Here is a 55,745-nt window from a genome sequence, read left to right as displayed (position 1 = left end):
CGCGACGTGGCGATCTCGCTCATCGAGCGCGACCTGCTCCGCGAGATCGCCGAGCTGCGCGGGGCGCTCCAGCGCGCGTCCGCCGATCCGGTGATGGCGCGCGCGGTGCAGGTGCGCCTGGTCGAGCTCGAGCGCGAGAAGCGGGCGCTGCGCACGGAGTGAGCGTGTTGCGGTCGTGTGAAGAAATCGGCCGCACGCCCGTGCCGGTTCGGAGAGCGCTTCCAACTGTGTTACCTATGAGGAACAGCAATGCGGGCGTCCAGTGTCGTGACGCCACAGCCCACAGGAGATCTGTGCGCCGAGAGTCCGCGCGCCCGGAGCGCCCGCATCCCATCCTTGACAGGAAGAGGCAGACGGAGATGAATTCCGCATCCACTCGCGGCACCCGTGCACTGGCCGCCGCCGCAGGCTTCGCCGCGGTCGCGCTCGTGCTGACGGGCTGCGCCGCCGGCGGGAACGACTCGTCCGGCGGCAGCGCCGGAGGGGCCCTGACCATCGGCACCACCGACAAGATCACGACGCTCGACCCCGCGGGCTCCTACGACAACGGCTCGTTCGCCGTGATGAACCAGGTGTTCCCGTTCCTGATGAACACCCCCTACGGCAGCCCGGACGTCGAGCCCGACATCGCCGAGTCGGCGGAGTTCACCGCTCCCACGGAGTACACCGTGAAGCTGAAGGAGGGACTGAAGTGGGCCAACGGCCACGACCTCACCTCCTCCGACGTGAAGTTCTCCTTCGACCGCCAGGTCGGCATCGCGGCTGAGAACGGCCCGTCCTCGCTCCTGGCGAACCTCGACAGCGTCGCGGCTCCGGACGACACGACCGTGGTCTTCACGCTGAAGTCCGAGAACGACCAGACCTTCCCCCAGATCCTCTCGAGCCCCGCCGGCCCGATCGTGGACGAGGAGGTCTTCTCGGCCGACGAGCTGACCGCGGACGCCGACATCGTCTCGGGCGACGCCTTCGCCGGCCAGTACACGATCGCGAACTACGACGTGAACAACCTCATCCAGTACAAGGCGTACCCGGACTACCAGGGCGTTCTCGGCGAGGCGAAGACGGACACCGTCAACGTCAAGTACTACGCGGACTCGTCCAACCTCAAGCTGGACATCCAGGAGGGGAACATCGACGTCGCGTTCCGCAGCCTCTCGGCGACGGACATCGACGACCTCCGCGGCAACGACACGGTCAAGGTCGTGGACGGCCCCGGCGGCGAGATCCGCTACATCGTCTTCAACTTCGACACCCAGCCCTTCGGCGCGACGACCGGTGAGGCCGACAGCGCCAAGGCCCTCGCCGTGCGCCAGGCCGTCGCCGACCTGATCGACCGCGACGAGATCGCCGACCAGGTCTACAAGGGAACCTACACCCCCCTCTACTCCTACGTCCCCGCCGGCCTGACCGGCGCGGTCGAGCCGCTCAAGTCGCTCTACGGCGACGGCAACGGCGCGCCCGACGCCGACAAGGCGAAGGCGACCCTCGAGGCCGCCGGCGTCACCGCTCCGGTCACCCTGAACCTGCAGTACTCGAACGACCACTACGGTCCGTCCTCGGGCGACGAGTACGCGCTGATCAAGGACCAGCTGGAGTCGACCGGCCTCTTCACCGTGAACCTGCAGACCACGGAGTGGGTGCAGTACTCGAAGGACCGCTCGAGCGACGTCTACCCGGCGTACCAGCTCGGCTGGTTCCCCGACTACTCCGACGCCGACAACTACCTCTCGCCGTTCTTCATCAAGGAGAACTTCCTCGCCAACCACTTCGACGACGCCGAGGTGCAGAGCCTGATCGCGCAGCAGGTCTCGACCACCGACGCCGACGCGCGCACCGCGCTGATCGAGCAGATCCAGGAGAAGGTCGCGGCGCAGCTCTCGACCGTCCCCTACCTGCAGGGCTCGCAGGTCGCGGTCGTCGGCAGCACCGTGAGCGGAGCCGAGGACACCCTCGACGCCTCGTTCAAGTTCCGCTACGCGGCACTCAGCAAGGGCTGATCCACCCCCCTCGCGGCCGGCGCCTCCCCGACAGGAGGCGCCGGCCGTTCTCCACGAAAGGCATCACGTGACGACAGCCACGACGGCTGCGGCGACGGCGCCCACCCGGCGACCGCGCGGCTCCGGGGGCGGACTCGGGCGCTACCTGCTCGTCCGCTTCCTGCTCATCATCCCCACCGTCTTCATCCTCGTGACGCTGGTGTTCCTCCTCATGCGCTCCACGGGCGACCCGATCACGGCGGCCCTCGGCGGCCGCCTGACCGCGGACCAGCTCGCCGAGCGCGTAGCCGCCGCCGGCTACGACCGGCCGCTGATCGTGCAGTACCTCGAGTACCTCGGCAAGCTGCTGACCGGCGACTTCGGCACCACCCTGAGCGACAACCGCCCCGTCACCGAGGTGCTCCTCACCTACGGCGCTGCGACGGTCGAGCTCGCCTTCTACGCCCTGATCGTGGCGTTCCTGGTCGGCATCCCGCTCGGGATGCTCGCCGCCTACCACCGCGACCGCACGCCCGACGCGGTGCTGCGCATCTTCGCGATCCTCTGCTACGCGACCCCGGTGTTCTTCGCGGGCCTGCTGCTGAAGCTGGTGTTCTCCGTCTGGCTGAAGTGGTTCCCCGTCGCCGGGCGCGCCTCGACGAGCACCGAGCTCTCGCTCCAGTTCCTCGAGAACAAGACCGGCATCTATCTGATCGACGCGATCCAGACCGGCGACCCGGCCGCGATCTCGGACGTGCTCTCGCACGCGGTGCTCCCCGCCGTCGCACTGGGCCTGCTCACCGCGGGCATCTTCCTGCGACTGGTGCGCACCAACGTGATCGGCACGCTCGGCACCGATTACGTGGACGCGGCGCGCTCGCGCGGCGTCAGCGAGTTCCGGCTCGTCCGCACCCACGCCTACCGGCCGGCGCTCATCCCGATCATCACCGTGATCGGCCTGCAGATAGCCCTGCTGCTCGGCGGCGCCGTCCTCACCGAGACCACCTTCGAGTGGAAGGGCCTCGGCTTCCAGCTCGCCGAGTACCTCCAGGCCCGCGACTTCGTGGCCGTGCAGGGCATCGTCGCCCTGCTCGCCGTCATCGTGGCGCTGACCAACTTCATCGTCGACGTCATCGCGGCGCTCATCGACCCGCGAGTGAGGTACTGAGCATGAGCACCACCTCCCCGGCGCGTCCGCGCCGCCGCCTCGTCGACCGCGTGCCGGTCGTCCACCAGCTCCGGCAGAGCGTCGGCCTCCAGCGGGGGATGCTCGTCACCGGCCTGATCATCACCGGCGCGTTCCTGCTGGTGGCCCTGTTCGCGCCCCTCATCGCGCCCTACGGCTACTCGCAGCTGCGCTCGGGCGGCGAGTCGTTCGGCGCGCAGGAGCCGCCGAGCGCGGAGCATCTGCTCGGCACCACCGTGGGCGGCTACGACGTCCTGTCGCGAGTGATCTGGGGAGCGCAGACCGCGTTCCTCGTGATCGTCGTCGCCGTGGTCCTGTCGATCTTCCTCGGCGTCTTCCTCGGCCTCGTCTCCGGCTACCTCGGCGGCTGGCTCGACCGCGTGCTCGTCGTGATCTGCGACGCGATCTACGCGTTCCCGACCCTGCTGCTGGCGATCGTGATGTCGATCGTCATCTCCGGCGGGCAGTCGAACCTCTGGGCCGGCATCTTCGCCGCGGCGGTCTCGATCACCGTGGTCTACATCCCGCAGTACTTCCGCGTGATCCGGGCCGAGACAGTGCGGATCAAGGGCGACGCCTTCGTCGAGTCGGCGAAGGTCATCGGAGCGTCGACGCCGCGGATCATGTTCCGCCACGTCCTGCGGAACGCGACGCGCACGCTGCCGCTGATCTTCACGCTGAACTCCTCCGAGGCGATCCTGACCCTCGCGGGCCTGGGCTTCCTCGGCTTCGGCATCGAGCCGACGTCGGCCGCGGAGTGGGGCTACGACCTCAACAAGGCGCTGTCGGACGTCACGAGCGGCATCTGGTGGACCTCGGTCTTCCCGGGCCTGGCGATCGTGCTCGTGGTGCTGGGCATCACCCTCGTGGGCGAGAGCCTGAACGACCTCGCCGACCCGCGCCTGCGCGGTCGGCGCGCGGTGGCCGCCGGTGCCGGCGACGTCGCCGCGACGTCCGTCGTGCCGGGCGGCGTCCTCGCCGCCGACGGCCTGGAGACGCCGGGGCACGACCCCGTCGCCGGAGTGGAGGAGACGCGATGAGCGACCAGCGCATCGTCCGGGACGCCTCAGCGCGTCCGATCGTGGACATCACCGACCTCGAGGTCGCCTTCGCGAGCGACCGCGGCGCCGTCCGCGCCGTCGCCGGGGTGAGCCTGCGCGTCGAGCGCGGCGAGGTCCTGGCGATCGTCGGCGAGTCCGGCAGCGGCAAGACCGTGACCGCGAAGACCATCCTCGGCCTCCTGCCCGAGACGGCCACCGCCTCCGGAGTGGTCCTGCTCTCGAAGAAGGACGGCAGCGCGGCGACCGACGTCGTCTCCGTGCCCAAGGCCCGCCTCCGGGAGCTGCGCGGCACCGACGTCGCCATGGTCTTCCAGGAGCCGGGCACCGCCCTCAACCCGGTCTTCACGGTGGGCTGGCAGATCGCGGAGGGACTGCGCGCTCACGGCTCCGTCTCGAAGAAGGAGGCGCGCAAGCGCGCGATCGACGTCCTGCGCACCGTCGGCATCCCGGAGCCGGAGAAGCGGGTCGACTACTACCCGCACCAGTTCTCGGGCGGCCAGAAGCAGCGCGTCGTCATCGCGATGGCCCTGGTCCTGGATCCCGGCCTGATCGTCGCGGACGAGCCGACCACGGCTCTCGACGTGACCGTGCAGGCCGAGATCCTCGACCTGCTCCGCCGGTGCCGCGACGAGTTCGGTACCTCGATCGTGCTGATCACCCACAACATGGGCGTCGTCGCCGATCTGGCCGACCGCGTCGCCGTGATGTACCAGGGCGAGCTGGTCGAGGAGGCGACGGTCTCCGAGCTGTTCTCGGCGCCGAAGGCCGAGTACACGAGGAAGCTCCTCGCCGCCGTCCCGCACGTGGGCCAGGGCGTCGAGCGCGCCCGCGTCCGCGCCGTCGAGCGCGCCGAGGCCCCCGAGACCGAGACGCTCGTCGCCGCCGAGGGCCTGCGGATCCAGTACCCCGGCCGGCTCGGCCGTCCCGGCTTCGTCGCGGTCGACGGCGTCTCGCTGCGCATCCGCGCGGGCGAGGTGCTGGGCCTCGTCGGCGAGAGCGGCTCGGGCAAGACCACCATCGGGCGCGCCATCGCGGGTCTGACGCCGGTGACCGGCGGGTCGCTGAAGGTCCTCGGCAAGGAAATGCGCGGCATCCGCGAGCGCGCCTTCCGGCCGGTCCGCGGCGACATCGGCTTCGTGTTCCAGGACCCGGCGTCGAGCTTCAACCCGCTGCTCACCATCGCGGAGTGCGTGGCCGAGCCGCTGATCGTGCACGGACGGGCCGGCGACGCCGCCGGGGCGCGCTCGCGCGTCGACGAGCTCCTGGAGGCGGTGCAGCTGCCCCGCTCCTACGGCGACCGCTACCCGCACGAGCTCTCCGGCGGCCAGCGCCAGCGCGCCAGCCTCGCCCGGGCCCTCGCCCTCGAGCCGAAGCTGCTGATCGCCGACGAGCCCACCTCGGCGCTCGACGTGTCGGTGCAGGCCCGCGTGCTCGAGCTGTTCGCCGAGCTGCAGCGCGAGTTCGGCTTCGCCTCGCTGTTCATCAGCCACGACCTCGCCGTGGTCGACCTGCTCGCCGACCGCATCGCGGTGCTCTACCGCGGCGAGCTGGTCGAGGAGGGGACTGGGGCGGAGGTGCTCGCTGCGCCGAAGCACCCCTACACGCAGCGCCTGCTCGCCTCCCTGCCCGTGCCCGACCCGGTCGAGCAGGCCTCGAGGCGCGAGCTCCTGCGCAGCATCGTCGAGGCGGAGCGCCGGGCGTGAGCCGGACCGCCGGGGATCCGGCCCCCATCGTCGTCGACGACCTCAGCGTCGAGTACCCGCCGCGCGGCATCAGCCGCCGGTGGACGGCGCTGCGGGGAGTGAGCCTCCGCGTGGAGCCGGGGGAGGTGCTCGGGATCCTCGGCGGCAGCGGCTCGGGCAAGTCCACGCTCGCGCGCGTGCTCGGCGGCGACGGCCTGGGGCACGACGGCGGCCGCACGCGCCCGGTGATCATCGGAGGGGACGCGACGGTCGCGGGGCACCGCCTCCGCTCGCTCCCCGCCCGCGAGCTCAAGCGCTTCACCGTCGACGTCGCGCATCTCGCGCAGGACGCCGGAGCGACCCTCCGCCCCGAGCTGACCGTCTCGGAGCTAATCGCCGAGCCGATCTTCCTCCGCGACCGCCACTACGACCCGAAGGCCGCGGCGGTGCGGGTGGCGACGCTGCTCGACTCCGTGCACCTGCCGCTGTTCCTGCTCGACCGCTACCCCTACGAGCTCTCCAGCGGCCAGCGCCAGCGCGTGGCCGTGGCCCGCTCGCTCGTGCTCGGGCCGAAGGTGCTGATCGCCGACGAGCCGACCTCGGGCATCGACGCGACGGTGCGCGAGTCGATCGTCGACCTCCTCGCCGACCTGCGGCGCCGGGAGGGATTCGCGGCCGTCGTGGTCAGCCACGACATCGATGTGCTGAGCCGGGCGACCGACCGGATCGCAGTGCTGGTCGGCGGCGAGGTCGTCGCGTACGGGCCGCTGCTGGACGTGCTGATCGAGGCGCGGCACCCCTACGTGCGCGAGCTCGGAGCGGCCTTCGCCGAGTACGAGCGCTTCGACGCCTCCCGAGCGCAGCGCGTCGAGGCGGCCGACCAGTGACCGTCCCGCGCGTCGCGGTGCTCCCGCGGCCGAAGCCGGTGTTCGCCGAGGCGGTCGAGTCGGGCGGTGGAGTGGTCGTCGGACTCGACGGGGGTCCGGACGCGCTGCTCTGGCTGTCCTACGGCCGCACGGACGAGCTGGCCGCTGTGCTGGAGGAGCACCCGTCGATCCGCTGGGTGCAGCTGCCCTGGGCCGGCGTCGACGTCTTCGCGCCCGTGCTCGCCGCGTCCCGCGCGGACGTCGTCTGGACCAGCGCCAAGGGCGCCTACGCGGAGCCGGTGGCCGAGCACGCGCTCGCGCTGGTGCTCGCCCTCCTGCGCTCGCTGCCGGAGCGGGCGCGCGCCGAGTCGTGGGGGCCGAAGAAGGCGGTCACGCTGCACCGCGCCTCCGTGGTGATCGTCGGAGCAGGAGGGATCGCTCGCGAGCTCCTGCGGCTGCTCGCCGTCTTCGACAGCCGGGTGACGATCGTCCGCCGCGGAGACGAGCCGGTGGAGGGCGCGGCCCGCACCCTGCCGGCGTCGCGGCTCGCCGAGGCCGCGGCGGACGCCGACGTGCTGGTCCTTGCCGCCGCCGCCACCGCGGGCACGGAGCGGATGGTCGACGCGGGTCTGCTCGCGCGGCTCCCCGCCCACGCCGTGCTCGTCAACGTCGCCCGGGGGAGCCTCGTCGACACGGACGCGCTCGTCGCGGCCCTCGCCGAAGGCCGTCTCGCGGGCGCCGCGCTCGACGTGACGGACCCCGAGCCGCTGCCGGACGGGCATCCGCTCTGGAGCGAGCCCCGGTGCCTGATCACGCCCCACAGCGCGGACACCCCCGAGATCACCGCGCCGCTCCTGGCCGAGCGCGTGCGCGCCAACGTGGCCGCCTGTGCCGCCGGCGGGCCGTTCGTCGGCCGCGTCGACCCGGGCTCCGGCTACTGAGTGCGCGCCCGATTTTGCGTTCGCGGAGAGTTTGCTAAAGTAGTACCGCGCTGATCGCCTCCGGGTGGTCGGATGATCCTCGATAGCTCAATTGGCAGAGCAATCGGCTGTTAACCGGTAGGTTCTTGGTTCGAGTCCAAGTCGGGGAGCGAAGGGTCCGGGACTCCACTCTCGGGCCCTTTTTTCGTGCCCGCGAGCGGTCGCCCTCGAGGGCCCACCCGCTCGGACCGACGATCGGAGGGGCGATGCGCGAGGACGTGCTCGCTCTCTTGCGCCGCCGCCCCGACGTCGAGGCGCCTGATCTCGTCGCCGTCGACGCCAGTGACCGTCTGCTGCTCGACCTCGCCGCCGATCGCGGCCGCCTCGCCGTGATCGGGGACGCCTACGGGGCACTGAGCCTCGGCCTCGCCGCCGACGGCCGTGCCGTACGCGTCGTGCAGGACTCGATCACCGCCGAGCGCGCTCTCGCGCAGAACCTCGAGACGGTGCGGGGGTCGGGCGTCGATCTCGCGCCGATCGAGATCGTCGACTCCGTCGCGGAGGCCGTCCGCGACGCCGACGCGGTGCTCCTGCGCCTGCCGCGCTCACTCGACGCCCTGGCCGCCGTCGCGGCCGGGACCGCACTCGCGAACCCGGCGGCGACCCTGATCGGCGCCGGCCGCATCAAGCACATGACCCGCACGATGAACGACGTGCTCGCCGTGCGCTACGAGCGGATCGACGTCTCCCTCGCCCGGCAGAAGTCGCGCGCCCTGCTCGCGAGCGGCGCGCTCCCCGACCAGCCGCCCGCGCCCGGGCCCGAGCGGCGCCGTCTGGACGAGCTCGACCTCGAGGTCGTCGCACTGCCGGGAGCCTTCGCAGGTGCACGACTGGACCTCGGCACCCGCGCCCTCCTCGCCGCCCTCGATCTCGACTCCCTCCCCGCGGGCACCGCACTCGACCTCGGCTGCGGAACCGGCGTGCTCGCCGCCGTGGTGGCTAGGGCCCGCCCCGACCTCGCCGTGATCGCGACGGACACCTCGCGTGCCGCGGTCGAGTCCGCCCGGGCGACCGCGGCGGCAAATGGGCTGGCCGTCCGCGTCCTCCGCGACGACAACGCCTCGACTCTGGAGGCGTCCTCCGTCGACGTCGTGCTCTGCAATCCGCCGTTCCACTCCGACGGAGCCGTCACCGACCTCGTCGCCCGGCGCATGCTGCGCGCGGCCGGCCGCGTGCTGCGCCCCGGAGGCGTGCTGTGGACGGTCTTCAACTCCCACCTCGCGCATCCGGCCGAGCTGCGCCGCGCGGTCGGGCCGACCACGGTGGTGGCGCGCGACCGCCGCTTCACCGTCACCCGCTCCGTGCGCTCCGACGGCTGAGTCCGGCTCCGCAACCCCCTCCGCGGCCTCAGGTCCGCTGTCCGCGGCGCGGGTACGATCTCTCTCCGGCGCTCCTGTGCCGAACCCGTCCCGTCCCCCCGGAGGCCGTCGTGCTCGAAGTCGTCCTCGTCCTCGCCCTGATCGCCCTGGTCGCGGTCGTCGTGCTGTGGCGCCGCGCCGTCGGCGCCGAGCGCCGTGCCGCCGAGAGCCGTGCGGAGGAGGCGGCGCGCGTCGTCCGCCTCGAGCTGGCGGTCGGCGAGCAGGAGGCGAGGCTCCGCATCGTCGGCGAGCTCGAGCAGCTCGCGGTCCGCAGCGCCGCGCACGTCGTCGAGGAGGCCGAGAGCGTCCGTCTCACGATCGACCGCGACCCCGCCGCAGCCGCGCGGTCGGCGCAGCGTGCCGTGCGGGCGGCCGAGGCCTCGCTGGCGCAGCTGCGCCGCATCGCGACCGTCGCCTCCGTCGATCCGGGGGAGCTGCCGCGCACCGGCGGCTCCGTCCCCCTGATCGAGGGCGCCCGCGAGCGAGGCCTGAGCGTCCGCGAGGAGTCGTTCGGCGAGCCGTTCCCGCTGCAGGACGGCGCCGAGGTGGCCGTGCTCCGGGTGCTCGAGTACGCCTTCGACTCGGCGCTGGAGACCGGCGGCGCGGGGACCGAGGTCCGCATCAGCTCCCGATGGACGACCACCGGCCTCCGGGTGGAGGTCGACGACGACCGCGAGCAGCACGGCGCTGCGGAGCAGGACGCCAGCGCTCTCGAGGCGGATCTGCGCTCGCTCACCGAGCGCATCGACAGCCCCGCGCTCGCCGAGCTGCGCGAGCGGGCCGCCCTCTTCGGCGGTGACGTGACCGAGAAGCGGACGCCCGGCGTCGGCCGGAGCGTCACCGCCTCGTTCCCCGCGATCCGCCACCACAACGGCGTGCACGGGGTCGACCTGGCCTGAGTCAGTCCTCGAGGTGCTCCACGCCGGGCAGCCACGAGACGCCGGGGCCGCCCCAGCCGCGCTTCCGGGTGATCTTCGCGACCGGCTTGTGGTATTCGTGCTCGAGGCGGTCGATGTAGAGCACGCCGTCGAGGTGGTCGAACTCGTGCTGGAACACGCGGGCGAACCAGCCGTCCGCGACGATCTCGAACGGCTCCTGCTCGAGGTCGACCGCGCGGAGGATCGCCCGCTCGGAGCGGCGGAGCGGGAAGCGCTCGCCGGGGAAGGAGAGGCACCCCTCCGACTCCGTGTCCTCGTCCGCCTCGCCGAGCGGGGTCGGCGTGACGAACAGCTCGGGGTTGATCGCGACGCCGCGGCGGGGGGTGCCGTCGTCGTCGGCGTAGTCGTAGACGAACAGGCGCAGCGGGACGCCGACCTGCGGGCCGGCGAGGCCGACTCCGGGGGCGGTGTCCATCGTCTCGAACATGTCGGCGACGAGGGTGCGCAGCGCATCGTCGAACTCGGTGACGGGGGCGGCGGGGGAGTGCAGGACGGGGTCGCCGGCGATGCGGATGGGGAGGACGGCCATGGTGGACAGGGTACCGCGGGGCCGCCGACCGGGTCCGCGAGGATCATCCGCTGGGCTCAGCCCCTCACCCGTGCGTCGGAGGACTCCCGGAGGCGTTCTGGGTAGGGTCGACCCCATGCCCGCCGATCTCGCCGAACTCCTCAACGACCCGGCGAAGTTCATCGGCATCCCGATCGCTCTCGTGGGCGCGGTGTTCCTCTCCCTCGGCGCGCAGTTCCAGCACCGGGGAGTGGCGAAGGTGGAGCGGTTCTCGAAGCGCTCCGGCTCCTCCGGGCTCAGCGGCGGCCAGCTGGTCGCGCTGCTCTCGCGCCCCTCGTGGGTGATCGGCACCCTGCTCCTGGGTCTCGCGATCGTCTTCCAGCTGACGAGCCTCGGCTTCTCCCCGCTCATCGTGGTGCAGCCGCTCGGAGCGGTGGCGCTCGTGATCACCGCGGTCGTCAACGCGCGGGTCAGCCGGGTGCGCCTGAACGCGGCGTCGATCCGGGCGATCGTGCTCTGCGTCGGAGGCGTCGGCACGTTCGTCCTCGTAGCGGCGTTCAACGCGGTCGACAAGTCCATCCAGACGCCCGAGCTCATCACGATCCTCGTGATCCTCGCCGTGGTGCTCACGGTCTTCGTCATCGCCTTCCGCGTCTTCCGCCGCGGAGCGAAGGCGATCTTCTACATCGTGGGTGCCGGAGTGGTCTACGGCTTCGTCGCGACTCTCGCGAAGGTCGTGCTCAACCGCATCAAGTACGGCGAGTTCGACCCGCTGACGGTGGTCTGCATCGTGGCGCTCCTGGCCGCGACCGCGCTCGGCGGGTACTTCGTGCAGAACGCCTACTCCTCCGGCCCGCCGGACCTCGTCGTCGCGGGCCTCACCGTCATCGACCCGCTGGTCGCCGTCGCGATCGGCATCGTCGTGCTTGGGGAGGCGCAGTACGCGGCCCCGTGGGCGATCCCGCTCTTCATCGCGGCCGGTGCCGTCGCCATCTACGGCGTCTTCCTCCTCGCCAAGCACCACCCGCAGGCGCGCTGACGGCGCGGGATCCCGAGTGGTGAGGACTCCTCTGCCTACAATGGCTCCGCGCCGAGAGCCACGAAACCGACCGACCTCCGCCGATCGCTCCCTTCTCTCCCCGAGCGGCACGACACCGATAGGACCTCCCGTGTCAGATCCCCGCGACGCGTCCCGACCGGGATCGCCCGACTCCCGACCGCTGACGGTCGTGATCGGCTGCGACACCTTCGCTCCCGACGTGAACGGAGCCGCGAAGTTCGCCGAGCGCCTCGCCGCCGGTCTCGCGCAGCGCGGCCACGAGGTCCACGTCGTCGCCCCCTCTGCCGACGGCTGGAGCGGCACCCGGGTCGAGACGCACGAGGGTCAGCGGATCATCGTGCACCGGCTCTACAGCTGGCGCTGGTACCCGCACGACTGGCTGCGCTTCGCGATGCCGTGGCGCATCCGGCAGAACAGCGCGCGCATCCTCGACGAGGTGAAGCCCGACGTCGTGCACTTCCAGTCGCACATCATCGTCGGCCGCGGCCTCGGGATCGAGGCGGCCAAGCGCGGCATCCGCATCGTCGGCACGAACCACTTCATGCCCGAGAACATGCTCGAGTTCACCCTCCTGCCGAAGGCCGTGCAGGCCAAGGCCGTGGCGATGGCGTGGCGGGCCGCGCGCCGCACCTTCGGCCGGGCGGAGGCGGTCACCACGCCGACCCGCAAGGCCGCGCAGTTCCTCGAGAAGTACACGGGCCTCCGGGGCGTCCACGCCATCTCCTGCGGCATCGACGCCGACAACTACACGCCCGACTTCTCGGCCCGCGCCGGCGACTCGATCCTCTTCGTCGGCCGCGTGACCGGCGAGAAGCACATCGACGTCCTGCTCCGCGCCGTCGCCCTGCTCGATCCGGCGCTCGACGCGAAGCTCGAGATCGTCGGCGGCGGCGACCAGATGCGCAACCTCCAGCAGCTCGCCGCGACCCTCGGCATCGCCGACCGCGTCCGCTTCACCGGCTACGTCTCGGACGCCGAGCTCAAGGAGGCGTACACCCGCGCCACCGTGTTCGCCATGCCGTCCATCGCCGAGCTGCAGAGCATCGCGACGATGGAGGCGATGGCCTCGGCCCTCCCCGTCGTCGCCGCCGACGCGATGGCCCTCCCGCACCTCGTGCACGACGGCGAGAACGGCTACCTCTTCGCTCCGGGCAGCGCCGAGGCCCTCGCCGACCGCCTCACCGCCGTGCTCACGGCCGACCAGGAGGACCTCGAGGCGATGAAGCGCGCCTCCCTCCAAATCGTCGCCGCGCACGACATCAACCGCACGATCAGCACCTTCGAGAGCCTGTATCGTGGGGAGCCGGTGGCCGATCCGGCCTCCGACGCAGCGTCCGCACCCGCCGCCACCTGACGGCCGCTCGGACGGCCGCCGCGGGGCGTTAGCTCAGCCGGTCAGAGCAGCGGACTCATAATCCGTCGGTCACGGGTTCAAGTCCCGTACGCCCTACTCCGCTCCACCCGCGGTCGTTCCTCCTCTCCAGCGCCGGGTCGGGCCTCCACCTGATGTCGTTCTCGTCGGAGCGGACGGTCCGGCCCCGTCAGGCCGACGGGCCGTGCCTCAGGACGGCGCCGACGCGGTCCTCGCCGGCACGCCGACCGCGGACGAGTCGGAGGCGACGTCGCGGACGACGACGGCGCCGGCTCCGATCCGCACACGGTCGCCGACGGTCACGTCCCCGACGATCGTCGCGCGGGCGCCGATGTAGACGTCGTCGCCGATGACGGGCGTCCGACCCTTCGACTCGCCGATGGTGACGCCGTGGTAGATGAACGCGTTGCTCCCGATGACCGTGCGCGGGTGCAGGATCACGCCGCGGCCCCAGTGGGGGAGCCGCAGGCCGGGCCCGACCTGAGCGGTCGGCGGCAGCTCGGCTCCGACGATCATGCGGGTCCAGACGAGATCGACGAGGCGGTAGACGAGGTGGAGGGGGAGCCGGGTCCTCCGAGAGCTCGAGTACTGCCCGAGTCGGAGGACGAGGACGGTGAGCCGGTCGGAGGCGTGGCCCTTGGCGGCCAGGTCCGCGCGGACGACGGCGCGGAGGTCAGCGAGATCCATGCTCCCAGTCTGAGTGGGCGCCTCGCGGGTGGGTCCGGGCCGTCGGAGATCGTCCGGGGCGTGGCGAGCATCCGCGAGCGGACGACACGGTGGCGCGATGCGCTAGCACGTCCCGACGCGCCGCGCCCGTACTGGCCGCTCCCCGCTCGACGTGATTGCCTGATCCTGTGCCTGATCTTCCGATGTTCCCGCTCGGCTCCGTGCTCCTGCCGCACATGCCGCTCCCGCTCCGGCTGTTCGAGCCGCGGTACCTGCGGATGCTCGGCGACGTCCTCGAGGACGAGACCCTCGCGTTCGGCGTCGTGCTCATCGAGCGCGGCCAGGAGGTGGGCGGCGGCGACCAGCGGTTCGCGGTCGGCGCCCGCGCGCGCATCCTGAACATCGACGGGGCGGAGTCGTTCGTCACGCTCGACTCCGTGGGCGAGGAGCGCTTCGAGGTCGTCCGCTGGTACGAGGACGACCCGTACCCGCGCGCCGAGGTCCGCCTGCTGCCCGATCTGGAGTGGGACGAGAAGCACGCCCCCGCGCTGGCTGCGGCGGAGTCGGCGGTCCGCACGGCACTGGCGGTCGCGAGCGAGTTCGTCGAGCAGCGCTACGGCGCGGTCGTCGAGCTCGCCGAGGATCCGGCCGCGCACGCCTGGCAGCTCGCCGGCGTCGCACCGGTCACCGAGCTCGACCGCCTCGCGTTCCTCCGCAGCTCCACCATGGAGGAGCTGCTGGAGTCGGTCCGGGAGCGCTCCGCCGAGGCGACCGAGTCGTTCCGCGCCGGCTGGGCCTGAGCCCCGTCCCGGCGTCCCACGACGAGCCCGTCAGTCCTCGAGGCTGACGCCGCGCTCCTCCGCCAGCTTGACCAGGTCGTCGACGACCACGAGCGCCATCCGCACCGAGCGGTCGCGGCGGTACTCCTCGTCGTCCGGGTCGATCCGCGAGGTGCGGTCGAGGGTCTCCTCGATCGACTGCGCGAGCTCGCGCCACGCGTCCTGACGGGCGTCGTCGACGAGCGTCGCGAGGTACTCCTCGTCCTGCGCCCGCCTGTGGAGGGAGTCGGCAACCAGGAGCGAGAGCCGCTCGCGGTGGTCGAGGTTGTCGACGTCGGCCGAGCGGTAGTCGTGCACGTGGTCGGAGCGGCCGCCCACCGAGGTCACGTCGGCGGCGATGCCGCGCAGGCGCTCGGCGGCTGCCTCGGACTCGCGCGCCAGCTTCTCGAGCTCCTCCGCGGCGACGACGGAGTAGCGGCCCGAGTCGAAGGGGACGTCAGCACCGAGGCCGTCCATCAGCACACGGTTCTTCACGGCCATCCGGCTCGCGTACTGCGCGAGCATCAGGCCCTCCTCGGCGGCCTCCTCGACGGAGGCGGGCTCGCGCGACGGGTTCTCATCGGGGTCGTACGGCTCCATCTTGAACCTGCGTCGACGCCGGAACCACACGTGCGTCACCTACATCCCGGAGCAGGCGCCCCGCCCGCCGGAGCACCTCTTCGAGAGTACCCGGCGGGCGGGCGCCGTGGTCGGCGGCTCAGGCCTCGCGCCAGTCGTCCTGCCGGAGGTGGGAGCCGGCCTGCGGCCCCATCTGCAGCATCCCGCCGTCCACGACGTACGAGGATCCGGTGATGTAGGAGGCGGCGGGAGAGGCCAGGAAGGCGACCACCGCCGCGATCTCGCGGGCGTCGCCGGGGCGGCCGAGGGGGATGCCGGGGCGGTCGATCGTGACGGGGTCCACGTCCTCGGCGTCGTTCATCGGCGTGGCGATCTCTCCGGGGGCGACGGCGTTGACGGTGATGCCGAGGGAGCCGAGCTCGAGTGCGGCGACCTTCAGCAGGCCGCCCAGCCCGTGCTTGGCGGCGGTGTAGGCGACGGAGCCGACCCGCGGCTGGTGTTCGTGGACGCTGGTGACCGCGATGATCCTGCCGCCCGTGCCCTGGGCCGCCATGCGCCGCGCGGCGCGCTGGAGGCAGACGAACGCTCCGTCGAGGTTCAGGGCGACGGTCGAGCGCCAGCTGTCGAGGCTCTGCTCGAGGAAGGGCTCGCCTCCGCCTCCGCCCGCATTGCTGACGGCGACGTCGAGCCCGCCCAGTCGATCCGCGAGGTCGTCGATCACGTCGCCCGCGCCCTCCAGATCCGTCGTGTCGAGGCGCGCGATCTCGGCGCGCCGCCCGAGGGAGCGCACCTCCTCCGCCGTGCCCTGCGCGCCCTCCTCGTCGCTGTGCCAGGTGATGCCGACGTCCATGCCCGCCTCGGCCAGTGCCACCGCGATCGCCCGGCCGATGCCGGAGTCCGAGGCGGTCACCAGTGCACGGGTGGGCCGGAAGTCTCGAGGTCCCTGGGTCATGTCGTCTCCTGTCTCGATCGGGCCGCCGATCCGGCGGACACGGGTCGATCCCATCAGGGGATCCGACGCGCTCGGGAGCCGGTTGACAGGTCCGGGCTCGCGCGAGACGCGTGGCGGTGTCCCCGCTGAGCGCCCCGATCGCGTTGACTGGGCGAATGGATCACCGGCGCATCTCGGTCGTCGTCCCCGTGAAGGACGACGCCCGCCACCTCGAGCAGCTGCTCGAGCTCCTCCGCGAGCAGACGCTCGCTCCGTTCGAGATCGTCGTCGTCGACGACGGGAGCACCGACGACAGCGCCGCCGTCGCGCGAGCGGCGGGCGCGCGGGTGGTGCGGCACGACGGAGCCGGGATCCCGGCGAGCACGGCGCACGGCTTCGACGAGGCGCACGGCGACGTCCTCGCACGGCTCGACGCCGACTCCCGCCCGGGACCCGACTGGCTGGCCCGCCTGGCCGGTCACTTCGCCGATCCCGAGGTCGGAGCGGTGACCGGTCCCGGACGCTTCGACGAGCTCGGCCCGATCGCCCGGGTGATCGCGCGGGTCGCCTACATGGACGCCTACTTCGTGCTGATGGGGTCGGCGCTGGCCAACTGGCCGCTCTTCGGCTCCAACTGCGCCGTCCGCCGGTCGGCGTGGGAGGAGATCGCGGAGGAGATGCACCGGCACGACGCCTACGTGCACGACGACGTCGAGATCAGCGTGCACCTGGGACTCCGGCACCGGATCGTGCTCGACCGCCACCTCGAGGTCGGCATCTCGGCCCGCCCCTTCGGCGCCTTCGCTGACATGCTCCGCCGGTTCGACCGCGCTCTGCACACGCTGGCGCGGCACCCCGGGATGGGGTCGTCCCTGCAGCGCTGGACGCACCGGGTGCGCCGCACCCACCGCGACCGCCTGCGAGCGACGGCCGCGGCGCGCCGCTCCGGCTGACGACGAGAGCCGACGGCGCCGCCTGACGGCTAGGGCTGGGCCGCGTCCGGCCGGGCCGCGTCGGGCTCGGCCTCCGCCGCCCGATCCTCTCCGGGCGCGGTGCGCCCCTCCTTCGGCATCGCCCAGACCGCGGCGAGCATGCCCACGGCGAGGACCGTGAGCGCGATGCAGACGAAGCGGGTGCCCTCGGCGAGGTCCGCCGGTGCGGGGACGCCGCCGCCCGCCTTCGCGTTCACGATCGCGCCGAACACGGCCACGGCGACGGCGCTGCCGATGTTCCGGGCGAAGAAGTTGGTCGAGGAGACCACTCCGCGCTCGTTCCAGTCGACGCTCGACTGCGCCCGGATCAGCGTCGGAGTCGCCACGAGCCCCATGCCGGCGCCGATCAGCACGCAGAAGCCGGCGATCTCCCACAGCGTCGAGGAGGCGCCGAGCAGGACGGTCAGCGCCGTGCCGATCACGACGAGCCCCGCTCCGAGGAAGCCCGTGTTGCGGAAGCCGATGCGCAGGTAGAGCGGGCCCGACAGGCTCGCCGCGACCGGCCAGCCGAGCGTCATCGCCGCTACGGCGAAGCCCGCGCCGAGGGCGGAGCTGCCGAGCACGCCCTGCGCGAAGGTCGGGAAGTACGAGGTGACGCCGAGCGTGATCGCGCCGACGGTCACCGAGACCAGGCTGGTCGAGATCAGCACGCGCCGCGTGAGGACCCAGAGGGGGAGCACCGGGGCGGCCGCGCGCCGCTCGATCGCGACGAAGCCGGCGAACGCGAGGGCCGAGACGACGAACACGCCGACTCCGGCGGGGGAGAGCCACGGCCAGGCGCTGCCGCCCTCGAGCAGCCCGAGGATGAGCAGCGCGGTGCCCACGGCGAGCACGGAGGCGCCCGCCACGTCGATCCGCTGCTTATCGCCCCGCGTGGTCTCGCGGAAGCTGCGGATCAGGAGGAACGCCGCCAGGAGGCACAGGGGGATGTTGACGAGGAAGATGCCGCGCCAGGCGCCCAGGTCCGAGAGCACGCCACCGAGGGTCGGCCCGACGACCGAGGAGATGCCCCAGACGCTCGCGAGGTAGCCCTGGGTCTTCGCACGCTCGGCGACCGTGTAGATGTCGCCGGCGATGGTGATGCCCATCGGCTGGATCGCTCCGGCCCCCAGGCCCTGCAGGGCTCGGAACGCGATCAGCGCGGGCATGCTCCAGGCGAGGCCGCACAGGAGCGAGCCGACCAGGAACAGGGCGATGCCGATCAGCATGATGGGCTTGCGCCCGATCACGTCGGCGAGCTTGCCGTAGAGGGGGACCGAGACGGCCTGGGCCAGCAGGTAGATCGAGAACAGCCAGGGGAACTGCTCGAAGCCCCCCAGGTCGGCGACGATGGACGGCACGGCCGTCGAGAGGATCGTGGCGTCGAGGGCGACCAGAGCGGTCGAGATCATCAGGGACAGCAGGATCGGGCCGCGCTCCGAGCGCAGTCCGACACTCGCGCGGGTGGGGGCGTCGGTCACTCTGCCCAGGCTATTCCATAGCCGGGGGATGGAAGCGGGGAGGAGAGGATCCGCTCCAGGGCTCGGTAGACTGGTGGCATGGAACTCGTTCTCTGGCTCGTCGTGTCCGCCATCGCCGGTGTCGGCCTCGTCTCCGGAGTCGCGGCTCTCATCGCCATGACGCGGGCGCCCTGGTCGGCCGACAAGTAGCCGCCCGGCCGGCCTCGCGCCGGCACTACTCGTAGATCCGCACCACGCTCCACTGCGGCTCCGTCGACGCGACCACGTCGAGCACGAACGCTCCGCCGGTCGCGAGGTCCGTCGCCTGGAAGCGCCAGCCGCCGATGCTCACCGGTTTGCGCCCGAACGTCGGCGGGAACCCCTCGAGGGGCGCCCACCACTCGCTCGTGCAGGTCCACACCGTCGGCCGGTCGGTCACCCGGTAGCTCCCGCCCCGCCACTCGAGCGCGATCGGCACTCCCTCGCCGTCGGTCGAGACCAGCGCCGTCTCGTCGATCACCGCCATCGTCGTGCTCCCGTTCACTCGCCGGACCCGGTTGGCCGTTCGAACATGTGTTCGATAGTCTGCGAGTGTACGCCGCGGCGCTCGTGCTCGCCACGGCCGCGGATCGACCGGTGGGAGGCGCGATGATCGAGTGGAGTCCGCTCCAGATGCTGCGCAGCAGCGGGCAGGACGAGTGGGTGATGGTCGACGCCCTGCGCACCGGCCGGATCGGCCTGGTGCGCCGCATCGAGACCGGCCCGTACCGCGAGACCTGGTTCCGCGCGGTGACCTGGGCGGCGGAGCCGGAGAGGCGGACGCTCGTGGGCTACTCCCGCTCGATGGACACCATCGCGGCCGCCCTGTGGGCCCATCAGCCGCCGACGGCGCAGGAGAAGCCCTTCCCCGGCTACCCGCCCTCGCGGCCGTCGCCGTGACTCCTTCAGCGAGAGGAGGCCCGGCCGTCCCCGCGACGGCGGCCTCCGTGTCCGCCACGGGGGAGAATGGCCCGATGCTCCTCGCACTCGTCGGCGGCCCCACGGGGGCGTGGCGGGCGGTCGACCCCGTCGGCGGCGCCGAGGCCGGGAGCGGCAGGGGCCCGGTCGAGCTGGCGGCGTTCGTCCGGAAGCGGGAGCCGGAGCGCCCGCGCTGGGTCTGGGACGACACCGCGCGCTGGTACCCCGCACTGCTGTCGGCCGGCGTGGTCGTCTCCCGGTGCCACGACCTCCGGCTGGCCCGCGCGATCCTCCGCCGCTCGGTCTCCGCCGCCGCATCGGCTCTCGCGCGCTCGCCCCTCGACCCGTGGGACGCGGGAGCCGCGGCCCCCGCCGCGCAGGACACGCTGATCGGGTTCGAGGAGGCGGCGGGCGGCTCCGACGAGCTCGACCCCGTCCTCGAGCTGGCCCGGCAGGAGGAGGCGCTCTCCGGCGCCGCCGAGGCCGGCCGGCTCCGCCTGCTGCTCGCCGCCGAGTCCGTCGGCGCCCTGATCGCTCGCGAGATCGCCCACGCGGGGCTGCCGTGGCGCGCCGATGTGCACGACCGGGTGCTCACCGGGATGCTCGGCCCCCGCCCGCTCTTCGGCGGCCGCCCGGCCCTGCTGGAGGCGCTGGCCGTCCGTCTGCGCGACGAGCTCGGCGCGCCCGAGCTCAATCCCGACTCGCCGGCCGAGCTCCTCAAGGCGCTGCGGCGCGCGGGGCTGCCGGTCGAGTCGACGCGCTCCTGGGAGCTGCAGTCCCTCGAGCACCCCGCGGTGCCGCCCCTCCTGGAGTACAAGAAGCTCTCCCGGCTGCTCACCGCCAACGGCTGGGCCTGGCTCGACGCGTGGGTGCGCGACGGCCGGTTCCGGCCGGAGTACGTGGTGGGCGGCGTCGTCACCGGCCGCTGGGCGACCTCGGGCGGAGGGGCGCTGCAGCTGCCGCGGCAGATCCGCGCCGCGGTCACCGCGGATCCGGGCTGGAGCCTCGTGGTCGCGGATGCCGCGCAGCTCGAGCCGCGCATCCTCGCCGCGCTCTCGGGCGACTCGGCCATGGCCGCCGCCGGGCGGGGCCGCGACCTCTACCAGGGCATCGTCGACGCCGGAGTGGTCCCCGACCGGCCGAGGGCGAAGGTCGCGATGCTGGGGGCGATGTACGGGGCGACGAGCGGGGAGGCCGGGCGGCTGCTCCCGAGGCTCGCCCGTGCCTACCCGCGCTCGGTCGCGCACGTCGAGGCGGCGGCTCGGGCGGGGGAGCGCGGCGAGAGCGTCTCGACGTGGCTCGGGCGCAGCTCGCCTCCCGGACCCGAGGGGCTCTCGGCGGATGCGGCGCGAGCGCGCGAGTGGGGACGCTTCACCCGCAACTTCGTGGTGCAGGGCACCGCGGCCGAGTGGGCGCTCTGCTGGATGGGCGAGCTGCGGGCGCGACTGCGCGCCGAGGGCGGCGCGGTCGGCCGGGCGCACCTCGTCTACTTCCTGCACGACGAGGTGATCGTGCACGCTCCCGCCGACGTCGGCGAGCGGGTCGCCGCGATCGTCCGCGAGGCGGCGGTGCGCGCCGGACGCTCGCTCTTCGGAGAGGGCGAGGTCGACTTCCCGGTCACCGTAGCCGTCGTCGACTCCTACGACCAGGCGAAGTGAGACGCGGGATCAGTACCAGTGCGGCGAGCGGTTGTTCCAGCTCGACCATGCGTTGCAGGGCGAGCCGTAGGCGCTCTTGATGTACGAGAGACCCCAGTCGACCTGCGTCGCCGCGTTCGTCTGGTAGTCGGCTCCCGAGTTGGCCATCTTGCTCGCCGGGAGGGCCTGCGGGATGCCGTAGGCGCCGGAGGAGCGGTTCAGCGCGTTCCAGCGCCACCCCGACTCGCCGTTCCACAGCGGGATGAGGCACCGGTCGACCTGGTCGGCGCCCCAGCCGAAGCGGCCGACAGCGGTGCGGGCGTAGGCCTGGGCCTGCGCGGGGGAGAGGCCGTCCGTGCGTCCGGCGTAGGTGCCGAGGGCGGCGATGGTCTTGGCGGAGCTGTTGCGCGCGCCGGTCGGGTCGTCGTCGCCGAGCTCGACCGGGCCGCCTCCTCCACCTCCGCTGTTGGAGGGCGCTGCCGGAGCAGCGGCCGCGGCGGGAGCCGACGCGGCGCGCTGGCGGGCGGCCTCGGCCTCGGCGGCGAGGCGGGAGAGGCGCTGCTGCTCCTCGAAGGCCGACTTCGCGTCCTGGCCGTCGGCGTACTCCCGCTCGATCTCGGCGGTGGTGTTCTTGAGCGAGGCGAGCTGGGTGTAGAGCTCCTGGCTGTACTTCTCCTGGTCGGCGACCTTGGCGTCGGCCTCGGCCTGCGCGGAGCGGGCGGCCGAGAGCGCGTCGGCCGCGGCGGTGGCGAGGGAGACGCGCTCCCCCCGGGCCTGCTCGGCCTGCGCGGCGAGGGAGACGGCCTGGTTCTCGGTCGACTGCGCCGCGGTCTGGAGCCGGCTGGTCTGCTGGGTGAGCTGCGTCATGGTGCCGAGGCGGTAGAGCAGCTCGCTCGACTCGTCGCCGCCGATGAGGAGGTTGAGCGTCGCATCGGTCCCGCCGTTGCGGTAGAGCTGCGCGGCGAGACGGCCGGCCTGCTCCTTCGCGGCGTCGGCGTCCGAGCGGGCGGCGGAGGCGCGCTCCTCCAGGGCGCTCACGCGCTGAGTCGCCTCGTCGAGAGCGCTCTGCGCGGCGTCCGCCTCGGCGGCCCGGCTGATGGCGGCGTCGGTGAGGGCGGCGGCCTGGTCGCGCAGGTCGGCGAGGAAGGCGGTGATGCGGTCGACCTCGGCGGCGGTGGCGCTCTCGCTCGACTTCGCGGCCTCCACATCGGACCACGAGGGGTAGTCGGACGGGTCGTAGGCGGCGGACGCGGAGAGCGGAGCGGCGAGGGCGGCGCACAGGACGAGGACCGTGCCCGCTCCGGCGGCGACGAGGCGCCGGCGCGCCCGGGAGGGGACGCGGAGACCGAGGGGGGTGCGGGACATGCGAACCACCCTAGGCGACGGCACCCGCGCCTGTCTCGTCCTAGCTCGAGGCTCGACGGCCCCGACGGGGACGCTCGAGAGCGTATCCGCGGACGCCCCGTCCCGGCCCGTCGCCCGTGAGCTCGTCGCGGGCCGCCTCGAGGAGGCGCCGCAGGGCCTCCTCCCGCACGCGGGCGGCGATCGCGGCGAGGCGGCGCTGCGGGTGCGCGTCCTCCTCCTCCGCCTGCTCGTCGGCGGTGGCGGGCAGCGAGCTCTCGTACGCGTCGAGGACGGCAGCGAGGTCGGCGCCGGACAGGCTCGACGCCAGCAGCACGCGGTCGAGGACGTCGTCCCAGTCCTCCTCCGGGGACGCTCCGTCACCCGTCAGCCAGGCGGCCGCCTCCGCGCGGCCCTCGCGGGTGAGCGCGTGCAGGGGGAGGCCGTCGTCGGTGGACCCGGCCGAGACGACGAGGCCCCGCTCGCGCAAGCGCTCGAGCGTCGAGTAGATCTGGCCGACGTTGACCCGGGGCCGGTGCGCGGCACGGTCGAGGAGCTCGGCGTGCAGCTGGAGGCCGTAGGCGGGGCCGAGCGTGAGCAGGGCGAGCAGGCCGTCGCGGACGGACACGGTGCTCCTCCCGGCGGGCGTCTGGCGGTGTGCGGCGTCCGGCGGCGCGGACGACCCGAGTATAGGCAGGAGCCGCCCACGGCCGGTCGAGCAGGCGCGGCGAGCCGCCTTGACGGAGGTCCGCCGCTCCTGCATGATCGGGCGTGGTGGCACGTCCACCGTCATAATCGAAGAAGGCGCACCGCAGAGTGTTCCGTGGTCCGGGTCGTTGGGGAAGACGCACCGGGACGAACGGAGGACACCATGGTGGCGCAGCAGACTCGGGGTGTGCTCTTCGTGCACTCCGCCCCCCGCGCGCTCTGCCCCCACCTCGAGTGGGGGACAGGTCGCGCCCTTGGTCGTGCCGTGAACTTCGCCTGGATCGAGCAGCCCGTGCTCCGCAGCACACTGCGCTCCGAGTTCGCCTGGGAGGGCCCGGTCGGAACCGGTGCCGTCATCGCGTCCGCTCTCCGCGGCTGGGCCGACGTCCGCTACGAGGTCACCGAGGAGCCCTCTCCCGGCGTCGACGGCGGCCGCTGGATGCACACGCCCGAGCTCGGCATCTTCTACGCCCAGACCGACAGCGCGGGCAACACCGTCGTGCCCGAGGACCGCATCCGCTCCGCCATGGAGCTCGCCGGCGCCGACCCCATCGAGCTGCACCGCGAGCTGCGCCTCGCCCTCGGCCAGGCCTGGGAGGACGAGCTCGAGCCCTTCCGCTACGGCGGCGACTTCGCGCCCGTCGTCTGGATGCACGGGGTCGGTTGAGTTCATTCGACGCCGCTCCTCGCGCGGCGTCGCGCAGTCGGCTCGGTCGGGTGGTCGGGTTCCGTGGAGCGGCCGGCGTCCGGCGACGCCGATCCGCTGGCACGCGGATCGGCGGATACGCCTCGCGGCAATCGTTCGCTCCCGCCTCCCTGAACCAGGCGGCCAGCGGACCCCCCGTTCCGGCAGAGGTCCGCCTCGAAGTCGCGTCGTCGCCTCACGGTTGCCGCTCGCTGGCACGTCGACCAGACGGTCGGCGGAGCACCGCGTTCCGGCGGAGGGCGTCGGAAAGCTCGTGGAGCCGCCCGCACCTCTGTCGCGCACGACACCGACGGCCCGAGTAATGGCGAGTCGCACGCTCCCCACGAGCGCAGCCGCCCTGATCCGAGCATCCGACCCGAGTCGCGGCGAAGCCCGCGCTCCCACCCGGACAGCTTCGTTGATCCGAGCGTCCGACCCGAGTCGCGGCGAAGCCCGCGCTCCCCACCAGCACGGCGTGCTCACCAGCCCGCACCAGACGGCGGCGCAGATCCCTCGCGGCACGAGGCGTATCCGGGGATCCGCGTTCCAGCGGATCACCGTCGCCGCACCGCACCGGCCCTCGGAAACCCCGCCCCCCTCCCCAGCGGACGCGCCTGCGCCGCGCAAGGAGCGGCGCAGCCCGCTTTCCGCACGGTGGAGCGGGGCTACGCCCCGCTACACCGTCCGGAAAGCGGCAACAGCATTGTGCCCCCCGAACCCGAACGAGTTCGAGATGGCGACCAGCGGTCCGTCGCCGAGGGCGCGGGGGCTGGTGACGACGTCGAGGGGGATCTGGGGGTCCTGCTCGAAGAGGTTGATGGTGGGGGGTGCGGTGCGCTCGTGGAGGGCGAGCACGGTGAAGATGGCCTCGAGCGCGCCGGTGCCGCCGAGGAGGTGGCCGGTGGACGCCTTGGTCGCGGAGACGGCGATGTTCGGGAGGTGGTCGCCGAAGACGCGCAGCAGGGCGCGGTACTCGGCGATGTCGCCGACCGGGGTGCTCGTCGCGTGGGCGTTGACGTGGGTGACGTCGGTGAGCGCGGCTCCGGCCTGCTCGAGGGCGCCGATCATGGCACGGGCGGCGGCGGAGCCCTCGGGGTCCGGCGCCGTGATGTGGTACGAGTCGCTGGTGACGGCGCCGCCGGCGAGCTCCGCGTAGATGCGGGCTCCGCGGGCGAGGGCGTGCTCCTCGGTCTCGAGGATGAGCGTCGCGGCGCCCTCTCCGAGGACGAAGCCGTCGCGGGAGACGTCGTAGGGGCGTGAGGCGGTCGCCGGGTCGTCGTTGCGGCGCGAGAGGGCCTGCATCGACGCGAAGGCGGCGATCGGGAGCGGGTGGACGACCGACTCCGTGCCGCCGGCGACGACCACGTCGGCGAGGCCGAGCTGCATGTGCTCGTAGGCGTTCGCGAGGGCCTCGGTGCTGGAGGCGCAGGCCGACACGTCGGTGCGGGCGTAGGCGCGGGAGGGGATGGCCATGCTGATGGCGGCGGCGGCCGCGTTGGGCATGAGCATCGGGATGGTCATCGGGAGGACCCGGCGGGGACCGCGCTCGCGGAGGGTGTCCCACGCGTCGACGAGGGTCCAGAGGCCGCCGATGCCGGTCGAGTAGTCGACGCCCACGCGGAGCGGGTCGACGTCGGTGATGCCGGAGTCGGCCCAGGCCTCGCGGGCCGAGATGAGCGCGAACTGGCTGGAGGGGTCGAGGCGCTTCGCCTCGGGGCGGGAGAGCACCTCCTCCGGGCGGACCTTGGCCTGGGCGGCGAAGGTGACCGGGATGTCGTACTGGGCGACCCAGTCCTGCTCGAGGGAGCGGACGCCTGATTCGCCGGCGAGGAGTGCGTTCCAGGACTCCCGGGCGGTCCCGCCGAGGGGAGTGCTGGCACCGATTCCGGTGACGACGATCTTCTTGGTCATGACGAGCTTCTCTGTTCCGTGTGGGTGGGTGCCGGGCTCACCCCGGCCGACGATCGCCGGCCGGGGTGTCCGCCACGAGGACGGGGTGCGCGGGCGACGACTACTCGGACGCCTTGACGATGAAGCGGACCGCGTCGCCGACCGTCTTGAGGTTCTTGACCTCGTCGTCGGGGATCTTCACGTCGAACTTCTCCTCGGCGTTGACGACGATGGTCATCATCGAGATGGAGTCGATGTCGAGGTCGTCGGTGAACGACTTGTCCATCTCGACGGAGTCGGTGGCGATGCCCGTCTCGTCGTTGACAAGCTCGGCCAGGCCGGCGAGGACTTCTTCGTTGGACAGTGCCATGGTTCTCTCCTTGGGGGTTCTTCGGGTGTTCGTCAGTGACCGTAGGTCAGTTTAGGGGTGGGGTCGCGCCGGTCACGGGAGCACCACGACCTGCGCGCCGAACACCAGTCCGGCGCCGAAGCCGATCTGCAGCGCGAGTCCGCCGTGCAGCTCCGGGTGCTCCTCGAGCAGGCGGTGGGTGGCGAGCGGGATCGACGCGGCGGAGGTGTTGCCGGTGGTCTCGATGTCGCGGCCGATAGCGACGGTCTCGGGCAGCTTCAGCTGCTTCGCGAGCTCGTCGATGATGCGCATGTTCGCCTGGTGGGGGATGAACGCGGCGAGGTCCTCGGGCTGGACGCCCGCCTCCGCGAGCGCCTGCTTGGCGACCTTAGCCATCTCCCAGACCGCCCAGCGGAAGACCGACGGGCCGTCCTGGCGGAGGGTGGGCCATTCGGCGGTGCCGTCGCGGTAGGCCGCGAGCGGGTTGTCCATGCCGACGGTGTCCCATTTGGAGCCGTCGGATCCCCACACGGTCTTCGAGATGCCGGCGGTGTCGCTGGGGCCGACGACCGCGGCGCCCGCGCCGTCGCCGAGGAGGAAGGAGATGCTGCGGTCGGTCGACTTGACCAGCTCGGACAGCTTCTCGGCTCCGACGACGAGCACGTACTCGGCCAGGCCGGAGCGGATGAAGGAGTCGGCCTGGGCGATGCCGTAGGTGTAGCCGGCGCAGGCGGCCGAGATGTCGTACGCCGGGGCGGGGTTCGCGCCGATGCGGTCCGCGAGGAGCGCGGCCAGCGACGGGGTCTGCACGGTGTTGCTGATCGTGGAGACGAGCACGACGCCGATCTGGTCCGGGCGGATGCCCGCCTTCTCGATCGCCTCGAGGGAGGCGGTGGTCGCGAGGTCGACCGCGTGGATGTCGGCGGAGGCCCGGCGGCGCTCGATGATGCCGGTGCGCTGGCGGATCCACTCGTCGGAGGAGTTGATCGGCTCGATCAGGTCGTCGTTCGGGACGACGAGGTCGCCGCGGGCCGCGCCGATGCCGAGGATCCGGGTGTACGCGCTGCCGCTGGACTGGGTGAGGGAAGGGGTCGTCATGGGGTCTCTCCTGCTAGGCGGCGTGCTCGTCGAGGAAGGCGCGGGCGGCGTCCACGTCGTCGGGGGTCGTGATGGCGATGCTCGGCACGCCCTTGAGGCCGCGCTTGGCGAGGCCGACCAGCGCGCCGGCGGGTGCCAGCTCGATGATCCCGGTGACGCCCGCGTCGGCGAAGGCCGCCATGCAGAGGTCCCAGCGGACGGGGGAGGCGACCTGGCCGACGAGCAGCTCGAGGAACGCGGCACCGGAGTCGACGACCGACCCGTCGCGGTTCGTCCAGAGACGGAGCGTCGGGTCGGTGGGGGTCAGCCCGGCGGCGACGCCGGCGAGGGAGTCGCGGGCGGGCGCCATGTAGCGGGTGTGGAAGGCGCCGGCCACCTGCAGGGGGATCACGCGGGTCCCGCGGAGCGGCTCCGCCTTGAGGGCCTCGAGCGCGTCGACCGCGCCGGCGACGACGATCTGACCGCCGCCGTTGTAGTTGGCCGGCTCGAGGCCGAGCTCGTCGAGACGGGCGATCAGGGCCTGCTCGTCGCCGCCGAGGACCGCGCTCATCGCGGTCGGCTCGGCGGCGGCCGCAGCGGCCATGGCACGGGCGCGCTCGCGGACGAACACCAGCGCGTCGGCCTCGGTGAGGACCCCGGCTCCGGCGGCCGCGGTGATCTCGCCGACGGAGTGGCCGGCGATGCCCGCGATGCGCTCGCGCCGTCCGCCCTCGAGGAGGGCGGCGAGGCTCACGAGTCCCGCGGAGACGATCAGGGGCTGGGCGACCGCGGTGTCGCGGATGGTGTCCGCGTCCGAGACGGTGCCGTGCGCGGCGAGGTCGATGCCGACCGCCTCCGAGTGCGCGGCGACCTGCTCGGCCACGGAGGGGATCTCGAGCCAGGGGGCGAGGAATCCGGGGGTCTGGGAGCCCTGACCCGGGGCGACGACGACGATCACGGTATCCAGTCTTCCGATCTGCGCTCGCACGTGCGGCGCGTGGAGCCACTGACAAAGCACAAAGAGCTTGTCGCGGGTCTACAAGTGTTCAGGGGCGGGAGGGGTTCGGCGAGCAGACGGCCTCAGCGGCGGGACGGCTTCCGGCGGACGGCGCCGTCCGGGTCGCTCATGGAGCCGAGGATGAGGGCGGACTGGAGGATGAGCGCCTCGCGGGCGCCCGTCGCGTCCCAGCCGATCACCTCGGCGACCCGCTTGAGGCGGTAGCGCACCGTGTTCGGGTGCACGAACAGCTCGCGGGCGGTCGCCTCGAGGGAGCGGCCGTTGTCGAGGTAGGCCCACAGCGTGGTCAGCAGCTCGGTCGAGTGCTTCTGCAGGGGCCGGTAGATCTGCGTGATGAGGCTCTGCCGGGCGAGCGGGTCGCCGGCGAGGGCGCGCTCGGGAAGGAGGTCGTCGGCGTTGACCGGTCGCGGCGCGTTCCGCCAGGAGCGGGCGACCGCGAACCCGGCGAGGGCCGCGCGGGCGCTGCGGGACGCCTCGACCAGGGTCGGCACCTCGTGGCCGAGGACGAGGTGGCCCGTCCCGAAGCCGGGCTCGAGCGCCTCCGCGATCTCGAGGAACGCGACCGGCGGACCGGTCTCCTCCGTGGCGTTCTCGCTCGGCTCGGCGCGGCCGATGACCAGGACGAGCCGGCTGCCCTGCACGCCGATCAGCACGTCGGCGTCCATGTGCCGGGCCGTGCGGCGCAGCTGGTCGACGTCGAGCATCTTGGGGGCGGTGCCCACCAGGACGGCGACCTCGCCGTGGCCGTGCCAGCCGAGGGCGGCGATCCGGCTGGGCAGCTCGTCGTCGGCCTCGCCCGTGAGGATCGAGTCGACGACCAGCGCTTCCAGGCGCGCGTCCCAGAGACCTCGGGCCTCGGCGGCGCGCGCGTAGACGTCGGCCGCGGCGAAGGCGATCTCGCGCGAGTAGAGGAGGATCGCCTCGCGGAGGTCCTCCCCGCCGTTCTTGATCCGGTCCTCGACGACCTCGACCGTCACCTTGATCAGCTGCAGCGTCTGCGTCAGCGAGACGGAGCGCAGCAGCTCGCGGGGAGCGGCTCCGAACACGTCCGCCGCGATCCACGGCGTGGCCGACGGGTCGTCGAACCACGAGATGAACGAGGTGATGCCGGCCTGGGCGACGAGGCCGACCGCCGAGCGCCGACCGGGGGGCATGCTGCCGTACCAGGGCAGCGTGTCCTCGAGGCGCTTGATCGTCTGCGTCGAGAGCTCACCGGCGAGGGTGCGCAGCCAGGCGAGGGTCTGCTCCTTCGTGCGGGGAGCGCCCGGCCGGGTGGCCGGACGCTCCGCCGCAGGAGCAGGACCCCGCGCACTCGACGGTGCGGGTTCCTGCGAGAGCACGGACTCGTCCGTCAGCTCTCGCCGCCCGCGTTGCCGGTGGTGCCGGCGTTGACGTCGAGGAGGCGGTACTTCTCGATCGCCTGGACGGCGAGCGAGGGGTCGACCTCGCCGCGCTTGGCGAGCAGCTGCAGCGTCCGCACGACGACCGAGGGGCCGTCGATCTGGAAGTAGCGCCGCGCCGCCGCACGGGTGTCCGAGAAGCCGAAGTCGTCCGCGCCGAGCGTCGCGAAGTCGCCCGGGATGAACTGGCGCAGCTGGTCGGGGACCTGGTGCGAGAAGTCCGAGACGGCGACGAAGGGACCCTTCGCGTCGGCCAGCTTCTGCGTCACGTACGGCACCTGCTCGGCGTCCTCGGGGTGGAGGAAGTTGTGCTGCTCGGCCTTGATGCCGTCGCGGCGCAGCTCGTTCCACGAGGTGACCGACCAGACGTCCGCCGAGACGCCCCAGTCCTCGGCGAGGAGCTTCTGCGCCTCGATCGCCCACGGCACCGCGACGCCCGAGGCGAGGAGCTGGGCCTTCGGCCCGTCCCACTGGCCCCAGGAGATGCGGTGGATGCCGCGGACGATGCCCTCGACGTCGACGTCCTCCGGCTCCTTCGGCTGCACGATCGGCTCGTTGTAGACCGTGATGTAGTACATGACGTTCGGGTCGGTGTGCTTCCCGCCGTACATGCGCTCGAGACCGGACTGCACGATGTGCGCGATCTCGTACCCGTAGGCCGGGTCGTAGCTCACGACGGCGGGGTTGGTCGCCGCGAGGATCGGGGAGTGCCCGTCCGCGTGCTGGAGGCCCTCGCCGGTCAGCGTGGTGCGTCCTGCGGTGGCGCCGATCATGAAGCCGCGCGACATCATGTCGCCGGCCGCCCAGATCGCGTCGCCCGTGCGCTGGAACCCGAACATCGAGTAGAAGACGTAGACCGGGATGAGCGGCTCGCCCTGCGTCGAGTACGAGGTGCCGATCGCGGTGAACGCCGCGAGGGCGCCCGCCTCGTTGATGCCGACGTGGAGGATCTGACCCTGCGGGCTCTCCTTGTAGGCCAGGAGGAGCTCGCGGTCGACCGACGTGTAGTGCTGGCCGCGCGGGTTGTAGATCTTCGCGTTCGGGAAGAACGCGTCCATGCCGAAGGTGCGCGCCTCGTCCGGGATGATCGGGACGACGCGGTTGCCGAAGTCCTTCGACCGGAGGATGTCCTTGAGGATGCGGACGAACGCCATGGTGGTGGCGATCTCCTGCGTCCCGGAGCCCTTCTTGCCGACCGCGTACGCCGAGTCCTCGGGGAGGTTCAGCTGCGTGTACTTCGAGCGGCGCTCGGGGAGGTAGCCGCCGAGCGCGCGGCGGCGCTCCTGCAGGTACTCGATCGCCTCGTCGTTCTGACCGGGGTGGTAGTACGGCGGGAGGTAGGGGTTCTCCTCGAGCTGCGCGTCCGTGATCGGGATGCGCATGGTGTCGCGGAACGACTTGAGGTTGTCCAGCGTCATCTTCTTCATCTGGTGGGTCGCGTTGCGGCCCTCGAAGCTGCGGCCGAGACCGTAGCCCTTGATGGTGTGGGCGAGGATGACGGTGGGCTGGCCCTTGTGCTCCGTCGCGGCCTTCATGGCCGCGTAGATCTTGCGGTAGTCGTGGCCGCCGCGGCGCAGGCCCCAGATCTGCTCGTCGGAGTAGCCCTCGACGAGCTTCTTGGCGCGCGGGTCGCGGCCGAAGAAGTTCTCGCGGACGTAGGCGCCGTCCTCCGTCTTGTAGGTCTGGAAGTCGCCGTCGGGCGTCTTGTTCATCAGGTCGAGCAGCGCGCCCTCGGTGTCGCGGGCGAGCAGGTCGTCCCACTCGCGGCCCCAGATGAGCTTGATGACGTTCCAGCCCGCGCCGCGGAAGTACGACTCGAGCTCCTGCACGATCTTGCCGTTGCCGCGGACGGGTCCGTCGAGGCGCTGGAGGTTGCAGTTGACGATGAAGTTCAGGTTGTCGAGGCCGTCGTTCGCGGCGACCTGGAGCTGACCGCGCGACTCGACCTCGTCCATCTCGCCGTCGCCGAGGAACGCCCAGACCTGCTGGTCGGAGGCGTCCTTGATGCCGCGGTTGGTGAGGTACTTGTTCGCCTGCGCCTGGTAGATCGCGTTGATCGGGCCGAGGCCCATCGAGACGGTCGGGAACTGCCAGAACTCCGGCATGAGCCGCGGGTGCGGGTAGCTGGAGAGCCCGCCGCCCCGGTGCGACTTCTCCTGGCGGAATCCGTCGAGCTGGTGCTCGCTCAGGCGTCCCTCGAGGAAGGCGCGCGCGTACGGGCCGGGGGAGGCGTGGCCCTGGATGAAGACCTGGTCGCCGCCGCCCGGGTGGTCCTGACCGCGGAAGAAGTGGTTGAAGCCGACCTCGTACAGCGAGGCGCTCGACGCGTACGTCGAGATGTGGCCGCCGACCCCGATGCCGGGACGCTGCGCGCGGTGCACGAGGATGGCCGCGTTCCAGCGGATCCACGCGCGGTAGCGGCGCTCGACGTCCTCGTCGCCCGGGAAGTCGGGCTCGTTCTCGGGCGCGATGGTGTTGATGTAGTCCGTGGTGGGCACCATCGGCACGCCGAGGTGGAGCTCCTTGGAGCGCTTGAGGAGGCTGAGCATGACGTCGCGCCCGCGACCCCGGCCCCGCTCCTCGACGAGCGCATCGAGCGACTCGTTCCACTCCGACGTTTCCTCGGGGTCCGAGTCCACGTGACCGACGGAATACGGGTCCTGATCGTTAACAGTCACCCTCGACCTCTCTCTGGGGGCAGATCGTGCCCGAGACATCACTCTCATGAAGCGGTGCGGATCCGCGGATCCGGGGCTCGGATGACGAGCCGCGCGCGGGCACCTCCGTCAGCCTAGCGATTCCCGTGCCCCGAACCTGGAATCGCACTGTGGTGATCCACGAGGGATGTGCGCCGACGACTGTAGGAGAGCGCCAGACGGGACGCGTCGACCGGCCCGTGATCGGGGGAGACGGGCCGTTCCTTGGAGTCTGCGCGGAGCGGGTCTAGCATTGCCCCTCGTGCTCGCGCGACTCTCGTGCGCACGGAAGGACATCGGACCGATGGCTCTCGAGAAGCTGACCCTGGCTCCCGACTTCGAACTCGCGAACCAGTACGGCGAGCGCATCCAGCTGGGCGACTTCCACGGGCGGCGCAACGTCGCCCTGGTGTTCTTCCCCCTCGCCTTCTCCGGCACCTGCACGGGCGAGTTCTGCGCGCTGCGCGAGAACCTCTCCCTCTTCGAGCACGCCGACGTGGAGCTGATCGGCATCTCGGTCGACTCCAAGCACACGCTGCGCGCCTGGGGCGAGAAGCAGGGCTACGACTTCACGCTCCTCTCCGACTTCTGGCCGCACGGCGACGTCGCCAAGCAGTACGGCGTGTTCACCGAGGCGAAGGGCTACGCGACCCGCGCGACCTTCCTCATCGACAAGGCCGGCGTCATCCGGGACACGTTCATGACCGCCCCGGGCGAGCCGCGCTCGATCGACGCCTACCGCGCCGCGATCGACGCGCTCGCCCCCGCGCACGTCTGACCCTCCGGAGGCGGACCGCCCCGGTCGTCAGCTGAGGATGTTGACGGCCCGCGAGATCACGAGGGCCAGCAGGACGAATCCGGTGAACGCCTCGGCGATCATCAGGAGCTTCATCCGGCTCGACAGCGGCATCGTGTCGGTCGGGCTGAACGCCATGGTGTTCGTCGTCGACACCGAGAGGTAGTCGACGAAGCCGGGCCGCCAGTCGGCGCGCTCGGAGGAGGTCGCGGCGACCTCGGGCGCGGTGTCGCGGTAGGTGTCCTGCGGGAAGGCGAAGTCGGCCGCCGGCAGCTCCGTGCGGGGGAGTGTTCCGCGGGCGACCGGACCGCCGCGGTCGAGCTCCCAGAACAGCAGCGCGTACGCGACGACGTTGGTGACCCAGACCTGGAGTGCGGTGAGCAGCAGCGGCGGGCCGTCGGCCGTCCCGTCGACGAGGTCGATCACCACGGCGACTACGTTCACCTGGTTCGCCACGGCGAGCACGACCGCCAGGGCGATGGAGACCCCGCGCGACCAGCGCGTCTCGCTGTCGAGCCGGTGCGGGTTGACGACGAACAGCGGCACGAGCAGCGCGAGCGTGATGCCGGCGGCGACGAGGCGGACCACCGAGGTGTCGGCGCTGTGGCCGGCCACGTTCAGGGCGACGGCCACGAGGATCGCGGCGGAGGCGGGCCAGCGGCTCTCGGCGCGCCGCCTCGCCCGGGAGTCGCTGTCGGCGGTCATGTGCCGAGGCTAGTGCCCGCAGGGGGCCGCTCCGCCTGCCGTAGGATCGAGTCGATCGTCCGCGGGTGCTCCCGCGACGGGGGCCTTTAGCTCAGTTGGTAGAGCGCCACGTTTACACCGTGGATGTCATCGGTTCGAGCCCGGTAGGGCCCACCACATCCGACGACCGGACACTGCGCGTCAGCGGGACTGGCGGCGCTTGTAGGGCTTCGGCTGGCCCTTGACGATCGGGGCGCGCCCGGTCCCCTTGGAGGCCTTGGCCTTGCCTCCCGACTTCGGGGCCGCCTCCGGCTCGTCGCCGAGCGCGGCGAGCTCCTCGCGGGCCGAGGCGAGGCGCTGCCGCCCGGCCGCGGTGAGGGTCGTGGCGGCGGCACCGGGCTCGAAGAGCGGCTTGCCGAGGTCGAGCTCGACGGCGGCGACGGAGGAGTCGAGCTTCTGCCGCGAGATGCCGAGGCGCTCGGCGGCGCGCACGAAGTGCAGCTCCTCGGCGACCGCCACGAAGTGGCGCAGCTGGCTGATCTTCATCCCGAACCCTTCACGGCCGCTCCCTGCGGCACGACCACGGTACGCGGTCCGGGAGGGGGCGCCGACCGCCGGGAGCGCCACCAGGAGCAGCGGCGACCCGTCGATCCGCGCCAGAGGCCCCGGCGGACATTGCCGGACGGAGGCGGGAGGCCTACGGTCGCGCCCGTGGGCGGTCCCGAAGCCGGCCACGGAGAGAGGCCGACGTGGGCGCGCTCATCTACAGCTCGATCGCGTCGCTCGACGGCTACGTGAACGACGCGGACGGCGGATTCGCCTGGGCGGAGCCGCGACCCGCCGTGCACCGCTTCATCACGGAGCGCGAGGGGCGGGTGCGCACGTACCTGTACGGGCGGCGCATGTACGAGGTCATGCGCGCGTGGGAGCAGACCTGGGCCCTCGCGGAGGAGTTCGCGTTCATCCGGGACTTCCAGGAGATGTGGCGGGCGGCCGACAAGGTCGTGTACTCGACGACACTGGAGTCGGCCGAGACCCGCCGTACCCGCGTCGAGGGCGGGTTCGACCCGGTCGTCGTCGCCGCGCAGGTCAGCGCCGCCGACCACGACGTCTCGATCGGCGGGCCGACCCTCGCCCGGCACGCGCTGCTCGCCGGGATCGTCGACGAGGTGCAGGTCTACACGGTGCCGGTGGCGGTGGGCGGCGGGACCCACTTCCTCCCGTGCGGGTTCCACGCGCGCCTCGACCTGCGCGAGGAGCACCGCTTCGCCGACGGCACGGTCTTCACGCGCTACAGCGTGCGGCGCTGAGACCGGCTACTCGGCGCCGACCAGCGCGGCGATCCGCGAGGCGAGCCGGGCGCCCTGAGCACGTCCGGCGCGGGCGGAGGCGGCGCGGACGGCCGGGTCGAGCGAGTTCGGGCCGAAGGCGCGCACCGACTCCTCGTCGGCGTAGAGCACCTCGACCCGCGAGTCCGCGAGGGCGTCGAGCTCGCCGGTCGGGATCAGGCCCGCGCCGGGCGTGCCGACTCCCGGCAGCGGAGTGACGATCAGGACCCAGTTGGCTCCCGCGGCGAGGTCGGCGTTGCTGCCGGAGCGCACGCCGCCGTCCATGTAGCGGACGCCGTCGATGCTGACGGGAGGCCAGACCCCGGGGACGGCGCAGCTGGCGGAGATCGCGTCGACGAGGCCGACACCGCTCTCGCGGTCGAACACGCGCAGCTCACCGGTGGCCGTGTCGACCGCGGTGATGAGCAGACGCTGCTCGGGCCAGTCGGCGTCGCCCACGCGGGCCGAGATGACGGCCCGGCGCGTGTCCTCGGGGAGCGTCTCGGCCTCGAGCGCGAGGGTGCCGATGCGGCGCCGCGCGTCCTGGGGCGAGGTCGCGCCCTCGACGGCCGTGGCGAAGAGGGCCTGGAGGCGCTCACCGTCGACGTCCGCTCCTATCTCGGCGGACTCCTCCTGGAGCTGGGCCTCGTACGACTCGTCGAGGCCGGTGCCGGTGCTCAGCTGCGCGGCGACCGCGGAGCCCGCGGAGGTGCCGATGAAGGTCGTCGACGGATCGAGCAGGAGGCGGGCCGCCTCGGGGGAGGCGTCTGCGAGGCCGCGGAGGACGCCGAGCTCCCAGGCGATTCCGGCGAGGCCGCCGCCGGCGAGGACGAGTGCACCAGGCATGGGGGAGGTCCTTTCGATCAGGATCAGGAGGGGGCGGGCGCTGCGGAGCGCCGCAGCACCAACGCTGTCACATCGTCGTGCGCGTCGTCTGCGAGAGCATGCAGACGCTCGAAGAGAGCGGGGTCGTCGTTGCTCCGCACCAGCTCGGCGAGACGGTCGAGCGCGTCGAGGCGCCCGCCGAAGACGTCGAGCAGGCCGTCGCTGCAGGAGAAGAGCGCGTCGCCGGGGGCGAGCACGCGCTGCTCCTCCTCCCAGGAGACGTCGGCGGCGATGCCGAGCGGGACGCCGGTGGAGGCGAGCCGCTCCGTGGTGCCGTCGGCGCGCAGCAGGAGGGTGAGGCCGTGGCCGCTGTCCACGAACGCGACGGCGCCGCTCGCGAGGTCGACCCGGGCGATCAGCGCGGTCGCGAACATCCCGGTCGCTGTCAGATCGGGCAGGAGCTGGCGGTTGACGGCCTCGACGGCTGCCGCGGGAGGGAGCTCCGGCCGCGCCTGGAACGCGGAGCGGATCGCGGAGGCGACGATCGCCGCCGACACCCCCTTGCCCATCACGTCGACCAGCTCGAGGGAGAGATCGTCCCCGCTGCGACGCCACGCCGTGTAGTCGCCGGCGACGTCGTGCAGCGGCGTGGTCAGCGAGTCGAGGCTCCACTCGCCGAGGTCGAGGCGCGGGGGCCAGAGCCGCTCCTGCGTCTCGCTCGCGCGTCCGGAGAAGGCGATCTCGCGCAGCTCCCGCTCCGCCCACCGGCCGAGGTCCTCGAGGATCTCGCGCTCCTCCTCCGAGAAGCCGCGCACCTCGCTGTCGATGATGCAGATCGTGCCGACGCGGAGGCCGTCCCCCACGACGAGCGGGCGGCCCGCGTAGAAGCGCACGTGAGGGGATCCGGTGACGACTCCGCGGTCGGCGAACCGCGGATCGGCGGTGGCGTCCTCGACGACGAGGATGTCGCCCTGCTGGACCGTGACGTCGCACATCGAGTCGGCGCGCAGCATCCTGCTCGCCCGCGCCGAGCGCTGGGGCGACTTCGTGAACTGCGTCGACTCCTCGAGGATGTTGATCTCGGCGAGGGGGACGCGCAGGAGCCGGCGGGCGATGCGGGTGATCCTGTCGAAGCGCTCCTGGGGGGTGCTCAGGCCGATCCCGAGCTCGGCGATCGCGGCGAGGCGGGCGCGCTCGGTCGGCTCGCTCACGTGCGGGTCCGGGCGAGTGCCCAGAGGTTCTGCCCGTCGACACGGCGGTAGGAGAACTCGGTGACGAGGGCGTGGATGAACGGGATCCCGCGGCCTGCCTCGTCCCACTCGTCCGGCATGTCGCGGGGGTCGGCGACCTCGGCGGGCGCCTCCTCGGCGGAGTCGTTGAGCGAGGCGCGCAGCTCGGTCGCGTCGACGCGGATCTCGACCAGGCAGATGATGTGCCGGTACGACCGGGCGTGCTGGACGATGTTCGAGGTCAGCTCGACCAGCGCGGTCTCGAACGACATCCGGTCGACCGGCGCGACGCCCGGCTCCTCGAGCCACAGCTCCTCGAGCGCCTCGTGGACGGCGGTGACGCCGTCCTCGGGCGGCGTGCGCACGACGAAGGAGCGCTCAGGCACGGTAGGCCTCCTCGACGGTCTCGGCGCGCCCGAGCAGGCGGTCGAGGTTGGACAGGCTGAGCACCATGGCGGGCTGCTCGCCAGCGGCGGCCACGCGCAGCTCGCCGCCCGCCTTCCGCGCCTCCTTGAGTCCGGCGACGAGGACGCCGAGCCCGGACGAGTCGAGGAACTCGACGGCCGCCAGGTCGACGACCACGCGGACCTCTCCCGCCTCGAGCGCGCGCTGGAGGACCGCTTCGAGCTCCCACGCCGTGGACAGGTCGAGCCGGCCGACGGGGCGGATCACCACGATGTCGGGCTCGATCCGCTCGGTGCTGATCCTCGAGCTGGGCTCCATGGTGTCCTCCTGACGGGACGGCACGCGGTTCCGCAGGGCTCGGAGACGTGGTGAGGACGCGGTCGGGCGCGCGACCGAGGGGCTCCGGATCCGATGCGGGGGTGAATCGGGGAGTTCGTCCGCCTCCGACCGTACAAGGGAACGGGGCGCCCCGTGGGAGGCGTGACCGCATCCGCGCTGCGACAGGCGGTGCGCGGCCCGGGGGAGGAGGCCCCGCTCAGCCCCTCGCGGCGGCGAGAGCGTCGGCGGCGAGCTGCACGGAGGCGTCCCGGCCGGTCAGCCAGAGCGGCACGGAGCGGGCGCGGAGGCCCGCCGACTCGAGCGCCGGGACCGCGTCCGCGTCCTCCTCGCCGACGAGCCAGGCGTCGAGGAGGCCGCCCCCGCTCCGGGCTCCGTAGTGCCGGCCGACGGCCTCGGCGGAGGTCTCGACGCCGATCGCTCTGAGGCAGGCGTCGGCCATGCCGCGCACCACCGCGCCTCCGATGACGGGGGAGACGCCCACGACGGGTGCGGAGGTCCGGCGGAGGGCGTCCGCGATCCCGGGCACTCCGAGGATCGTGCCGATCGAGACGACGGGATTGGAGGGGGCGACGAGCACCGCGTCGGTGTCGGCGATCGCCTCCAGCACGCCCGGGGCGGGGCGGGCGCTCTCCACCCCCTGCTGGACGAAGCGGCGCGCGGGCGCTGACGCCCGAAGCCGCACCCACCACTCCTCGAAGTGGAGGAGCCGCACGCCCTCGCCGGGAAGGTCGACCTCGACGTGGGTCTCGACGTCCTGGTCCGACATCGGCAGCAGGCGGACCCCCAGCGGCCAGCGGGCGGTGATCCGGGCGGTCGCCTCCGAGAGGGTGAGGCCGTCGCGCAGCATCGAGCTGCGGGCGATGTGGGTGCCGAGGTCGAGGTCGCCCAGGGTGAACCACGGCCAGCCGACGCCGAAGGCGGTGAGCTCGGCCGAGACCCGCTCGCTCTCGCCGGCCCGGCCCCAGCCGCGCTCCGTGTCGTTCACTCCGCCGAGCGCGTAGGTGATCGAGTCGAGGTCGGGGCAGACCTTGAGGCCGGTGAGCCACATGTCGTCGCCGGTGTTGACGACGACGGTGATCTCGCTCGCCTCGCCGCCGGCGGCCTCGAGATCGCTGAGGTGCTCGCGGACCGCCGAGGTGAAGCGGGCGCCGCCGACGCCTCCGGCCAGGATCGTGATGCGCATCCGCCCACGCTAGCGGCACCGACGGATTCCTCCCCCGGCGAGCCTTAATGCTGCGGATCCGCGCCGGAAACACCGGGGAAACGTCGAACCCCGACGATGAAGCCCTGTCCCCGGAGCCGGACGGTCCGTCATTGCCTTCGGGCCCGGCGGGGACCACAGTGGGTCCACGTCCCCGGCTCCGCACCGCCCGGCGGAGCACACCGGAGCCGGACAGGGACGCCCGAGCATGGAGGTACCGATGACCATCGTCCGCGCAGCGATCACCCAGACGACCTGGACCGGCGACAAGGAGTCGATGCTCGACAAGCACGAGCGGATGGCCCGGGACGCCGCAGCCGACGGCGCGCAGATCGTCTGCTTCCAGGAGCTGTTCTACGGCCCGTACTTCGGCATCACCCAGGACAAGAAGTACTACCGCTACGCCGAGCCCGCCGACGGGCCGATCGTGCAGCGCTTCGCGGCCCTCGCGAAGGAGCTGGGCGTGGTGATGATCCTCCCGATCTACGAGGAGGAGCAGACCGGCGTCTACTACAACACCGCGGTCGTGGTCGACGCCGACGGGACGATCCTCGGCAAGTACCGCAAGCACCACATCCCGCACCTGGACCGCTTCTGGGAGAAGTTCTACTTCCGGCCCGGGAACCTCGGCTACCCGGTCTTCGACACCGCCGTCGGCAAGGTCGGCGTCCACATCTGCTACGACCGCCACTTCCCGGAGGGCTGGCGGGAGCTGGGCCTGAACGGCGCCCACCTCGTCTTCAACCCCAACGCCACCAAGCCCGGCCTGTCGAACCGCCTCTGGGAGGTCGAGGGCCCGGCGGCCGCGGTGGCGAACGGCTACTTCGTGCTGCAGCCCAACCGCGTCGGCCGGGAGGACAACGAGTACGGCGACCTCGCGGTCGACTTCTACGGCACCAGCCAGATCATCGATCCGCGCGGGGAGTTCGTCGGCGAGCGGGGCTCGGGCGAGGCCGAGGAGATCCTGATCCGCGACCTCGAGATGGACATGGTGCAGGAGATGCGCGACGACTGGCAGTTCTACCGGGACCGTCGGCCGGAGTCGTACACCAGCATCCCGAAGCCGTGACCGCAGACCGAGACGGGGAAGACCGATGAAGACCCTCATCACCGGCGGGACGGTCGTCAACGCGACCGGCACCGGAGCAGCAGACGTCCTGATCGACGGCGAGACCATCGCCGCAGTCCTCGCCCCCGGCTCCACGCTGCTGGGCTTCGACCTGGCGGCCCACGTCGACCGGGTGATCGACGCGAGCGGCAGGTACGTGATCCCGGGCGGGATCGACGCGCACACGCACATGGAGATGCCGTTCGGCGGCACCTCCGCCTCGGACACCTTCGAGACCGGCACGCGCGCCGCGGCCTGGGGCGGCACGACGTCGATCGTCGACTTCGTGGTGCAGTACCCGGGCGAGAGCGTCGTCGACCGGTTCCAGGCGTGGCAGGAGAAGGCGGCCGGCAACTGCGCGATCGACTACGGCTTCCACCAGATCCTCTCGGACGTGCAGGACTCCTCGCTCGTCGCGATGGACGAGCTGATGCGCGAGGGGGTGACCAGCTTCAAGCTGTTCATGGCCTACAAGGGCGTGTTCCTCTCGGACGACGGGCAGATCCTCCGGGCGTTCCAGAAGGGCGCGGAGAACGGCGCGATGATGATGATGCACGCCGAGAACGGCGCCCTCATCGACGAACTGGTGAAGCAGACCCTCGCCGCCGGGAACACCGCGCCGTACTTCCACGGCACCTCTCGACCCTGGCAGGCGGAGGAGGAGGCGACGCACCGGGCGATCATGATCGCCGACCTCACCGGCGCGCCGCTGTACGTGGTCCATGTCTCCGCGAAGCAGGCGGTGGAGCAGATCGCGCAGGCCCGCGACCGCGGCATGAACGTCTTCGGCGAGACCTGCCCGCAGTACCTCTACCTCTCGCTCGAGGAGCAGCTCGGCGCGCCGGGCTTCGAGGGCGCGAAGTGGGTGTGCTCCACGCCGCTGCGCTCGAAGGCGGAGGGGCATCAGCACCACATGTGGCAGTCGCTGCGCACCAACGACATCCAGATGGTCTCGACCGACCACTGCCCCTTCTGCATGAAGGGCCAGAAGGACATGGGGATCGGCGACTTCTCGAAGATCCCCAACGGCATCGGCTCGGTGGAGCACCGGATGGACCTGATGTACCAGGGCGTGGTGTCGGGGCAGATCTCCCTGCCGCGCTGGGTCGAGCTCACCTCGACCACCCCGGCGCGGATGTTCGGGATGTACGGGAGGAAGGGCGTCATCCAGCCCGGGGCCGACGGCGACGTCGTCGTCTACGACCCGAGCGGGCACACCTCGATCGGGATCGGCGAGGGCCGAAGCCACCACATGAACATGGACTACTCGGCCTGGGAGGGCTTCGAGATCGACGGCCACGTCGACACGGTGATCTCCCGCGGCAGGGTCGTCGTCGACGACGGCTCCTACGTCGGCACGAAGGGCGACGGGGCGTACATCCCGCGCGGTCTGAGCCAGTACCTGATCTGAGCCGGCACCCGATCCGAGCCAGCACCTGATCGAGCAGAAGGAACCCCATGGACTTCGGAGTCGTCCTCCAGACCAACCCGCCCGCCTCGCGCACCGTCGCGCTCGCCGTCCTCGCGGAGACGCACGGCTTCGACTACGCGTGGACCTTCGACTCGCACCTGCTCTGGCAGGAGCCCTACGTGATCTACTCGCAGATCCTCGAGAGGACGCACCGGATCACGGTCGGCCCGATGGTCACCAACCCCGCCACGCGCGACTGGACGGTCATCGCCTCGCTGCACGCGACGCTCAACGAGATGTACGGGAACCGCACGGTGTGCGGGATCGGACGCGGCGACTCGGCGGTGAGGGTGACCGGAGGAGCTCCGACGACGCTCAAGACGCTGCGGGAGTCGATCCACGTCATCCGCGAGCTCGCCAACAGCCGTCCGGTCGAGTACAACGGCCAGACGCTGCAGTTCCCGTGGAGCCGGGGCTCGTCCCTGGAGATGTGGGTGGCCGCCTACGGCCCGCTCGCCCTGAAGCTCGCGGGCGAGGTCGGCGACGGCTTCATCCTGCAGCTGGCCGACGTGGACATCGCGCGCTGGATGATCGGCGCCGTCAAGGAGGCGGCGGCGAACGCCGGCCGGGATCCCGAGTCGCTGCAGTTCTGCGTCGCGGCGCCGATGTACATCGGCACCGACCGGGAGCACATGCGCGACCAGTGCCGCTGGTTCGGCGGGATGGTCGGCAACCACGTGGCCGACATCGTGGGCCGCTACGGCGCCTCCGGAGCGGTGCCGCAGGCGCTGACGGACTACATCGCCGGGCGCGAGGGCTACGACTACAACGAGCACGGCCGCGCGGGCAACAGCCACACCGCCTTCGTGCCGGACGAGATCGTGGAGCGCTTCTGCGTGCTGGGCACGGCGGACGAGCACGTCGAGAAGCTCCGGGCGCTCGCCGACATCGGCGTGACGCAGTTCGCGGGCTACCTCCAGCACGACAACAAGGAGGAGACGCTGCGCGTGTACGGCGAGCGGATCATCCCGGAGCTGCGCGAGCACATCGTGGCCCGCGCATGAGACCGGCCCTCGCGCGCGGGCTCGTGCTCGGCGCCGCCGGGCTGCTCCTGCTCGCGCTGGTGTGGGAGGGCTGGAAGGTGCTCGGGCCCGAGGCCGGGGTGGTCGTCGGAGGAGTCACGGTGCTCCCGCGCACGAGCGCCATCGCGATGCCCCACCTCTGGGAGATCGCGGCCCGGCTCGGCGAGCCGGTCACCGGAGCGCGGAACGCCCCGGCGCTCTGGTCGGCCGTCCTGGGGGCGAGCGCCTTCTCGCTCGGGATCGCCGCGGTCGGCTGGGTCGTCGGCACGGTCGTGGGGCTGCTCCTGGCTCTCCTGATGCAGCGGTTCCGCACGGCGGAGTCGGCGGTGCTGCCCTGGATCGTGCTGAGCCAGACGGTGCCCCTGATCGCGATCGCGCCACTGGTGCGGCGCTGGGGGTCGCAGCTCGAGCTCGGACCGGTGACCTGGGAGAACTGGATGTCGGTGGCCCTGATCGCCTCCTACCTCGCGTTCTTCCCCGTGTCGATCGGGGCGCTCCGCGGGCTCGGCTCGCCGACGGCGCACCAGGTCGAGCTGGTGCACGTGTACGGCGTCGGCTGGTGGAAGACGCTGGTGCGCCTGAGGCTCCCGGCGAGCGTGCCCTACCTGCTGCCGGCCCTCCGGCTCGGAGCGGTCAGCGCCGTCGTCGGCACGATCGTCGCCGAGGTCTCGATCGGCCTGCGCGGCGGGATCGGCCGCATGATCATCGAGTTCGCCTCCGCTGCCGGAGGCGACCCCGCCAAGCCCTGGGCGCCGATCCTCGGGGCGGTGCTGGTGGGCCTCGCGGCCGCCGGCGCCGTCGCTCTGCTCGGCACCCTCCTCCGTCCGTACCGCCGAGGGGAGCAGCCCGCATGAGCACTGCAGGATCCGCGGTCGTCGTCGACTCCGTCACGAGGACCTTCACCACCGCCCGCGCCGCGAGCGTCACGGCGCTCCAGGACGTCTCGCTCGAGGTGGCCGCGGGGGAGTTCGTCTCGCTGATCGGCCCGTCCGGCTGCGGCAAGTCGACGCTGCTGCGGCTGATCGCCGACCTCGACGAGCCGGACTCCGGCTCGATCGCCGTGTTCGGCAAGACGGCCCGGCAGGCGAGGCTCGACCAGGACTACGGGATCGCGTTCCAGCAGGCGGGCCTCCTGCCGTGGCGCACGATCCGGGCGAACATCGCCCTGCCGCTGGAGCTGCACGGCGTCGCCGCGACCGCCCGGCGCTCGCGCGTCGACGAGCTGCTGGCGCTGGTCGGGCTCGGCGACTTCGCCGACTCCTACCCGGACCAGCTCTCCGGCGGGATGCAGCAGCGCGTCGCCATCGCGCGGGCGCTCGCCGAGAGCCCGCGTCTGCTCCTCATGGACGAGCCGTTCGGGGCGCTCGACGAGATGACCCGCGAGCGGATGCAGACGGAGCTGCTGCGGATCCGGCGCGAGACCGGCGCCGCCGTCGTCTTCGTCACCCATTCGATCCCGGAGGCGGTGTTCCTCTCGGACCGCGTCGTGGTGATGTCGCCGCGGCCGGGCAGGATCCGCGACGTCCTCCCGGTCGGACTCCCCGGAGCATCCGAGCGCGACGCGGCGGTCAGGGAGGACACGGCGTTCTTCCGCGACGTGAGCGCCGTGCGCGAGCTGCTGCACGGGGATCCCGCCGCCGTGCCGCGCGGAGTGGAGAACCGGTGAGCACGACGGCGCTGGCGCGCAGCGTGCTCGCGCCGCTCGTGCTCGGGATCGCCGCGGTCCTGCTCTGGCAGGCCGGGGTCACCGCTCTGGCGATCCAGCCGTTCGTGCTCCCGTCGCCGCTGGCGATCGGACGGGAGTTCGCCGCGAACCTCGGCTCCGTCGCCGAGGGCAGCGCGGTGACCGGCCGCAACGCGCTGGTCGGCCTGCTGGTCGGCGCGGTGCTGGCGGTCGTGGTCGCCGGGCTCTCGGCGCTCGCGCGGGTCTTCGACGGACTGGTCGCGCCGATCGTGGCCGCGGCCGCCGTCGTGCCGATCGTCGCCCTCGCTCCGGTGCTCTACACGATGTTCGGAGCGAACGCCGAGACCGCGAGGCAGCTCGTCGCGGCGCTCGCCGTGTTCGTGCCGGTGTACGTGACGACGCTGCGCGGGCTGCGGCAGGCCGCTCCGGTGCACCGCGACCTGCTGAAGGCCTACGCGGCGACCCCCTGGCAGACCGCCCGCACGATCACGCTGCCGGGAGCAGTGCCTTACGTCTTCACGGGGCTCCGCATCGCCTCCTCGCTCGCGGTGATCTCGGCGCTGGTCGCCGAGTACTTCGGCGGACCCGTGGGCGGGCTCGGCAAGTCGATCACGACGGCGGCCTCGGGCAGCGACTACGCGCTCGCCTACGCCTACGTCCTGGGCGCTGTGCTCGTCGGCCTCGCGTTCTACTGCGTGACGGCCGCGCTCGAGGCGTTCGCGCTGCGCCGCAGCCGGCTGCGCTGAGCGCGGCGCCGCGCGTCCCCGCACCCTCCTCGATCCTCCCGATTCCCGATTCCCGACTCCACCCGACGCACCATCCGCACCGCCCGCATCATCAGCGCCACCTGCACCACAGCACCACCTGCACCGCCGCACCACGGGGCGCGCCGCACCGGCGACCCCGCAGACCGCACCAGGAGGACCCGTGACCAGACGCACCCGCATCACCCTGACGACGACCGCCGCCTTCGCGGCCGTGGGCCTCGCGCTCACCGGCTGCAGCGCCTCCGGCGGCTCCGACCCGGGGTCCGACTCCGGCTCCGGCGGCCTCACGCCGGTCACCCTGCAGCTGCAGTGGGTGGCCCAGGCGCAGTTCGCCGGGTACTACGCCGCGCTCGACCAGGGCTACTACGAGGACGAGGGCCTCGACGTGACGATCGCCGAGGGAGGCGGCGACATCGTCCCCCAGGACGTGCTCGCCTCGGGCGACGCGGACTACGCCATCTCCTGGGTGCCCAAGGTCCTCGGCTCGATCGAGCAGGGGGCCGGGATCACCGACGTCGCGCAGATCTTCGAGCGCAGCGCCACCACGCAGATCTCCTTCAAGGACAAGGGGATCACCTCGCCCGCCGACCTCGCCGGGAAGAGCGTGGGCAGCTGGGGCTACGGCAACGAGTGGGAGCTGTTCGCCGGCATGCAGAAGGACGGCGTCTCCCTCGACGACATCTCGCTGGTGCAGCAGCAGTTCGACATGAACGGCTTCCTCGCGGGCGACATCGACGCGGCCCAGGCGATGACCTACAACGAGTACGCCCAGGTCCTGGAGACCGTGAACCCCGCCACAGGCGAGCTGTACCAGCCGGACGATCTGAACGTCATCAGCTGGAACGACGTGGGCACCGCGATGCTCCAGGACGCGATCTGGGCGGACGCGGGCAGGCTCGCCGACGACGACGCGTACGCCGAGCAGACGGTCGCCTTCATCAAGGCCTCGATCAAGGGCTGGATCTTCGCGAAGGACGATCCGCAGGCGGCGGCCGACATCGTGACCGCGGCCGGATCCACGCTCGGCACCAGCCACCAGCTCTGGATGACCAACGAGGTCAACAAGCTGATCTGGCCCTCGACGAGCGGCGTCGGGATGATCGACGAGGCCGCGTGGCAGCGGACGGTCGACATCGCGAAGGAGACGGAGAACGAGACGGGAGCGACGATCATCAGCGCGGACCCGCCCGCCACCGCCTACTCGAACGAGTACGTCGAGAAGGCGCTCGCGGAGCTCGCCGAGGAGGGAGTGGACACGAGCGGTGCCGACTACGCGCCGATCGACGTGACGCTGGAGGCCGGCGGCGCCTGAGCCCGGACTCCGCCCCTCCCGGCTCCTCCCGGCCCCTCCCGCCCCGGAGGGGGCCGGGAGGGGTAGGCTGGACCCTCGTGACTACTTTCAAGAAGACGCCGTTCACCGTGAACGTGCGCGACCTCGTGAGGCGGCCGGGCGAGATGCGCGAGCACCGCCTCGAGCTCGAGGCGCCGGAGCAGTTCGGCGAGGGGATCGTCGCGGTCCGCAAGGGATCGGCCGTCGATCTCGACGTCCGGCTCGAGTCCGTGCACGAGGGGATCCTGGCCAGTGTCGAGGTGTCGGCGAGGGCCGACGGCGAGTGCAGCCGGTGCCTGACCGACATCTCCCTGCCTGTCGATGTCGAGTTCCAGGAACTTTTCGCGTACTCTTCTGACGAAGCTTTCGACTATGAGGTTCACGACGACCACGTGGATCTTGAACCTCTGGTCAGGGATGCGGTGGTTCTGTCGCTGCCGTTCCAGCCGGTCTGCCGGCCGGACTGTCCGGGCCTCGACCCCGTCACGGGGGAGCGGCTGGCCGATTCCTCCACGCCCGAACCCGAGGCGCCGCGCGACTCCCGGTGGGCCGCGCTCGCAGGGTTGAGCGAGGGGGACGGCGGGGCCGCAGCGCCCGGAGCTTCCACCGACAGAGCTTCCGCAGACAGCGGTGAGGGCGCGACCGCCCGCACCGAATCCGACTAGAGGTAGAGAAGAGAGAATCATGGCTGTTCCCAAGAGGAAGAAGTCCCGCGCGAACACCCACGCCCGTCGTTCGCAGTGGAAGGCCGAGGTCCCCACCCTCGTCAAGACCATCGAGAACGGCAAGGTCGTCTACAGCCTTCCCCACCGCGCCAAGGTCGTCGAGGACTCCGCGGGCACCGCGCTGTTCCTCGAGTACAAGGGCCGCAAGGTCGCCGACGTCTGATCCCGCTCCTGGTCCGCACGGCGCGGGGCGCACCGCCCCTCGACGAACGGACCGCGGTCCATGGTGAACCAGACCTCCGCACGACCCTCCAGCGACGACCGGTCGCGTCTGGAGGCCACGCTCGGCGTGAGCCTCGACGGTGAGCTCTTCGAGCTCGCCCTGACGCACCGGTCGTTCGCTTTCGAGCACGGCGGCATCCCGCACAACGAGCGCCTCGAGTTCCTCGGCGACTCGATCCTCGGGCAGGCCGTGACCGTCATGCTCTACACCGAGTACCCCGCCCTGAGCGAGGGCGACCTGGCCAAGCGACGGGCGAGCCTCGTCTCGACCGTCGCGCTCGCCGAGATCGCTCGCGGCATCGGCCTGGGCGAGTTCCTCCGCCTCGGACGCGGCGAGGAGCTGACCGGCGGCCGCGACAAGGCGTCGATCCTCGCCGACACCGTCGAGGCCATCATCGGCGCCGTCTACCTGGGCACCGGTCCCGACGCGGCCCGCGACCTGGTGCTGCGCCTGATCGCACCTCTGCGGGCCGATCCGCTCCGCTTCGGCGTCTCGATGGATCCGAAGACGAGCCTCCAGGAGGCGGCCGCCGAGCGCGGTGCGCCGGCCCCGCGCTACGAGATCGCCGCCACCGGCCCCGACCACAACAAGGTGTTCGTCGCCACCGTGATCGTCGGCGGACTCGTCACGGCCCGCGGCGAGGGGACGAGCAAGAAGGCGGCCGAGATGGCCGCCGCGCTCGACGCGTGGACGCGTCTGGCGGCCCCCGGCGCACCCGCCGCTCCCGCGGTCTCGGACTGACCGTGCCCGAGCTGCCCGAGGTCGAGGTGGTGCGGGCGGGTCTCGCTCCCGCGGTCACCGGCTCGCTGGTGACCGGCGTCGAGATCGTCGACGAGCGCTCGCTGAAGCGGCACGTGCATCCGCACGGGACCTTCGAGCGCCTGCTCGTCGGGCGTCGGCTCGAAGCGGCGGTGCGGCGCGGGAAGTTCCTCTGGCTGCCCGCCGGCCGCGACGAGGCGCTGCTGGTGCACCTCGGCATGAGCGGTCAGGTGCTGCTGCGCACGGCGGATGCGGCGCTGCCGCGGCTGGCGCGCATCCGGATCGGGATCGAGCACCCCGAGCACGGCGAGCTCGCCCTGCACTTCGTCGACCAGCGGATCTTCGGCTCGATGGCGGTCGACGCTCTGGTGCCGACCCCGGACGGAGCGCCGGGCGGCTACGCGGGCGAGGAGGTCCGCGGAGGCGGCTGGCTGCGCGCCGTGCCCTCGCAGGTCGCGCACATCGCCCGCGATCCGCTCGACCCCTCCTTCGACCTGGGCTCGGTCGTCGCATCGCTGGCGAGGAGGAGCAGCGGGATCAAGCGGGCGCTGCTCGACCAGACGCTCGTGAGCGGCATCGGGAACATCTACGCGGACGAGTCGCTGTGGGCGGCGGAGCTGCACCCGGAGCGGCCGAGCTCGTCGCTCGGCGAGGCGCGCATCCGCCGCCTCTTCGCCGAGGTGCGCTCGGTGCTCGAACGGGCGCTGGCCGAGGGCGGCACCAGCTTCGATGCGCAGTACGTGAACGTGAACGGCGCCTCCGGCTACTTCTCGCACAGCCTGCACGCCTACGGGCAGACGGGGAAGCCGTGCGCCCGGTGCGGCGCGGCGATCGTGCGGGTGCCGTTCATGAACCGCTCCTCGCACCTCTGCCCGCACTGCCAGCAGCTGCCGCGCTGACGCGCCGGGAGGCGCCGCCTCAGGCGGCGGCGTCGGCGGGCGCCGGAGCGTACCGGGAGTGGACGACGAGCTCGCCCAGCAGCGTCGCGACGAGCGTGATGACCGCGGCGATCGCCAGGCCGAGCCAGAGTCCGACCAGCAGGGCGAGCGCGCCGACTCCGGCACCCGCGGCGATCAGGACGATCGCCGCCGCGCGGCGGAACCACGGCTGACCGGAACCACCCGCCAGGCGGGAGTCCGCGGCGAGGCCGGTGATCGTCGAGGTCACGACGACCGTCGTGACGTCCTTGACGGCGAGGTGGCGGGCGGTCGCGGCCTGGAGGCCCATCGCCCCGCCCAGCACGCCGGTGACGGTGAAGGTGAGCGGCTCGGGGTGCTCGGGCACGACCGCTAGCACGATCGCCAGGACGCCGAGCAGGATGCCGACCACCGCGAAGAGCCAGGTCGAGCGCGAGGTCCAGCCCTTCTTCACCGGGCGGAGCACCCGGCCGCCGATCACGGCGCCGATCATGAAGGCGCCCAGCGCGATCAGGGGGCCGACCACGGGCAGGTCGGCCGCGCCGGAGAGGGCCATGCCGAGGATGACGACGTTGCCGGTCATGTTGCCGGCGAAGACGCGGTCGAGCCCGAGGTACCCGACGGCGTCGATGATGCCGGTCGAGAAGGTGAGGGCGAGCATCAGGCCGAGGGTCGCGCCCTCGGAGCGGGTGCGCAGGCGTCGGAACACGGGAGTCCTGTCGTCGGGGGCGGGTCTGGAGAATCGTGGCACACGCGTGCACATGCTCGAAACACGGCGCGGTTAGGGTCGGACGGCGCGGACGGGCCGCGCGGGAGGCGGACGCGCATGCGGTGGACGGAGTGGTCGGTGCAGCCCGGTGAGGGAGTGCCGCCGGGGGTCAACTACCTGCCGGCCGAGCCGGGTTCGGTGCTGTGGGGGCGCCTGCCGTGCGCGGCGGACGCCCCCGTGCTCACCGTCGACTCGGGGGCCGAGGTCGTCATCGACACGCTCAGCCACGAGGGCGTGCTGGAGGATCAGGGCCGCGATCCGGTCGCCTTCTTCGGCCGCCACGGAGTCGCTCCGGAGGGGGTGCTGCGCGACGCGGTCGCGCTCGCCGCGGACGGGCCGTTCCGCGACGGCGAGACGGACGGGCCGCACGTGGTCACGGGGCCGATCGCCGTCCGGGGAGCGCTGCCGGGGGACCTGCTCCGGATGACCCTCCTCGAGGCCGAGCCGCGCGTGCCGTACGGAGTCGTCTCGAACCGGCACGGCCGCGGGGCGCTGCCGGGCGAGTACCCGCTGCAGGAGGGGCCGTTCAGCGTCTTCGCGCGCGTCGACGAGGACGCGCAGGGCGGTCTCCGCGGCGTGATCCCGCTGGTGCCGGGAGGGGAGCGGGCCGCCCGGTTCCCGCTCCGGCCGTTCCTCGGGATCATGGGCGTCGCCGTCGCAGGGGAGGAGCGCCCGCACTCCGTGCCGCCCGGTGCGCACGGGGGCAACATCGACATCGCACTGCTGACCGCCGGAACCAGCCTCTACCTTCCCGTGCAGGTCCCGGGCGCGCTCGCGTACGTCGGCGATCCCCATTTCGCGCAGGGCGACGGCGAGGTGGCGCTGACGGCGATGGAGGCGAGCCTGCGCGTCCGGGTGCGCCTGGAGGTCGTCCCGCGCGCCGAGGCGATCGCGGCGTTCGGGGAGCTGCTCGGGCCGATGGGGGAGACCGGCGAGTTCCTCGTGCCCACCGGGATGGACGAGGACCTGGACGTCGCCGTGCAGAAGTGCGTCCGCGCGGCCATCGCGCTGCTGGCGGCCCGCTACGGGATGGACCCGGCTCACGCCTACGCCTACCTCAGCGCGGCGACCGACTTCGACATCTCGCAGGTGGTCGACCTGGTGAAGGGCGTGCACGCCCGCGTCCGGACGGCCGACTTCGATGACTGACCCGCGGGTGACGACGCTCGAGGGTGACCTGCCGGACGGGCTGGTGGACGCGGTCCTGGCGTACGAGGCGGCGCTCGGGGCTGACGACGTCGCGGCGCTCGCCGACGCGTTCGTGGACGCGCCGACGACGCTCCGGGGCGACGCCTCCGGACTGCTCGTCGGCCACGCGGTCATCACCGGCTTCCGGGGTCGTCGCGGCGGGGCGCCGGTGCGGGAGCTGGTCGAGCTGCACGTGCGGGCGGTCGATGCGGGCACGGCGCTCGTGGTCAGCGTGAACGCTCCGGCCCGTGGCGGGCGCGGGCTCGTCACGCAGCTGTGGTCGCGGGAGGGCGGGACCTGGCGGGTGCGCGCCGCGCAGGTGCAGGCGCCCTCGCCCGCGCTGGACCCCCGCGTCTGGCGGGCCGTCGGCGCGCCGCTCGTGCCGGCCGCCGGCTCCGGGACCCTCGACGGACTGGACGTCGCGGTCAAGGACCTCTTCGCGATCGAGGGCCAGCGGATCGGCGCCGGAGTGCCGGCCCGCCTCGCTTCCGCGCCGATCGAGGCGGCGACCGCTCCGGCCGTCGCGCAGCTGCTCGCAGCGGGAGCGTCGGTGCGCGGGATCGCTCAGACCGACGAGTTCGCCTACAGCATCGCCGGCCGGAACTCCGGCTACGGGACGCCGCCCAATCCGGCCGTGCCCGGAGCGATCCCGGGCGGATCGTCGAGCGGACCGGCGACCGCCGTGTCGCTCGGGCAGGCCGCCGTCGGGCTGGCGACCGACACCGCGGGATCGATCCGGGTACCCGCCTCCTACCAGGGCCTGTGGGGGCTGAGGACGACCCACGGTGCGGTGCCCGTCGAGGGGCTGCTGCCGCTGGCGCCGAGCTTCGACACCGTCGGGTGGCTGACGCGGGACCTCGGCACGCTGAGGCGGGTGGCCGAGGTCTGCCTGCCGTCCGAATCGCCGGTCCGGAGTCTCGCGGTGGCGCCGGCACTCCTGGGCGGAGTGGACGCGGCCGTTCGGGCGGCGTTCCGATCGGCGGTCGGGAGGATGAGCGCCGACGAGGTCGAGCTGCCGCCCGTGGCGGAGATGCTCGAGGCGTTCCGGCTCGTGCAGGCGGCGGAGGCGTGGCGGTCGAGCGGCTCGTGGGTCGCGGCGCATCCGGGAGTGCTGGCGGCGGACGTCCAGGCCCGCTTCGACGCGGCCTCGCTCGTAGACGAGCAGACGGAGGCGGACGCGCGGGCGCGGGTCGCGGGGTTCCGGGAGGCGCTCGACCGTGCGCTCGAGGGGCGGGTGCTCCTCCTGCCGTCGACGTCGTCGGTGGCGCCGGCCCTCGATGCGTCGGCCGAGGCGATCGACGCGGCGCGGACGGCGACGCTCGGCCTGACCTGCGTCGCTGGGATCGGCGGGTATCCGGCGCTGTCGATGCCACGATTGAGTGTCGGCGGCGCTCCGGTGGGGCTCTGCCTGGTGGGACCGCGGGGGTCGGATCTCGCGCTGCTGGAGCTGGCCGGCACGGTCTGAGAGGGGCCACGCCCGGAGCTCGTTCTCTCCCTCGTCGTGAATCGAGGCGGACTCCGTGACCCGTTCTCCCGCTCTCCGCCCCTTTCTCTTTCTCTTACTCTTTCTCTCTCGCTCTCTTTCTCTCTTTCTCTCTCTTTCTCTCTTTCTCTCTCGCTCTCTTTCTCTCTCGCTCTCTTTCTCTCTCGCTCTCTCGCTCTCTCGCTCTCTCGCTCTCTCGCTCCGTTCCTCCGTCGCTCCGTCGCTCCGTCCCTCGTCGTGGATCCGAGGCGGAAGCTGCGCCGTTGTGGCCGAGTCGCTGCGCTGACCGCTGTCCTCGAGTGCGATCTCAGCGGTGAGCAGGGGCGCCGAGCCCGGAGGGTGGAACGAGCCCGGGTGCAGCGAGTGCGGGCTCGGTGGACCGGTTCGTCGGCGGGCGCGTCGGACGACCGTCTTCCACGGCTCGGCCCTCGGCTGAGACAGGCCGCCGGCTCGGACCCGCGCGGCGCGAGCGGGCGTGCACGAGCACGCCCGCTGGAGCACGCGCTGGAGCATGCCCGCAGGAGCGCGGCTCCTTCCGCCGTCAGAACGGGGCGGCGCATCGCCGAAGGTCGGCCTGCGCCGCGGCGGCGCGGGCGGCGCGGGCGGATCGGGTGGACGGGTGACCACGCGGCGGCCCGTGGGGGTGGTCCAGTCGGCCGATCCGTCGGGGTGGAGCGTGTAGGTCCAGCGGTCGCCGTGGCGGACGTGGTGGTGGGGGACGCAGAGCGACGCCAGGTTGTCGAGGGCGGTGGCGCCTCCGTGACGCCACTCGAGCGTGTGGTCGGCCTCGGCGGTCGCCGCGGGCCGGGTGCAGCCGGGGAAGCGGCATGTCCGGTCGCGCAGCTGGAGGGCGAGGCGCATCCGCGGGGGAGGGAGGCGGTGCGTGCGTCCGACGGAGACCACGGCGCCCGTGCTCGGATGGGTGAGCACCGGGGTGACGGCCGAGTCGGCTCCGAGGAGCTCGCGCGCGATGCCGGCCGGGATGAGGCCGTAGCCGTCCAGTTCCGCGGGCGTCTCGTCCCGCCCGGGCGCGGTGCTCGCGGCGAGGGTCAGACGCACCTCGGCCCGGATGCCGCGAGCGGACGTATGCGGACGCTCGTCGCCCGGCGCCGTGCCGGACACGTCGCCGTCGCAGAGCAGGTCGACCAGGGCGTCGGCCCGCAGCTGCGCGAGCGTGCGCTCCTCCGCTGCACCGCTCCCGTCGCGGAGGGCGCGGGCGATCCGGTCGAGCCGCGCGAGCGCACCGAAAGCGGCCGGAGCGGGGAGGGTCGCGCAGAGCGTGGCCATGCCGTCCTGCTCGGGCGAGACCCGGACCGACCGGTCCTCCCGAGCGCGGGCGTGCCGGTCGGCCAGGGGACTCTCGTGGAGTTCGTCCCGCAGCCGGGCGAGGCGTCGCCGCAGCTGGGTCGGCGTCATCGAGGCGGCCAGTCCCGCGGCGCGCTCGTCGAACTCCGGGAGGGTGGCCGGCGGCAGGGTGGCCGCGACTCCGCAGATGATCTGCCCCGCCTCCCAGCGCAACCGCGCCTCGGCCAGCGCGGCGCGCGTGCAGGGCAGGTGGTCGACCAGCAGGCGGGCGTGCTCGAGCTCGCGCGCGGCCACACGCTCGGACACGGCGAGTGCGACGGCGAGCTCGGCCCGGACGGAGCGCTCCACGAGGTCGCGCGACTCGGCGGGAGACCCGCCGCGCGCGAACGCCTCCGGGCGACGCAGAGCAGCCGTGTACGCCTCGTGCAGCGCCTCGGCGGAGGCGAGGTGGAGCGGAGCCGCCGAGCGGGCGAGCAGCGCCGCGCGGTCGCCGAGGGCGCGGACCTCCTCGAGTCCCTGCCGCATCCCATCCGCCATACCCGTATTGAACCAGAGACCACCGACACGCGGGCCGCAGGTGCGTCCGATCGGGAGGACCCGCTTCCGGAGGACGCCTGTGGAGGAGCTTCTGTCGAGAATCTCGACCCCCCACACCGCGAAACACCGGCGAAACGTCCGTCGCATAGGCTCTCCGGGTGAAACGACTGTTTCTCTCCCGTTCGTGAAGAGGTGGCCCATGACCGCGCCCGCACCGTTCCTCCCCGTCGATCCGCCGCCGCGCCTGCTGATGGGGCCGGGCCCGATCAACGCGGATCCGCGCGTCCTGCGTGCGATGTCGGCGCAGCTGGTCGGGCAGTACGACCCGTTCATGACGGCGACGATGACGGAGACGCAGGAGCTGTACCGGCAGGTGTTCCGCACCCGCAACGAGAAGACGATGCTCGTCGACGGCACGAGCCGTGCGGGCATCGAGGCGGCGCTGGTCTCGATGCTGGAGCCGGGCGACCGCGTGCTCGTGCCGGTCTTCGGGCGGTTCGGGCACCTCCTCCGGGAGATCGCGGAGCGCTGCGGCGCGGAGGTGCACGTGATCGAGGCCGAGTGGGGGCAGGTCTTCCCCGTCTCGGCGATCGCCGAGGCCCTGGCCCGGGTGAAGCCGAAGATGCTGGCCGTGGTCCACGGCGACACGTCGACCACCATGGCGCAGCCGCTGGAGGAGCTCGGCGCCCTCTGCGAGAAGCACGGCGCCCTCTTCTACACCGACGTCACCGCCTCCCTCGCGGGCAACGCCTTCGCGACCGACGAGCTCGGGCTCGACGCGGTCACCGCGGGGCTCCAGAAGTGCCTGGGCGGCCCGTCCGGATCGGCTCCCGTCACCTTCTCGGAGAAGGCCGTCGCGGTGATCGAGTCGCGCAGGAGCATCGAGGCGGGGATCCGCGACGAGGGCGACACTGTCAGCGCCCGCCGCGTCCGCTCCAACTACTTCGACCTCGGCATGATCTTCGACTACTGGGGGCCGCGCCGACTCAACCACCACACCGAGGCGACCACGATGCTCTACGGCGCGCGCGAGTGCGCACGCATCGTCGTCGAGGAGGGCCTGGACGAGACGGTCGCCCGCCACGCGCTGCACGGGTCGGCGATGCTCGCCGGAGTCCGCGGCCTCGACCTCGAGGTGTTCGGCGACGTCGGCCACAAGATGACGAACGTCGTCGCGGTGCGCATCCCGCAGGGCGTGAACGGGGACGCGGTGCGCGGGGAAATGCTCGCCGACTTCGGCATCGAGATCGGCACGTCCTTCGGGCCGCTGCACGGGAAGGTCTGGCGCATCGGCACGATGGGCTACAACGCCCGGACGGACGCGGTGCTGACCACTTTGTCGGCGCTGGAGGCGGTGCTGCGCCGCGCGGGCGCCTCCGTGCCGGTGGGCGGCGGAGTCGCCGTGGACCACGGCCAGCATCTTCGGCTTCACCCGGGCCAGGGCCTCGGCGATCGCCGAGACGCGGACGACCTGCCCCCC

54 protein-coding genes, 3 tRNA genes and 1 pseudogene (1 of these 58 running past the window's edge) are annotated in these 55,745 nt (G+C 72.4%); 35 read left to right on the top strand and 23 right to left on the bottom strand.

Annotated elements, in window-relative coordinates:
* The 10 genes from dnaG to C5C95_RS10710 all read left to right on the top strand — a co-directional run.
* On the top strand, positions 1-162 hold the 3' portion of the coding sequence (dnaG, locus tag C5C95_RS10755) for a DNA primase (RefSeq protein WP_104324416.1). 1,710 nt of this gene lie to the left of the window's left edge; 162 of the gene's 1,872 nt are visible here — the last part of the coding sequence; the start codon falls outside the window, past its left edge; it ends in the stop codon at positions 160-162.
* A gap of 197 nt (positions 163-359) precedes the next feature.
* Positions 360-1,997, top strand: coding sequence for an ABC transporter substrate-binding protein (locus C5C95_RS10750; protein ID WP_104223443.1), 1,638 nt, complete (start codon positions 360-362; stop codon positions 1,995-1,997).
* Between the two features lie 67 nt (positions 1,998-2,064).
* Entirely contained in the window at positions 2,065-3,144 is a 1,080-nt protein-coding gene (locus C5C95_RS10745; protein ID WP_104223444.1) for an ABC transporter permease, read from the top strand.
* A 2-nt stretch (positions 3,145-3,146) separates the two neighbouring features.
* Entirely contained in the window at positions 3,147-4,202 is a 1,056-nt protein-coding gene (locus C5C95_RS10740) for an ABC transporter permease (RefSeq protein ID WP_104309527.1), read from the top strand.
* Positions 4,199-5,926, top strand: coding sequence for an ABC transporter ATP-binding protein (locus tag C5C95_RS10735; RefSeq protein WP_104247513.1), 1,728 nt, complete (start codon positions 4,199-4,201; stop codon positions 5,924-5,926). The genes C5C95_RS10740 and C5C95_RS10735 overlap by 4 nt, the downstream gene beginning before the upstream one ends.
* Positions 5,923-6,792 carry an ATP-binding cassette domain-containing protein gene (locus C5C95_RS10730; RefSeq protein WP_104276805.1) on the top strand — a complete coding sequence of 290 codons (870 nt, stop codon included), beginning with the start codon at positions 5,923-5,925 and terminating at the stop codon, positions 6,790-6,792. The genes C5C95_RS10735 and C5C95_RS10730 overlap by 4 nt, the downstream gene beginning before the upstream one ends.
* Complete coding sequence (locus C5C95_RS10725; RefSeq protein WP_258072660.1) at positions 6,789-7,712, top strand: NAD(P)-dependent oxidoreductase; 924 nt, start codon at positions 6,789-6,791, stop codon at positions 7,710-7,712. Before C5C95_RS10730 ends, C5C95_RS10725 begins: the two co-directional genes overlap by 4 nt.
* 76 nt (positions 7,713-7,788) lie before the next feature.
* Positions 7,789-7,861: transfer RNA gene (locus C5C95_RS10720), tRNA-Asn, on the top strand.
* 96 nt (positions 7,862-7,957) lie between these two features.
* Positions 7,958-9,070, top strand: a complete 1,113-nt coding sequence (locus tag C5C95_RS10715; RefSeq protein WP_104223448.1) for a class I SAM-dependent methyltransferase — start codon at positions 7,958-7,960, stop codon at positions 9,068-9,070.
* A gap of 110 nt (positions 9,071-9,180) precedes the next feature.
* Complete coding sequence (locus tag C5C95_RS10710) at positions 9,181-10,008, top strand: hypothetical protein (protein WP_104223449.1); 828 nt, start codon at positions 9,181-9,183, stop codon at positions 10,006-10,008.
* A 1-nt stretch (position 10,009) separates the two neighbouring features.
* Here the strand turns inward: C5C95_RS10710 and def are convergent, their stop codons facing one another.
* Positions 10,010-10,576: a peptide deformylase gene (def, locus tag C5C95_RS10705; protein ID WP_104324415.1), complete on the bottom strand. Its 567-nt coding sequence runs from the start codon at positions 10,574-10,576 to the stop codon at positions 10,010-10,012.
* 115 nt (positions 10,577-10,691) lie between these two features.
* Here def and C5C95_RS10700 point away from each other — a divergent pair, with 115 nt between their 5' ends.
* The 3 genes from C5C95_RS10700 (at position 10,692) to C5C95_RS10690 (ending at position 13,065) form a co-directional block, all read left to right on the top strand.
* Positions 10,692-11,594, top strand: coding sequence for a DMT family transporter (locus C5C95_RS10700; RefSeq protein WP_104223451.1), 903 nt, complete (start codon positions 10,692-10,694; stop codon positions 11,592-11,594).
* Positions 11,595-11,724: 130 nt separating this feature from the next.
* Positions 11,725-12,969, top strand: a complete 1,245-nt coding sequence (locus C5C95_RS10695) for a glycosyltransferase (RefSeq protein WP_258063521.1) — start codon at positions 11,725-11,727, stop codon at positions 12,967-12,969.
* 22 nt (positions 12,970-12,991) lie between these two features.
* Positions 12,992-13,065 (top strand) — tRNA-Ile (locus tag C5C95_RS10690).
* Positions 13,066-13,176: 111 nt separating this feature from the next.
* Here C5C95_RS10690 and C5C95_RS10685 read toward each other — a convergent pair.
* Positions 13,177-13,674: a serine acetyltransferase gene (locus C5C95_RS10685; RefSeq protein WP_104324414.1), complete on the bottom strand. Its 498-nt coding sequence runs from the start codon at positions 13,672-13,674 to the stop codon at positions 13,177-13,179.
* A gap of 167 nt (positions 13,675-13,841) precedes the next feature.
* Here C5C95_RS10685 and C5C95_RS10680 point away from each other — a divergent pair, with 167 nt between their 5' ends.
* Positions 13,842-14,453 carry an LON peptidase substrate-binding domain-containing protein gene (locus tag C5C95_RS10680; protein WP_244229436.1) on the top strand — a complete coding sequence of 204 codons (612 nt, stop codon included), beginning with the start codon at positions 13,842-13,844 and terminating at the stop codon, positions 14,451-14,453.
* A gap of 30 nt (positions 14,454-14,483) precedes the next feature.
* Here the strand turns inward: C5C95_RS10680 and C5C95_RS10675 are convergent, their stop codons facing one another.
* Positions 14,484-15,071, bottom strand: coding sequence for a hypothetical protein (locus tag C5C95_RS10675; RefSeq protein WP_104223455.1), 588 nt, complete (start codon positions 15,069-15,071; stop codon positions 14,484-14,486).
* A gap of 118 nt (positions 15,072-15,189) precedes the next feature.
* Positions 15,190-16,002 carry an SDR family oxidoreductase gene (locus C5C95_RS10670; protein WP_104269269.1) on the bottom strand — a complete coding sequence of 271 codons (813 nt, stop codon included), beginning with the start codon at positions 16,000-16,002 and terminating at the stop codon, positions 15,190-15,192.
* Positions 16,003-16,157: 155 nt separating this feature from the next.
* Here C5C95_RS10670 and C5C95_RS10665 point away from each other — a divergent pair, with 155 nt between their 5' ends.
* Entirely contained in the window at positions 16,158-16,934 is a 777-nt protein-coding gene (locus C5C95_RS10665; protein ID WP_104223456.1) for a glycosyltransferase family 2 protein, read from the top strand.
* 29 nt (positions 16,935-16,963) lie between these two features.
* On the opposite strand, the gene C5C95_RS10660 is transcribed toward C5C95_RS10665, so the two are convergent.
* Positions 16,964-18,364 carry an MFS transporter gene (locus C5C95_RS10660; protein ID WP_104324428.1) on the bottom strand — a complete coding sequence of 467 codons (1,401 nt, stop codon included), beginning with the start codon at positions 18,362-18,364 and terminating at the stop codon, positions 16,964-16,966.
* A 283-nt stretch (positions 18,365-18,647) separates the two neighbouring features.
* Complete coding sequence (locus C5C95_RS10655) at positions 18,648-18,956, bottom strand: hypothetical protein (RefSeq protein ID WP_146087074.1); 309 nt, start codon at positions 18,954-18,956, stop codon at positions 18,648-18,650.
* 104 nt (positions 18,957-19,060) lie between these two features.
* Between C5C95_RS10655 and C5C95_RS10650 the strand changes: the two genes are divergently transcribed.
* A complete protein-coding gene (locus tag C5C95_RS10650; protein WP_146076962.1) occupies positions 19,061-19,351 on the top strand; it encodes a hypothetical protein in 291 nt (96 codons plus the stop codon).
* 74 nt (positions 19,352-19,425) lie between these two features.
* Positions 19,426-21,027 carry a bifunctional 3'-5' exonuclease/DNA polymerase gene (locus tag C5C95_RS10645; RefSeq protein WP_104324412.1) on the top strand — a complete coding sequence of 534 codons (1,602 nt, stop codon included), beginning with the start codon at positions 19,426-19,428 and terminating at the stop codon, positions 21,025-21,027.
* A gap of 9 nt (positions 21,028-21,036) precedes the next feature.
* On the opposite strand, the gene C5C95_RS10640 is transcribed toward C5C95_RS10645, so the two are convergent.
* Together C5C95_RS10640 and C5C95_RS10635 are read right to left on the bottom strand one after the other, a co-directional pair.
* Complete coding sequence (locus C5C95_RS10640; RefSeq protein WP_104267569.1) at positions 21,037-22,371, bottom strand: hypothetical protein; 1,335 nt, start codon at positions 22,369-22,371, stop codon at positions 21,037-21,039.
* Between the two features lie 40 nt (positions 22,372-22,411).
* Positions 22,412-22,975, bottom strand: coding sequence for a PadR family transcriptional regulator (locus C5C95_RS10635; RefSeq protein ID WP_181125653.1), 564 nt, complete (start codon positions 22,973-22,975; stop codon positions 22,412-22,414).
* 243 nt (positions 22,976-23,218) lie between these two features.
* Here C5C95_RS10635 and C5C95_RS10630 point away from each other — a divergent pair, with 243 nt between their 5' ends.
* Positions 23,219-23,722 carry a DUF3145 domain-containing protein gene (locus tag C5C95_RS10630; protein WP_104324410.1) on the top strand — a complete coding sequence of 168 codons (504 nt, stop codon included), beginning with the start codon at positions 23,219-23,221 and terminating at the stop codon, positions 23,720-23,722.
* A 693-nt stretch (positions 23,723-24,415) separates the two neighbouring features.
* Here the strand turns inward: C5C95_RS10630 and C5C95_RS10625 are convergent.
* The 6 genes from C5C95_RS10625 to aceE form a co-directional block, all read right to left on the bottom strand.
* Positions 24,416-25,651 (bottom strand): beta-ketoacyl synthase, encoded by a 1,236-nt coding sequence (locus tag C5C95_RS10625; RefSeq protein ID WP_104226673.1) that lies wholly within the window; start codon positions 25,649-25,651, stop codon positions 24,416-24,418.
* 100 nt (positions 25,652-25,751) lie between these two features.
* Positions 25,752-26,000 carry an acyl carrier protein gene (locus C5C95_RS10620; RefSeq protein WP_104223463.1) on the bottom strand — a complete coding sequence of 83 codons (249 nt, stop codon included), beginning with the start codon at positions 25,998-26,000 and terminating at the stop codon, positions 25,752-25,754.
* A gap of 72 nt (positions 26,001-26,072) precedes the next feature.
* Positions 26,073-27,077: a beta-ketoacyl-ACP synthase III gene (locus C5C95_RS10615; RefSeq protein ID WP_104223464.1), complete on the bottom strand. Its 1,005-nt coding sequence runs from the start codon at positions 27,075-27,077 to the stop codon at positions 26,073-26,075.
* Positions 27,078-27,090: 13 nt separating this feature from the next.
* A complete protein-coding gene (locus C5C95_RS10610) occupies positions 27,091-28,014 on the bottom strand; it encodes an ACP S-malonyltransferase (protein WP_104308355.1) in 924 nt (307 codons plus the stop codon).
* A gap of 122 nt (positions 28,015-28,136) precedes the next feature.
* Positions 28,137-29,303, bottom strand: a complete 1,167-nt coding sequence (locus C5C95_RS10605; protein ID WP_181027189.1) for a CdaR family transcriptional regulator — start codon at positions 29,301-29,303, stop codon at positions 28,137-28,139.
* Positions 29,304-29,425: 122 nt separating this feature from the next.
* Entirely contained in the window at positions 29,426-32,152 is a 2,727-nt protein-coding gene (aceE, locus tag C5C95_RS10600; RefSeq protein ID WP_104247522.1) for a pyruvate dehydrogenase (acetyl-transferring), homodimeric type, read from the bottom strand.
* Positions 32,153-32,474: 322 nt separating this feature from the next.
* Between aceE and C5C95_RS10595 the strand changes: the two genes are divergently transcribed.
* Positions 32,475-32,948, top strand: a complete 474-nt coding sequence (locus C5C95_RS10595; protein ID WP_104238203.1) for a peroxiredoxin — start codon at positions 32,475-32,477, stop codon at positions 32,946-32,948.
* A 27-nt stretch (positions 32,949-32,975) separates the two neighbouring features.
* Here the strand turns inward: C5C95_RS10595 and C5C95_RS10590 are convergent, their stop codons facing one another.
* Entirely contained in the window at positions 32,976-33,671 is a 696-nt protein-coding gene (locus tag C5C95_RS10590; RefSeq protein WP_104226669.1) for a hypothetical protein, read from the bottom strand.
* Positions 33,672-33,751: 80 nt separating this feature from the next.
* On the opposite strand from C5C95_RS10590, the gene C5C95_RS10585 reads away from it, so the two are divergent.
* Positions 33,752-33,827 (top strand) — tRNA-Val (locus C5C95_RS10585).
* A gap of 24 nt (positions 33,828-33,851) precedes the next feature.
* On the opposite strand, the gene C5C95_RS10580 is transcribed toward C5C95_RS10585, so the two are convergent.
* Complete coding sequence (locus C5C95_RS10580) at positions 33,852-34,196, bottom strand: LysR family transcriptional regulator (protein WP_104223469.1); 345 nt, start codon at positions 34,194-34,196, stop codon at positions 33,852-33,854.
* 203 nt (positions 34,197-34,399) lie between these two features.
* On the opposite strand from C5C95_RS10580, the gene C5C95_RS10575 reads away from it, so the two are divergent.
* Complete coding sequence (locus C5C95_RS10575) at positions 34,400-34,960, top strand: dihydrofolate reductase family protein (protein WP_104226668.1); 561 nt, start codon at positions 34,400-34,402, stop codon at positions 34,958-34,960.
* 6 nt (positions 34,961-34,966) lie between these two features.
* Here the strand turns inward: C5C95_RS10575 and C5C95_RS10570 are convergent, their stop codons facing one another.
* The 5 genes from C5C95_RS10570 to cofD all read right to left on the bottom strand — a co-directional run bounded on the left by C5C95_RS10570 (position 34,967) and on the right by cofD (position 38,959).
* Complete coding sequence (locus C5C95_RS10570) at positions 34,967-35,824, bottom strand: patatin-like phospholipase family protein (protein ID WP_104324409.1); 858 nt, start codon at positions 35,822-35,824, stop codon at positions 34,967-34,969.
* 23 nt (positions 35,825-35,847) lie between these two features.
* Positions 35,848-37,014 carry a PP2C family protein-serine/threonine phosphatase gene (locus C5C95_RS10565; RefSeq protein ID WP_181125651.1) on the bottom strand — a complete coding sequence of 389 codons (1,167 nt, stop codon included), beginning with the start codon at positions 37,012-37,014 and terminating at the stop codon, positions 35,848-35,850.
* Positions 37,011-37,418 carry an ATP-binding protein gene (locus C5C95_RS10560; protein WP_104223473.1) on the bottom strand — a complete coding sequence of 136 codons (408 nt, stop codon included), beginning with the start codon at positions 37,416-37,418 and terminating at the stop codon, positions 37,011-37,013. The genes C5C95_RS10565 and C5C95_RS10560 overlap by 4 nt, the downstream gene beginning before the upstream one ends.
* Positions 37,411-37,755: an STAS domain-containing protein gene (locus C5C95_RS10555; protein WP_104324407.1), complete on the bottom strand. Its 345-nt coding sequence runs from the start codon at positions 37,753-37,755 to the stop codon at positions 37,411-37,413. Before C5C95_RS10555 ends, C5C95_RS10560 begins: the two co-directional genes overlap by 8 nt.
* Before the next feature lie 217 nt (positions 37,756-37,972).
* On the bottom strand, positions 37,973-38,959 hold the full coding sequence (gene cofD, locus C5C95_RS10550) for a 2-phospho-L-lactate transferase (RefSeq protein ID WP_104324406.1): 987 nt from the start codon (positions 38,957-38,959) through the stop codon (positions 37,973-37,975).
* Positions 38,960-39,197: 238 nt separating this feature from the next.
* Between cofD and C5C95_RS10545 the strand changes: the two genes are divergently transcribed.
* The 11 genes from C5C95_RS10545 to mutM all read left to right on the top strand — a co-directional run bounded on the left by C5C95_RS10545 (position 39,198) and on the right by mutM (position 48,965).
* Positions 39,198-40,046, top strand: a complete 849-nt coding sequence (locus C5C95_RS10545) for a nitrilase-related carbon-nitrogen hydrolase (RefSeq protein WP_104238196.1) — start codon at positions 39,198-39,200, stop codon at positions 40,044-40,046.
* Positions 40,047-40,071: 25 nt separating this feature from the next.
* Entirely contained in the window at positions 40,072-41,496 is a 1,425-nt protein-coding gene (gene hydA, locus C5C95_RS10540; protein ID WP_104324405.1) for a dihydropyrimidinase, read from the top strand.
* 47 nt (positions 41,497-41,543) lie between these two features.
* Positions 41,544-42,560 carry a TIGR03842 family LLM class F420-dependent oxidoreductase gene (locus tag C5C95_RS10535; protein WP_104226663.1) on the top strand — a complete coding sequence of 339 codons (1,017 nt, stop codon included), beginning with the start codon at positions 41,544-41,546 and terminating at the stop codon, positions 42,558-42,560.
* A complete protein-coding gene (locus tag C5C95_RS10530; RefSeq protein ID WP_104324404.1) occupies positions 42,557-43,432 on the top strand; it encodes an ABC transporter permease in 876 nt (291 codons plus the stop codon). The genes C5C95_RS10535 and C5C95_RS10530 overlap by 4 nt, the downstream gene beginning before the upstream one ends.
* Positions 43,429-44,244, top strand: coding sequence for an ABC transporter ATP-binding protein (locus C5C95_RS10525; RefSeq protein WP_104234205.1), 816 nt, complete (start codon positions 43,429-43,431; stop codon positions 44,242-44,244). Before C5C95_RS10530 ends, C5C95_RS10525 begins: the two co-directional genes overlap by 4 nt.
* Positions 44,241-45,008 carry an ABC transporter permease gene (locus tag C5C95_RS10520; protein ID WP_104234206.1) on the top strand — a complete coding sequence of 256 codons (768 nt, stop codon included), beginning with the start codon at positions 44,241-44,243 and terminating at the stop codon, positions 45,006-45,008. Before C5C95_RS10525 ends, C5C95_RS10520 begins: the two co-directional genes overlap by 4 nt.
* 181 nt (positions 45,009-45,189) lie before the next feature.
* The gene (locus C5C95_RS10515; protein ID WP_258072659.1) at positions 45,190-46,341 is read left to right on the top strand and encodes an ABC transporter substrate-binding protein; all 1,152 of its coding nucleotides are present in this window, start codon (positions 45,190-45,192) and stop codon (positions 46,339-46,341) included.
* A 143-nt stretch (positions 46,342-46,484) separates the two neighbouring features.
* On the top strand, positions 46,485-47,024 hold the full coding sequence (locus C5C95_RS10510; protein WP_104226701.1) for a DUF177 domain-containing protein: 540 nt from the start codon (positions 46,485-46,487) through the stop codon (positions 47,022-47,024).
* 19 nt (positions 47,025-47,043) lie between these two features.
* Positions 47,044-47,247 carry a 50S ribosomal protein L32 gene (rpmF, locus tag C5C95_RS10505; RefSeq protein ID WP_104223482.1) on the top strand — a complete coding sequence of 68 codons (204 nt, stop codon included), beginning with the start codon at positions 47,044-47,046 and terminating at the stop codon, positions 47,245-47,247.
* Between the two features lie 60 nt (positions 47,248-47,307).
* The gene (gene rnc / locus C5C95_RS10500) at positions 47,308-48,048 is read left to right on the top strand and encodes a ribonuclease III (RefSeq protein ID WP_104250952.1); all 741 of its coding nucleotides are present in this window, start codon (positions 47,308-47,310) and stop codon (positions 48,046-48,048) included.
* A gap of 2 nt (positions 48,049-48,050) precedes the next feature.
* Entirely contained in the window at positions 48,051-48,965 is a 915-nt protein-coding gene (gene mutM, locus C5C95_RS10495) for a bifunctional DNA-formamidopyrimidine glycosylase/DNA-(apurinic or apyrimidinic site) lyase (protein ID WP_104283536.1), read from the top strand.
* 19 nt (positions 48,966-48,984) lie between these two features.
* Here the strand turns inward: mutM and C5C95_RS10490 are convergent, their stop codons facing one another.
* Positions 48,985-49,692: a YoaK family protein gene (locus C5C95_RS10490; RefSeq protein WP_308471518.1), complete on the bottom strand. Its 708-nt coding sequence runs from the start codon at positions 49,690-49,692 to the stop codon at positions 48,985-48,987.
* Between the two features lie 117 nt (positions 49,693-49,809).
* Here C5C95_RS10490 and C5C95_RS10485 point away from each other — a divergent pair, with 117 nt between their 5' ends.
* Positions 49,810-50,901 carry an acetamidase/formamidase family protein gene (locus C5C95_RS10485; RefSeq protein WP_104324402.1) on the top strand — a complete coding sequence of 364 codons (1,092 nt, stop codon included), beginning with the start codon at positions 49,810-49,812 and terminating at the stop codon, positions 50,899-50,901.
* Positions 50,894-52,405: an AtzH-like domain-containing protein gene (locus tag C5C95_RS10480; RefSeq protein ID WP_104324401.1), complete on the top strand. Its 1,512-nt coding sequence runs from the start codon at positions 50,894-50,896 to the stop codon at positions 52,403-52,405. Before C5C95_RS10485 ends, C5C95_RS10480 begins: the two co-directional genes overlap by 8 nt.
* A 912-nt stretch (positions 52,406-53,317) precedes the next feature.
* Here the strand turns inward: C5C95_RS10480 and C5C95_RS18010 are convergent.
* A pseudogene (locus C5C95_RS18010) lies at positions 53,318-54,253 on the bottom strand (DUF222 domain-containing protein); the annotation flags it as partial.
* Positions 54,254-54,464: 211 nt separating this feature from the next.
* On the opposite strand from C5C95_RS18010, the gene C5C95_RS10470 reads away from it, so the two are divergent.
* A partial coding sequence (locus tag C5C95_RS10470; RefSeq protein WP_258072657.1) for an alanine--glyoxylate aminotransferase family protein occupies positions 54,465-55,745 on the top strand: 1,281 nt, incomplete at its 3' end.

The organism is Rathayibacter sp. AY1B7, from assembly GCF_002932735.1.
Taxonomy (GTDB): domain Bacteria; phylum Actinomycetota; class Actinomycetes; order Actinomycetales; family Microbacteriaceae; genus Rathayibacter.
This window is presented reverse-complemented; position numbering and strand designations above follow the sequence as displayed.

What these genes read in the sequence shown, in the direction of transcription:
- C5C95_RS10750 (WP_104223443.1), top strand. Translation starts at nt 360, where the DNA reads ATGAATTCCGCATCCACTCGCGGCACCCGTGCACTGGCCGCCGCCGCA.
- C5C95_RS10740 (WP_104309527.1), top strand. Translation starts at nt 3,147, where the DNA reads ATGAGCACCACCTCCCCGGCGCGTCCGCGCCGCCGCCTCGTCGACCGC.
- C5C95_RS10735 (WP_104247513.1), top strand. Translation starts at nt 4,199, where the DNA reads ATGAGCGACCAGCGCATCGTCCGGGACGCCTCAGCGCGTCCGATCGTG.
- C5C95_RS10715 (WP_104223448.1), top strand. Translation starts at nt 7,958, where the DNA reads ATGCGCGAGGACGTGCTCGCTCTCTTGCGCCGCCGCCCCGACGTCGAG.
- def (WP_104324415.1), bottom strand. Translation starts at nt 10,576, where the DNA reads ATGGCCGTCCTCCCCATCCGCATCGCCGGCGACCCCGTCCTGCACTCC.
- C5C95_RS10700 (WP_104223451.1), top strand. Translation starts at nt 10,692, where the DNA reads ATGCCCGCCGATCTCGCCGAACTCCTCAACGACCCGGCGAAGTTCATC.
- C5C95_RS10685 (WP_104324414.1), bottom strand. Translation starts at nt 13,674, where the DNA reads ATGGATCTCGCTGACCTCCGCGCCGTCGTCCGCGCGGACCTGGCCGCC.
- C5C95_RS10675 (WP_104223455.1), bottom strand. Translation starts at nt 15,071, where the DNA reads ATGGAGCCGTACGACCCCGATGAGAACCCGTCGCGCGAGCCCGCCTCC.
- C5C95_RS10670 (WP_104269269.1), bottom strand. Translation starts at nt 16,002, where the DNA reads ATGACCCAGGGACCTCGAGACTTCCGGCCCACCCGTGCACTGGTGACC.
- C5C95_RS10665 (WP_104223456.1), top strand. Translation starts at nt 16,158, where the DNA reads ATGGATCACCGGCGCATCTCGGTCGTCGTCCCCGTGAAGGACGACGCC.
- C5C95_RS10660 (WP_104324428.1), bottom strand. Translation starts at nt 18,364, where the DNA reads ATGATCTCGACCGCTCTGGTCGCCCTCGACGCCACGATCCTCTCGACG.
- C5C95_RS10650 (WP_146076962.1), top strand. Translation starts at nt 19,061, where the DNA reads ATGATCGAGTGGAGTCCGCTCCAGATGCTGCGCAGCAGCGGGCAGGAC.
- C5C95_RS10645 (WP_104324412.1), top strand. Translation starts at nt 19,426, where the DNA reads ATGCTCCTCGCACTCGTCGGCGGCCCCACGGGGGCGTGGCGGGCGGTC.
- C5C95_RS10640 (WP_104267569.1), bottom strand. Translation starts at nt 22,371, where the DNA reads ATGTCCCGCACCCCCCTCGGTCTCCGCGTCCCCTCCCGGGCGCGCCGG.
- C5C95_RS10630 (WP_104324410.1), top strand. Translation starts at nt 23,219, where the DNA reads ATGGTGGCGCAGCAGACTCGGGGTGTGCTCTTCGTGCACTCCGCCCCC.
- C5C95_RS10625 (WP_104226673.1), bottom strand. Translation starts at nt 25,651, where the DNA reads ATGACCAAGAAGATCGTCGTCACCGGAATCGGTGCCAGCACTCCCCTC.
- C5C95_RS10620 (WP_104223463.1), bottom strand. Translation starts at nt 26,000, where the DNA reads ATGGCACTGTCCAACGAAGAAGTCCTCGCCGGCCTGGCCGAGCTTGTC.
- C5C95_RS10615 (WP_104223464.1), bottom strand. Translation starts at nt 27,077, where the DNA reads ATGACGACCCCTTCCCTCACCCAGTCCAGCGGCAGCGCGTACACCCGG.
- C5C95_RS10595 (WP_104238203.1), top strand. Translation starts at nt 32,475, where the DNA reads ATGGCTCTCGAGAAGCTGACCCTGGCTCCCGACTTCGAACTCGCGAAC.
- C5C95_RS10590 (WP_104226669.1), bottom strand. Translation starts at nt 33,671, where the DNA reads ATGACCGCCGACAGCGACTCCCGGGCGAGGCGGCGCGCCGAGAGCCGC.
- C5C95_RS10580 (WP_104223469.1), bottom strand. Translation starts at nt 34,196, where the DNA reads ATGAAGATCAGCCAGCTGCGCCACTTCGTGGCGGTCGCCGAGGAGCTG.
- C5C95_RS10570 (WP_104324409.1), bottom strand. Translation starts at nt 35,824, where the DNA reads ATGCCTGGTGCACTCGTCCTCGCCGGCGGCGGCCTCGCCGGAATCGCC.
- C5C95_RS10555 (WP_104324407.1), bottom strand. Translation starts at nt 37,755, where the DNA reads ATGGAGCCCAGCTCGAGGATCAGCACCGAGCGGATCGAGCCCGACATC.
- cofD (WP_104324406.1), bottom strand. Translation starts at nt 38,959, where the DNA reads ATGCGCATCACGATCCTGGCCGGAGGCGTCGGCGGCGCCCGCTTCACC.
- C5C95_RS10545 (WP_104238196.1), top strand. Translation starts at nt 39,198, where the DNA reads ATGACCATCGTCCGCGCAGCGATCACCCAGACGACCTGGACCGGCGAC.
- hydA (WP_104324405.1), top strand. Translation starts at nt 40,072, where the DNA reads ATGAAGACCCTCATCACCGGCGGGACGGTCGTCAACGCGACCGGCACC.
- C5C95_RS10535 (WP_104226663.1), top strand. Translation starts at nt 41,544, where the DNA reads ATGGACTTCGGAGTCGTCCTCCAGACCAACCCGCCCGCCTCGCGCACC.
- C5C95_RS10530 (WP_104324404.1), top strand. Translation starts at nt 42,557, where the DNA reads ATGAGACCGGCCCTCGCGCGCGGGCTCGTGCTCGGCGCCGCCGGGCTG.
- C5C95_RS10525 (WP_104234205.1), top strand. Translation starts at nt 43,429, where the DNA reads ATGAGCACTGCAGGATCCGCGGTCGTCGTCGACTCCGTCACGAGGACC.
- C5C95_RS10510 (WP_104226701.1), top strand. Translation starts at nt 46,485, where the DNA reads ATGCGCGAGCACCGCCTCGAGCTCGAGGCGCCGGAGCAGTTCGGCGAG.
- rpmF (WP_104223482.1), top strand. Translation starts at nt 47,044, where the DNA reads ATGGCTGTTCCCAAGAGGAAGAAGTCCCGCGCGAACACCCACGCCCGT.
- rnc (WP_104250952.1), top strand. Translation starts at nt 47,308, where the DNA reads ATGGTGAACCAGACCTCCGCACGACCCTCCAGCGACGACCGGTCGCGT.
- C5C95_RS10485 (WP_104324402.1), top strand. Translation starts at nt 49,810, where the DNA reads ATGCGGTGGACGGAGTGGTCGGTGCAGCCCGGTGAGGGAGTGCCGCCG.
- C5C95_RS10480 (WP_104324401.1), top strand. Translation starts at nt 50,894, where the DNA reads ATGACTGACCCGCGGGTGACGACGCTCGAGGGTGACCTGCCGGACGGG.